Origin of the sequence: Cupriavidus sp. YAF13, from assembly GCF_052113425.1 — a bacterium.
Lineage (GTDB): Bacteria > Pseudomonadota > Gammaproteobacteria > Burkholderiales > Burkholderiaceae > Cupriavidus.
Genome location: NZ_JBFRDD010000004.1, coordinates 113,278 through 170,948, shown reverse-complemented (window position 1 = coordinate 170,948; position 57,671 = coordinate 113,278). Strand labels below are relative to the sequence as shown.

Here is a 57,671-nt window from a genome sequence, read left to right as displayed (position 1 = left end):
CACCGACCGCATGAAGGACCTGATCATCACCGCTGGCGGCAAGAACGTCACGCCGTCCGAGTGGGAGAACCAGCTCAAGTTCAGCCCCTATGTGACCGACGCCGTGGTGATCGGAGACCGCCGGCCCTACCTGAGCTGCCTGGTGATGATCGACCAGGACAACGTGGAGCAGTGGGCGCAGGAGCACGACGTGCATTTCTCCGACTACGGCTCGCTGTGCCGCAGCAAGGAGGTGATCGCGCTGGTGGGCCAGGAAATCGCCCGTGTCAACAAGCAGTTCGCGCGGGTCGAGCAGATCAAGGCATTCCGGCTGATCGAGACCCGTCTTGGCGCCGAAGACGAGGAACTGACGCCCACCATGAAGCTCAAGCGCAAGCTGGTCAACGACAAATACAGCGCTCTGATCGAGTCGATGTACCTGGCCAAGGTGGCCTGAACGCAAGCGGCCCCAACCGGAGGCGCCATGAGCGATGCAGACAAAGCGGTTCCCGTCAGCCTGGTTCGGCACGGCCGCATCGGCCTGCTGTGCATCGACCATCCACCGGTAAACGCGCTCTCGGTGGCGACGGTGGCGGGGCTGGATGCCAAGGTGGCCGCCTTCGAGGCCGATTCCTCCCTCGATGGCTTGCTGATCTGGTGCGCGGGCCGTACCTTCGTGGCGGGCGGCGACATCGCCCAGTTCGATGCGCCGGATTTCACGGCTGCGCCTTACAACCGCATCCTGGCCCGGATCGAAGCCAGCGAACGGCTGGTCGCGGCGGTGCTGCACGGCACCGCGCTGGGCGGCGGGCTGGAACTGGCGCTGGCCTGCCATTACCGTGTATCCGTGCCCGGCACGCAGGTCGGGCTGCCCGAGATCAAGCTGGGGCTGCTGCCCGGCTCGCTGGGTTCGCAGCGGCTGCCGCGCGCCTGCGGCGCGGCCCTGGCGCTGGACCTGATGCTGAGCGGGCGCATGCTCGACGCCGAGGCGGCGCTGGCCGCCGGCATCGTCGATGCGCTGGTGCCGGGCGAGCCGTTGGCCGCTGGCCTTAGCTATCTGGAAGACCTGCTGGCGCGGCGGGCGCCGCCGCGCCGGCTGTCGACGCTGTCCGTGCCTGTCGCCGGGCTGCCGCCGGATTTCTTCGCGCAGGCCTTGCGGCACGCCACGCAGGAGCGCGCGTGCTACCCCGCAGCCGCGGCTATCGTGCGAGCGGTGGAGGCGGCGGCAACCCTGCCGTTCGCCGAGGGCGAAGCGGTGGAGGCCGCCTTGCTTGCCGCCTGCGTGGCGTCGCCGGAATCGCGGGCGCTGCGCCACCTGTTCTTTGCCGAGCGCCAGGCGGCCCGCGTGTCCGGGGTGCCTTCGGCCATGACGCCGCGTGCGCTGCATACGGCCGGGGTGGTGGGCGCCGGCACCATGGGCAGGCGCATCGCCATGAGCCTGGCGGACGCCGGCTTGCCGGTAACGCTGGTTGAGGCCAGCGACGTGGCGCTGGCCAAGGGCCTGGCGTCCGTGCGCGCCCAGTACGAGGCCGGTGCCGCGGCCGGGCGGCTGCGGCCAGATCAGGTGGACAGGCGCATGGGCCTGATTGCCGGCACGCTGGACTACGACGCACTGGCCGGCTGCGAGCTGGTGATCGAAGCGGTGATGGAGGACATGGCGCTCAAGCAGCAGGTGTGCGCCCGTCTTGGCCAGATCTGCAAGCCCGGGGCGATCATTGCCACCAATACTTCCACGCTGGACGTGGAGGTGCTGGCCGAGGCCTGCGGCCGGCCGGAGGATTTCGCCGGGCTGCATTTCCGCAACCCGGCCAATGGCGGGCGGCTGATCGAAGTGGTGCGCGGCAGCGCCACCGCGCCGGATGTGCTGATGACCGCCATGCACCTGGCCCGGCGGCTCGGCAAGGTGGCGGTGGTGACGGGCGTGTGCTTTGGCTTTATCGGCAACCGCATGGCAGAGGCCTACCTGCGCGAGAGCGAATTCCTGCTCATGGAAGGCGTGAGCCCGGCGCGGTTGGATGCCGTGATGCAGGCTTATGGCATGGCGATGGGGCCGTGCCGCATGCTGGACCTGGCCGGGATCGACACGGGCGCCAAGATCGTGCTGGAGTACGGCAAGGCCGGGGGGCTGCCGCCGGATCCCGCCTATCGCGCGGTGGTGCGCACTTTGTTCATGCTGGGACGGCTCGGCTGCAAGAGCGGCGCGGGCTACTACCGCTACCCGGAAGGCGAGCCGGTGGCGGACCCGGAGGCCGAGCGCATCTGCGCCGCGCTGGGCCGCGCGCACGGCATCGCCCGCCGCACCGACATCGCCGACGCCGAGATCGTCGAGCGCCTGATTTTTCCGCTGATCAACGAAGCCGCCAAGCTGCTGGAGGAGGGCATGGCCAGCCGGCCCGGCGACATCGACATGGTGTGGACCGCCGGCTATGGCTTTCCCGATTATCTCGGAGGCCCCGTGTGGCAGGCGGACAGCATTGGCCTGCCCCGCATCAAAGCCGGGCTGGAGCGCTACGCCCGCCTGCGCGGCAATCCTTACGACTACTGGGACATCTCCCCCTTGCTGGCGGCGCTGGCGCGCGGCGGGCAGCGCTTGTCCGACTGGTCCGCGCCGCCGCCCGCGGCCGATGCCGCGGTGCCGGACGGCCAGGCACAGGGCCATGCGCCTATCTCATTACCGCCGGACTCGCGGTCCGCGCAAGGCAGGATCCAGTCGGGACCCAAGCCGCCACAGAGCGTGCATTGAAGCCAAGGCAATCCACGCGTCAAGCCATCCACGCATTAAGCGATCCACCCATTAAGCGATCCACCCATTAAGCAACAAACCGATAAGACAAGGAGACAACCATGATCTTGAAGACCACCATCGCCGCCATTGCGCTCGCACTCAGCGCCGGTGCGAGTGCGCAGACGCGCGGCGTCACCGACAAGGAAATCGTGCTCGGCCTGATCACCGATATGTCCGGGCCGATCGTCAACTACGGCAAGGAGTCGCGCAACGGCATGACCATGGCCGTGGAGGAGATCAACGCCCGCGGCGGCGTRCAGGGGCGCAAGCTGCGGGTGGTGGTGGAAGACAACGGCTACGAGCCCAAGCGTGCCGTGCTGGCCGCGCAGAAGCTGGTCACGCAGGATGGCGTGTTTGCCATCATCGGCCACCTGGGCACCGCGCCCAATATGGCCACGCTGCCGTTCCTGGTGCAAAGCAAGGTCTTCAATTTCATGCCGCAGAGCGCCGCGCGCGACATGTATGAGCCGGCCAGCCCGTACAAGATCGCGCTGGGGCCGTCCAACTTCCTGATGTCCACCACCATCATGGATTACTTCTTCAAACAGAAGCCCTACCAGCGGGTGGGCGCGCTGTACCAGGACGACGACTACGGGCGGGAGTCGGTGGAGGGCGTGCAGGCCTACCTCAAGACCAGGAACATGACCCTGGTGGAGAAGGTGTCATACAAGCGCGGCGCCACCGATTTTTCCTCGCAGATGGCGCGGCTCAAGGCGGCCAACTGCGACCTGGTGTTCAACGCCTCCACGATGCGCGAGTACATTGCTTCGGTCCAGGAGGCGCGCAAGATCGGCTTCAACCCGGTCTTCGCCGGCACCTCGGCCAACTACGCGCACCAGGTGCCATTGCTGGGCGGCAAGGCGATGGAAGGCCTGCACGCGGCGGCCTTCATCATGCTGCCCTATGCGGACGATGCAAACCCGGCGGTACGGCAATGGGCGGCCGCCTACAAGAAGCGCTTTAATGAAGACCCGGGCGTGTACTCGATGTTCAGCTACTACGCCTACACCACCTTCGCCACCATTGCCGACAAGGCCGGGCGCAACCTGAGCGCGGAGTCCTTCAATGCTGCCATGGAGTCGACCAAGCTACCGCAGGACGCGCTGGGCAACCCGGGCTTCAATGTCTCCGCCACCAACCGCCTGAGCAACGACCGCATCCGCATCATGAAGGTGGCTGGCGACAAGTGGATCCCGGCCAGCGACCTGCTGCCGCCGCCCAAGATGAACTGAGCGGGAGCGGCATCCATGAACAACCGGAGACAACCATGAGCACTGCAACGGAACAGGCGCGCGAGCGCATCGGGCGCATCGCCCTGGGCGATGTGATCCACCGTTGCGCCCGGCGCTTCGGCGCCCGGACGGCATTGATCGAAGGCGACCACAGCCTCAGCTACGCGGCGCTGAACGCCGCCACCAACCAGTTTGCCCACTACCTGCTGGCCCAGGGCATGCGCAGCGCCGAGCGTGTCGGCATGCTGTGCAACAACTCGATCGACATGATCGTGGCGCTGCTGGGCATCCAGAAAGCGGGCATGGTGTGGGTGCCGATCAACACGGCGCTGGCGCCGGATGCGATCCGGTACATCCTGGAACACGCGGAGGTGACGCGCCTGGTGGCGGACGCGTCCGTGCTGGCGCGGCCCGGCATCGGCGAGCTGGTCGCGGCGTTGCGCATTCCCGTCGTGTTGCTGGAGCCGGTGGGCGAGGTGGCAGGCGAGATGGCCGGACTGGCCGGGCTGGCCGTTACCCGGCATGCCGACGCGCTGGCCGGCCAGCCGGCCACGTTGCCAGATGTGGACATCGCCAGCGGCCAACTGGCACAGATCATGTACACCAGCGGCACCACCGGCCCGCAGAAGGGCGTCATGCACTCCCACGACTCGGTGCATTCGGTGCTGGCGCCCAACTTGGTCGATACCGGCTGCGGGACGGCGCGGGAGGTCTTTACCTGCCTGCTGCCCATGTTCCACTGCGCGCAGCACGGCAATACCATGAGCGCGCTGCTGGGCGGCCATGCCGTGGTGATCGGGCGCGGCTTCGATCCGGCCCGGGTGCTGGCGGACCTGGCCCGGCACCGCGTCACCGTGGTGGTGGCGCTGCCGATGATGTACCGGGCCATGCTGGAGCACCCGCAGTTCGCCGCGACCGACCTCTCCAGCGTGCGGCTGTGCATCTACGGCATGGCGCCGCTGCCCAAGAACCTGCTGCTGCGCCTGCTTGATGCGTTCTGCCCCAACTTCGTCCTGTGCTCGGGCCAGACCGAGATGTACCCGGCGGCCACCATCTTCGAGGCGCAGGAGCAGCGCAAGCGCTTTGGCGCCTTCTGGGGCGTGGGCACGGTGGTCAACGAGGTAGCGGTGATGAGCGACGACGGCCGGCTGCTCGGCCCCGGCGAGCCCGGCGAGATCGTGTTTCGCGGGCCGAACGTGATGCTGGGCTATTACAAGGACCCCGAGGCTACCGCCCGCGTGCAGCGCTTTGGCTGGCATCACTCCGGCGATCTTGGCGTGCTGGACGAGGATGGCCAGTTGCTTTTCCTCGACCGCATCAAGGACATGATCAAGAGCGGCGGCGAAAACGTGCCCTCGATCAAGGTCGAAGAAGTGCTGCTGCGCCATGCCGCCGTGGCCAATGCGGCGGTGGTCGGGCTGCCGCATGCGCGCTGGGGCGAGGCGGTGACGGCCTTCGTGACCCTGAAGCCCGGCGCGCGGGTGGAGGAGGACGAGCTCGGCGCGCACTGCAAGGCCCACCTGGGCGGCTTCGAAGTGCCCAAGGCAGTGCTGCTGCTGGCGGCATTGCCGGCCACTTCCACCGGGAAGATCCAGAAGTTCGCGTTGCGCCAGCAGTATCGCGAGCATTACGATGAGCAGCACAAAGAGCGCCATGAAGAGCGCCATGACAAGGGCTGAGCACCGGGCCAGCCTGTGGCGGGCATAGCCACCTGACGCAAGACGTAGCCGGCAGCCCCGGCTACGCTGCTTTTTGCGTCGCATTTTTGCATCGCATCATGGCGGCGCACCGAGAGCAAATAACTGGCAGACCTGGCGACGCCCCCATCGGTGCGCGGACAGCGCCAGCAGGAGACAACGACATGCGGATGCAAGCACAAGGCATTGCGTGCCCGCCAGCGACGACCGTGGCGTCTGGCGCGCGGGACGGAGCCGGCCGGGTGATGTGGCTCACCCCCGACAGGCTGTTCTACGCCGGCCTGCTTGGCTCGCCTTCGGTCCGCACCATGGGTGGGCTGCTGATTTATGTGGCTTTGCGCGCACCCATTCGCATCCGGTTTGACGACGGGCCCTGGGCATCCACGGAACTGGCGGTGGTGCCGGCGTACATGCCGCACTCGGTCGCTTGCGACGACCGCATGATCTGCGACCTCGCGCTGGAAGCGGAGAGCATCGACCTGGCGCGCCTGCCGCCGGTGATACGCGAGCGGGCAGGGCCGGTGGACGATCCGGCCTTTGTGCGCCATGTGCGCCAGGCGCATGCCTACCTGAGCGAGCGCGGCCGGGAGCTGGAACTGCAGGCCGACAGCTTCGACCAGATTTTCTTCGGGCACGCGCTGGCGCCGCGCAAGCTGGACCCGCGTATCGAGGCTGCGGTGCAGCGCATCCGCAATGCGCCTTCGGCCACGGCCACGGCCGAGTCATGCGCCGCATCGGCCCATCTGTCCTTCTCGCGCTTCCTGCATCTGTTCAAGGAGGATGTCGGCACGCCGTTCCGCAGCTTTCGGACCTGGAAGCGCGCCCGCAGCCTGCTGCACTACGTCACCCAGAACTCCAACCTGGCGCATGTGGCCCTGGATACCGGCTATCCGGATTCCACGCACTTCAGCCACTCCATCCGCCAGGCTTTCGGGCTCAAACCCAGCGATATCTTTGCCGGCTCGCGCAAGCTCGCCCTGATTGGCGAGCGTGCGGAGGTGGGCAGTGGCATGCCCGGCTAGGCGGGCCGGGCAGGGGTATCCGGCGCGTCCTCCGTGCGCAAGGCCGCCTTGAGGATCTTGCCGGCCGGCGTGAGCGGCAGCGCATCGCGCAGCACCACCTGGCGCGGCACCTTGTAATCGGCCAGGCGGGTCCCGCAATACGCGCGGATTTCCTGCTCGGTGACCTGGCAGCCGGGCTTGGGCACGATGTAATAGCGGCCGATCTCGCCCAGCACGGGGTCGGGCACGCCAATGCCGGCGACCATCATCACCGCCGGGTGCCGAGCGATCACGCCTTCGATCTCGGCCGGATAGACGTTGAAGCCACCCTGGATATACATATCCTTCTTGCGCCCCTTCAGATGGATATAGCCGCGTTCGTCCACATAACCCAGGTCGCCCGAGTGCAGCCAGCCCTGGGTATCGAATCCGTCCGCCCCGGCCGCGCTGCCCACATAGCCCGGGCAAACGCCCGCGCCACGGAAACAAAGCTCGCCGATTTCGCCCGCAGCCACGCTTTCGCCGGAAAACGAGACCACCCGTACCTCGGCGGTATCGAACACACGGCCGATCGATTGCATCAGGTCCTGGCGCTGCGCGTCCCAGGGCGTCATGACGATCGCGCCAGAGGATTCCGAGAGGCCATACAGGTTCATCACCGTCGCCTGCGGCATGCGGGCCTGCAACTGCTCCAGCAGGGCAGCATCCACGGTGGCGCCGCCCACGATCAYGAGCCGCACGGAGGAGAAGTCCACCTTGGCCGAGTCGGGATGCATCAGCAGCAGCGTGGCCATGGTCGGCACGCCCGAGAAGATGGTGGGCGGGTGCTGGCGCATCCTGGCGAGCACCAGGTCCGCCTTGAAGGCTGGCACAAGGTCGCAAGTACCGCCGCCGAGCAGGAAGTTCAGCACCCCGCAGGTGATGCCGCCCACGTGGTTCAAGGGCAGGGCCAGCTGTAGCTGGTCGGCCTCGCTCGTACGCACATGGCGCGCTTGCGCCAGGGCCGCTGCCAGCATGCTGAAATGGGACAGTCCCGCGCCCTTTGGCCGCCCGGTGGTGCCCGAGGTGTAGATCACCATGGCCGGGTCCTCCGGCACAACCTGGGCCTCGGCGGCCTCCAGCACGGCCGGGTCCGGCGCGGTGGCCAGCAGCGTGGAAAGCCGCAGCGAGCCGGTGTCGGCCGATGGCGCCGTGTCGATCAGCACCACGTGCGACAAGCCCGGCATGCGCGGACCCAGCCGTGCCAGCATGCCTGGAAAATCGAAGCCCTCGCACTCCGGCACCGTGAAGACCGCCTTGACCGCGCTGTCGTTGACCATATGCTCGATCTCGTTGTCGCGGTAGCGCACGCTCAGGCCCACCACCGCCACGCCGATGCGCGTCGCGGCAAAGAACAGCTGCAGCCACTCGATCTGGTTCAGGCCGATCACGCCGATGCGCTCGCCACGGGCGATGCCCAGGCCAAGCAGGCCACAGGCAAGCCGCGCGGAACTGGCCTCCATCTCGGCAAAGCCGTGGGCCTGCTGCCCGCAGAGGTAGGCAGTGCGCTGGCCCCACCGCCGGCTGGCCTGGCGGAGGGCGGCACCAATGGTGGCGGGCGGCGGGTTGGCAATCATGCGGACTCTCCTGGCGTTGGATGTCAAGTTGGATGCGGCAAGGACCCGGGGCAGGTCAGAGCGGCAAGCGTAGCCAAGTAGCGTGGGGCAAGGCTTGCGGAAAGTGGCTGGGTCGCGGCGTATGGCGGCAGCTCGGTGGGCATCCATTAAGCATGACATGGGTAATTGAAGAATACCCATTAAATTGGTATTTGCAATTTACCCATATTGTTTGTAAAGTGAGATCACGCATTTCATGGGTAACTCCGGATCACCAAGATGAAACAGCTGCTCACCACTCCCAGCCAGCTCGGGCAAGTGCTGCAATCCGCACGGCGTGCCGCCAAGCTGTCCCAGACCGACCTTGCCGCGCGGCTGGATGTCAGCCAGAGCCGCATCTCCCACATGGAACTCAACCCGGGCAGCATCAGCGCCGACCAGTTGCTGGCCCTGATCAGCGTGCTCGGCCTGGAACTCGTCGTGCAGGATAAACGCGCGGCGGACGCCGAAGCCTCGCCGGTGGAGTGGTAGCCATGGGCCGCAGATCGCATGCGCGGGCGTTGTCGGTATGGGCCAATGGCGAGCGGGTAGGGACGTGGCGCATCCCCACGCGGGGCGACATGGAGTTGCAATACGACCCAGGCTGGCTGGCCTCGCCCGCCGGGCGCCCACTCTCCCTGTCGCTGCCCTTCGGCGTCGATACCTCACCGCTCAAGGGCGACCGGGTGCGCAATTACTTCGACAACCTGCTGCCCGACAGCGATGCCATCCGCAAGCGCCTGGCCACGCGTTTCAAGGCGGCAACCACGGAAGCCTTCGACCTGCTGGAAGCCATCGGCCGCGATTGCGTCGGCGCCGTGCAATTGCTCGGCGAGAACGAACAGCCAGCGGGCCATGACCGCATCGACGGTACGCCGCAATCCGACACCGATATTGAAAAGCTGCTGCGGCAGACGGTCAGCCCCACCGGCATGGGCGCGCAGGACGATGACGATGACTTCCGCATCTCCCTGGCCGGCGCGCAGGAAAAGACCGCGCTGCTGTGGCACGGCAACCAGTGGATGAAGCCCCACGGCGCCACGCCCACCACCCACATCCTCAAGCTGCCGCTCGGGCTGGTGGGCAACAAGCGGGCCGACCTCACTACCTCGGTCGAGAACGAGTGGCTCTGCCTGACCATCCTCGCCGCCTACGGCCTGCCGGTGGCACATAGCGAAATCAAAACCTTCGCCAGCCAGAAGGTCCTGAGCGTGCAGCGCTTCGACCGGCAGATGCATTCCTCGGGAGGCTGGATCCTGCGCCTGCCGCAGGAGGATTTCTGCCAGGCGCTCGGCGTCGCCCCGCACCTGAAGTACGAAGCGGATGGCGGCCCGGGCATGCGCGACATCGCCCAGATCCTGCGGCAATCGACCCATGCCGACGACGACCTGGAGATCTTCCTCACCACGCAGATCCTGTTCTGGATGCTGGCGGCGCCCGACGGGCATGCCAAGAATTTCAGCATCCGCCTGCTGCCGGGTGGGCGCTACCGGATGACGCCGCTCTATGACGTGATGTCGATCTGGCCGGTGGTCGGCAATGGGGCAAACCGGTGGTCATGGCACAAGGCCAAGCTGGCCATGGCGGTGGCCGGCAAGAACCGGCACTACCTGTTCAAGGACGTGCAGCGCCGGCATTTCAACGCCATGGCGCCCAAGTGCTTCCACGGCCCGGATGCCGAAGGCATAGTTCAGCGGCTCATTGCGCAGACGCCGGCGGTCATTGCCACGGTCAGCGCCGCCTTGCCGGAAGGCTTCCCGCAAAAGGTGGCGGACAGCATCCTGCAAGGGCTGGATGCGTCCGCCCGGCAGCTTGATCGCATGCCGCCTGGTTAAGCGGTGGGTTGGGTTTGCCCAGGCCAACCACTAAGCGCAAGACGAAGTGCACGGCGCGGCCTATGGTCGAGGGATGCCGGCTTGCATGCCGCACGCCACCCCCGACCCGAAAGCCCACTGACAGGACCCACGATGCGCCTCCTGACCCTGCCGCCCCTTGCGCACTATTTCACCGCCGAGCACGAACAGTTCCGCAGCACGCTGCGCGACTTCGTCGCCCGCGAGATCACGCCGTATGTGAACGACTGGGACGAATCCGGAACCTTTCCCCGCTCGCTGTACCGCCGCGCCGCGCAAGTCGGCCTGCTCGGGCTCGGTTACCCGGAACACTTCGGCGGCACGCCCGGCGACATCTTCTATCACCTGATCCAGGCGGAAGAGTTTGCCCGCTGCGGCTCCGGCGGCGTCAACGCATCGCTGCACTCCCACTCCATCGGCGTGCCGCCCATCGTCGCGGCCGGCAGCCCGGCGCTGCAGGAACGCGTGCTGCCCGCGGTCATCGCTGGCGACAAGATCGCCGCCCTGGCCATTACCGAGCCCGGCGGCGGCTCCGACGTGGCCAGCCTGAAGACCACGGCCGTGCGCGACGGCGACCACTACATCGTCAACGGTGAGAAGACTTTCATCACCTCCGGCATGCGCGCCGACTTCATCACCACCGCGGTGCGCACCGATCCCGCCAACAAGGGCGCGGGCGGCATCTCCCTGCTGCTGATCGAAGGCAACCCGCCCGGCCTGACCCGCACCGAACTCAAGAAAATGGGCTGGCTCGCCTCCGACACCGCCCACCTGCACTTCGACAACTGCCGGATCCCGGCCGCCAACCTGATTGGCGAAGAGAACCGCGGCTTCCAGATCATCATGCGCAACTTCAACGCCGAGCGGCTGGGGATGAGCGCCAGCGCCTATGGCTATGCCGAAGCCTGCCTGCAGGAAGCACTCGACTGGGCGCGCCAGCGCAGCACCTTCGGCCACCCGCTGGTGAAGCGCCAGGTGATCCGCCACAAGCTGGTCGACATGGCCCTGCGCATCGAAGCCGCCCGCAACCTCGTCTACGACCTGGCTTATCGCGTGCAGCATCAGGCCGGAGACCCGGCGCAACTGGTGGCGCGCACCTGCATGGCCAAGATCCAGGCCACCCAGGCCATGCAGTTCTGCGCCGACCAGGCCGTGCAGATCCTGGGCGGCATGGGTTTCATGCGTGGCACCCTGAGCGAGCGGGTATACCGCGAGGTCAAGGTCATGATGATCGGCGGCGGGTCGGAGGAAATCATGAAAGACCTGGCCGCGCGGCAGTTGGGGTTTTGAGGGGGGGAGATGTCCGAACGGCTTAAACGGCCAGTTCGAGGATCGTGCACATGAGGGCATGCGTCCCGGGAAGCGCCTCAGCCTCCCCGCGACACGGATCGGCCCCGCCGCGCCGCTTTATAATCCGACCGGAGAACCCACCGCTGGCGCTGCCGGCGGGCGTGTCCTGGAACCGGCCGAATGCCTTCGTATCCCCTTGTCCTCTGTCTCACCTTTGCGGTCGTCGGAAGTCTAACGGTTGCCGTCGCAACCTGGACGCGGCGGGACGACCCCATCGTCAAGGCCTTCCTGGCGCTGGCCCTGGGGAGCGCGCTATGGAGCGGCGGCCGCCTGCTCGAGTTGAACTCCGCCGACCTGGCAACACGCATCCTGTGGGCCAAGGTGCAATATGTGGGCATTGTCGCCGTGCCCATCGGCTGGCTCTGCGCCATGATCCAGCTCAGCCGGCCAAGATTCGTCATTCCCTGGTCGCTGCTCTGTCTGCCCATCGTCATCAATATCGTGACGCTGGCCCTGGTCTTTACCAACGAACGGCACCACCTGATCTGGACATCGATCCAGCTGGTGCCGGGGGGCGCGCCGCCGGGCGCCGTCTTCGGCCATGGCCCGGGATACGCCGCGGCGGCCGCCTACACCTACCTGCTGTTGCTGATCAGCGTTTACTTCCTGCTGACGGCCCGGGTACCAAGCAGCAGCCTGACCCGCGGGGGAAGGGCGGTGCTTGTGGGCGGCCTGGCGTTGCCGCTGGTGGCCAATATCGCGTACTTGCGCGGATGGACGGGGCCGCTGGGCGGCGACCTGACCCCCGCCACCTTCGCGGTGACGGCGGTGCTGGTGTGGGTATGCGCGCTGCGCAGGCATCTGGATGACGTTGGCCACTACGCCAGGCTCAGGGTCTTCGATGCCTTGCAAGAGGGCTGCGTGATCGTAAATGCCAACGACATCATCGTCGACTTCAACCCCGCCGCGCGGCGCCTGCTGGTGGAGGTGGAGCGGGGCAGCACGTTTCCGCCGGCCTGGCGGGACGCGATTGCCGCCAGCCGCAGCGGCGCGCCCGGCAGCGGCGGCTCGCACCTGATTTCGGAGGCGCGCGTCGACTACGAGCTCACCGTGGATTCGGTGCGCAACCTGAACCGGCAGCCGGTCGGGATCATTGTGTTCCTGCGCGACGTCACGCGCTTTCGCTCGCGCGAGCACGCGTTGACGCTGGAAAACTCCAGCCTGGCGGTGCGGCTCGGCGAGACCGAGGAAAAGCTCTCACGCATCGAGGCGGACCTCTATCGCGATGCGCTCACCGGCGCGCGCAACCGGCGCTACTTCCAGCGCGAGGCCGCCGTCGCGATTGCCGACGCGTTTGAGCGAGGCATTCCCGTCGGCCTGCTGATCATCGACGTCGATTACTTCAAGCAGTACAACGATCGCCACGGCCATGTGCATGGCGACGAATGCCTGCGCCGCGTTGCCGCCGCCATCGGCGAAGCCATGCGCAACGGCCCCGGCGACTTCTGCGCCCGCGTTGGCGGCGAAGAGTTCGCCATCGTGCTGCCAACGATCACGCCAGCCAATACACGGGAAGTCGGCCTGCGCCTGCTCAATGCCGTGCGCTCGCTGGCGCTGCCGCACGGCGGCTGGCCAGAGCATCCGTGCGTCACCATCAGCGTCGGCGCGGTTTGCGAAATCCCGGCGTCGCCAGCGCTGGAGTTCCTGCTCGAAAAAGCCGACGCAGCCATGTACGAGGCCAAGCGCAACGGCCGCGACCGCTTCATGATGCACAAGCCGGTGGCGTCGCCTGTGTACCCGGGCTGAACGTCTTTCATGGATTGGCCTGACCGGCCATCATCTCGGGAGTAGCCCGCGGCCGCTTGTCGTGACGGTGGTCTCGGGATGCCGGTAGCGGCCATGCCGGCCCCAAGCACGCCCCACGCACGCCCGCCGAGGCCTGATCTCAATTCCACTGCATGGAAATGCAGGGCTGTATTCGATCGTATTTGCGCTTAATCTGGGTTCATCGATAAACGACGGACAGGGCAAAGACATGGCGACTGTCCCGTCAAGAAACCCAGACGGAGACGCAAGTGCCTAATTCATTTCCCCTCTTCAAGCGGGCGCTGGCCACGTTGGCCATTCCGCTCGCCGCCATGGGCGCGCTGGCGCCAGCGGCCAACGCCGCAGCCTTCCCGGAAAAACCCATTCGCCTCGTCGTGCCCTTCGCCCCGGGTGGTGGGACCGACCTGATCGCCAGGACCATGGGCGTGACGATGTCGCAGGATCTCGGCCAGCCCGTGATCATCGACAACAAGCCGGGCGGCGGTACCATCATCGGCTCCGACACGGTGGCCAAGAGCGCACCGGATGGCTACACCTTGGTGATGGCCACGTTTGCGCACGCGGTCAACCCGAGCATCCACGCCAAGCTGCCCTACGCCACCGACAAGGCATTTGCGCCGGTGATGCTGGTAGGCCAGTCGCCCAACGTGCTGGTGGTTCGCCCGGACAGCCCCTACAAGACGGTGCAGGACCTGATCGCTGCCGCCAAGGCCAAGCCAGGAAAGATCTCGTTTGCATCTCAGGGCCCAGGCACTTCCGCGCACCTCGCGGGTGAACTGTTCAAGTCACTGGCCAAAGTCGACCTCAATCACATTCCCTACCGAGGCGCCGGCCCGGCCATCACCGACTTGCTGGGCGGCCAGGTGGATGTGATGTTCGCCACGGCCTCCGCAGTCGGGTCGTTGCTTGAGAACGGCAAGCTGCGGGCGATCGCGGTGACCACGGCCAAGCGCTCGACAAGCCCGGTCCTGGCGAAGGTGCCCACCATCGCGGAAAGCGGCGTGCCCGGCTACGTGGCCGAAAGCTGGTACGGGCTCTTCGTGCCGGCAGGCACGCCCGCCCCGGTGATTGCCCGCCTGAACGCCGCCGCCAGGAAAGCGGTGCAGACCGAGGCGTTCCGCAAGCGCGCCGAAACCGAGGGCCTGGAAGTCAGCGCGGGAACGCCCGAGGAATTCGGCCGCTATGTGCGCGCCGAGGAGGTTCGCTGGAGCCAGGTGGTCAAGCAAGCCAAGATCACCGCAGAGTAGTCGAGCAGCCCTCGATTGCGCATCGGCACGCAAAACACACGAAGCACGAATCAAAGCACAAAACACGAGATAGAGAGACCCACCATGAACGCCACTTCACTGATCACACTCGACATTGACGCCGGGATCGCCACCCTGACGCTGAACCGCCCTGAAAAGCGCAACGCCATGACCGACGACATGCGTACCGAGTTGATCGCCGCCCTGGAGCACGTCACCCAGGACAAGACCATTCGGGCGCTGGTGCTCACCGGCAACGGTAAAGGCTTCTGCGCAGGCGGCGATGTGGCCGGCATGCAGCGGCGCATGGATGCGCCGGCGGGCGAGGTGGCTTTCAACGGCTGGTCGCGCCAGCAACGGGTGCACCATACCGTGGCGCTGCTGCACAACATGCCCAAGCCCACCATTGCCGCGGTCAATGGCGCCGCCGCCGGGCTGGGTGCCGATATGGCCATGAGCTGCGATTTTGTGGTGGCATCGGAAAGCGCCAGTTTCGCCTGGTCATATATCCATCGTGGCTTGATCCCGGACGGCGGCGGCATGTACTTCCTGCCGCGCCGCACCGGGCTGTCCAAGGCCAAGGAGCTGATCTTCAGCGGGCGCAAGGTCGATGCCACAGAGGCTCTCCAGCTGGGCATCGCGGATCGCGTCAGCGAGCCGGAGGCGCTGTTGCCCAGTGCCAGAGCCTGGGCGGCGGAACTGAGCCAGGGCTCCGCAACTGCCCTGGCGCTGGGCAAGTCCATCCTGAACCAGGCCTTCGAGTTGCCGGCCGAGCAGGTATTCGCGCAGGGCAGCCAGGCGCAGGGCATCTGCTACACCAGCGCCGAGCATCGGGAATCCGTGCGGGCATTCCTGGCCAAGATGGCTGGAAAGGAACGGGCCTGACACCATGGACGCAGATAACGCACGCTCTGCCATCGCCCGCCTGGTCAAGCCGCGCAGCGTCGCCATCATCGGCGCTTCCGCCGATGCGGCCAAGACCGCCGGGCGCCCGGTCGCCTACCTGAAAAAGCATGGTTTCGCCGGCGCCATCTACCCGGTCAACCCCAAGGTGGGCGAGATTGACGGCATCCTCTGCTATGCGGATATCGACGCGTTGCCGGAAGTGCCGGATGTGGGCATCGTCCTGCTGGGCGCGCAGCGCGCCCACCTGGCCGTGCGCGAACTGGCCGCACTCGGCACCGGCGCCGCCATCGTGCTGGCCAGCGGCTACTCGGAGACGGGCGCCGAAGGCGCGCGCCGCCAGGCGGAACTGATCGAGGCAGCCGGCGCCATGCGCCTGCTCGGCCCCAACACCATCGGCCTGGTCAACCTCACCGACAATATCCCGCTCTCCGCCAGCGGGGCGCTGGAGATGGATCATTTCCCAGTCGGCAACATCGGCGTGGTCTCGCAGAGCGGCGGCATTCTTGGCGCTTTGCTCTCCCGCGCCGCCGCGCGCGGCATCGGGCTTTCCAAGCTGGTTTCCACCAGCAATGAAGCGGACCTCGACCTGGCCGATTTCATCGACTACCTGGCGGATGACGCGGCCACCCGTGTGATTGCGCTGTATGTGGAAAGCGTGCGCCATCCCGACCGATTCCGCGCCGCCGCGCTGAAAGCGGCCAGGGCCGGCAAGCCGGTGGTAGCGTTCAAGATTGGCCGCTCCGAGGCGGGGGCACGCGCCGCGGTGTCGCACACGGGCGCGCTGGCCGGCGCGGACCGGATGTACGACGCGCTGTTCCGGCAAGCCGGCGTGATCCGCGCGCAGACTTTCGCGGACCTGCTCGACATGCCCGCCGCGCTCGCCACCGGGAGGGCGTTGCGCGGCAACCGGGTTGCCATCCTGACCTCGACCGGCGGGGCCGGCACGCTGGTTTCGGACAGCCTCGGGTTGTCCGGCTTCGAGACACCCGCGCCGGACGAAGCCACCGCGCAACGGCTGCGGGCCCTGCAGCAGGGCGATCACGCGGCACTGGATCGCAACCCCATCGATGTCACCCTGGCAGGCCTGCAGCCGGACCTGCTGCGCGGCGCGATCCGGGCGCTGCTGGATAGCCCGAGCTATGACGCCGTTGCCGTCATCGTCGGGTCGTCCGGCCTGGCCATGCCAGACCTGATGGCAGGCGCGATCCAGGATTGCCTGCCCACCAGCGACAAGCCGGTGGTCGCCTTCGTCAGCCCGCATGCGCCGCAGGTGGCCAGCCTGCTGACCGCGCGCGGCGTGCCCGCATTCAGTGCGCCCGAGAGCTGTACGGCCGCGCTAAGCGCCATGCTGCGTGCCGGACAATGGCGCGAGGCGCCTGATGTCCCGGCCCAGGCGGCAGCCCTCATCGCCGGGGAGCTGCCGCGCGGCGCGCTGGATGAGGCAGCAGCAAAGCAGCTCTTCGCGCGTTTTGGCATCCCGTCGGTGCGCGAGCACATCGTACGCAATGGGCAAGAAGCCAGCGACGCCGCCCAGGACCTCGGTGCCCGCGTGGTCCTCAAGATCCTCAGTGCCGAGATCACGCACAAGAGTGATGTCGGCGGTGTCGCCGTCAACCTGACGCCGCAAGACGTCTCGGCGCGGTTGCCGGCGATGGCCGACGACGTGCGAGCGCACACCGGCGTGGTGCCCCAGCGCTTCCTTGTCCAGGAGATGGTCACCGGCGGCGTGGAGATGATCCTTGGCATGCACCGCGACGCGCTCGGCACCGCGATCCTGCTGGGCATGGGCGGCGTGACCGCGGAGCTGTTCAAGGACACCACCATGCGCATGCTGCCGCCGGCCGGCGGGCTGTCGCACACCGAAGCACTTGGCATGATCCAGGAACTGAAAACCTGGCCGCTGCTGGATGGCTTTCGCGGCCGGCCCAAGGCCGATGTTGCAGCGCTGGCCGATGCCATTGTGGCGTTTTCCAGCATGACGGCCGCGCTGGGCGAGCAGTTGGTGGAGGCGGAGATCAACCCGGTCTTCGTGCTGCCGGCATCGCAAGGCGTGCGGGCGGCAGATGGCGTGGTTGTGATGGCGGGCTGACTGCAGCAAGCCGGGCAGGGGGATCTGGCATAGTCATAGCAAATGATGCCAAACTCCCCTCCGATGCTTTAATTCCGGCTGCCGGAAATCAGCCCCACCCAGGAGCATGACCTTGGATCCCGAACTAGCGTTGTCGCGGGCGCGTGGCAGGGCGAGCAGCACGTCGGCCAATCGCTCGCTGGAGCGCGGCATGGAGATACTCCGGGCGTTTCGTGCGGGCTCGGAAGTGCTGGGCAACGGCGACCTGGCCGAACGTACCGGCCTGCCGCGCTCGACTGTCAGCCGGCTCACGCAAAGCCTGGTGGAGGCCGGCTTCCTCCAGTACGACGCCACGCTGCGCGCTTACCGGCTTGGCCCGCCGGTCCTGAGCCTGGCGCACGCCATGCGCGCCGGCTCTGCCGTGCTGCAGGCAGCAGCCCCGTTGATGCGCGAGCTCGCGCAAAGCCAGCACATCAACGTCGGGCTGGCCATGGCCGACCGCGACGAGATGGTCTATCTGGAATCCATCCGCTATAGCCGCAAGGTCTCGCTGCGCAGCGTTGTGACCGGGCAGCGTGTGCCCATGGCGCTTACCTCCCTGGGCCGCGCCTACCTGGCCGCGGCCCCCGAGCAGGAAACCAAGGCCTTGCTGGAAGGCTTCGGCAAGCGCCTGCGCGCAAACTGGCCCGCACTTGCAAAAGACATCGAGCAAGCCATCGGGCAAGTGCGCAAGCAGGGCTGGTGCATGGCGAGCTGGCAGCCGGAAGTGGTCGCGCTCTCCACGCCACTGGTGTTCAAGAGCTACGCCATCCACGTGCTGAACGTCAGCACCACCACGCAGGCAACGCCGGCCAGCGCCGCGCGCATTCTCAAGCCACACCTGATGAAACTGGCCGCGCAGATCCGCAGCGCGGTGGGCGACGAGGCCGTGTAACAGGCGGCTCACGCCTCCGGCTTCAGCATGTGTTCGTCGAAGCTCAGGTGCATGCGCCCGGCGTCGATACGCAAGCGCAGGCGATGGTATTTCGCGAGATAGCGCACGCCGACGATCGCAGCGGCAAAGCCCGCGCCAGCGCCAATGCCAAGCGCCCAGCGTGGCCCGAACGTATCGGCGACCCAGCCGACGATCGGCGCGCCAAGCGGGGTGCCACCCAAGGCCAAGGCGAAGAGGATGGCTACCACTCGGCCGCGCATGGCGGGTTCGGTCGATAGCTGCACCAGGCTGTTTGTCGACGTGGTCACAGTCTGTGCCGCCACGCCAACCATGATCAGTGCAAGACCAAACAGGGCGTAGCTGGGCATGATCGCGGCTAGCGCGCAGCCTACCCCGAACACCGTTGCGCCAGCGAGCAAAAGCGAGAAGCGCGGCTTGGCCCGCCTTGCCGCCAGCAAGGCGCCCGTCACCGACCCGATCGCCATGATCGACGTCAGGAAACCGAACTGATCCGCCCCGGCATGAAAGACGGTAACCGACATCGTCGAGATGTAAATCGGGAAATTCAGCCCAAACGTGCCGATCAGGAACAGCATGAGCAAGGCAGCCTTCAGGTCGTGGCGCCGCCAGACATAGCGAAAGCCCTCGGCAAAGCTGCCTCGCGTGCGGACCGCCCGGGCCTTCCGATGCAGTTCACCAAGGCGCAGGCGGCTCAACGCCCCCAGCACCGCGACAAAGGACGCCGCATTGATCAGGAATACCCATCCGGTGCCCACCACGCTGATCAGCACGCCGGCCACGGCAGGCCCAATCATCCGCGCTGCATTGAACGAGGTGGAATTCAGCGCCACGGCATTGGACAGGTCCGAATCCCCGACCAGCTCGGCGACAAACGTCTGGCGCGCGGGTGAATCGAATGCCGTGACGCAGCCGAGCAAGAACGCAAACAGGTACACGTGCCACAACTGGACGTGCCCGGACAAGGTCAGCAGCCCCAGCCCGAGCGCCAGCGTGCCCATGGCGGCCTGCGTGGCAAGCAGGAGCTTGCGCCTGTCGAAATGATCCGCCGCAAAGCCGGTCAAGGGTAACAAGAGCATCTGGGGCCCGAACTGCAGCGCCATGACCACGCCCACGGACGTTGCGTTCTTGTGCGTCAGATGCGTGAGCACCAGCCAGTCCTGCGCGGTGCGCTGCATCCAGGTTCCCACATTGGATACGATGGCCCCGCCGGCCCACAGCCGGTAGTTGAAGTTGTCAAGTGAACGGAAGGTGCCTCTCACCGGCTGCCGCCCTTTTCGAGCAGATCGATGATCTCGCGGGTTGTGCCTGTCTCACCCAGCCTCGGGAAAATCCGCGCAATGCTGTTCGCGTGCGCATCCAGGCTCATGTCGGTCATGGCATCGACGGCCAGGGCGACGTTGAACCCAAGCTCATGCGCCTGGCGCGCGGTCGACTCCACGCCGATGCTGGTCGCGACGCCGGCAAGCACCACCTGCGTCACACCCAGCTTTCTCAGTTGCGCCTCAAGGTCGGTATTGGTGAATGCTCCCCACGTCAGCTTTGTCACCGTGAGGTCGGCCGGCTGCCGGTTCAACTCGGGCACCAGATCGGCCCATCCGGCAGGAAGATCGCCAAGCCTGCGGCCCTGTTCGGTACGGCCGGGGGCGCCGCCGGCAACGTTGACCAGCACTACTGGCAGGCCGTGGCCGCGGAACGCGGTGGCAAGGGTCGCGGACTGCTTCACGATTTCGTCGACCGGGTGCGCGACGGGAAGCGAGACGATTCCCTGCTGCAGATCGATGACAACCAGAGCGGTTTTCGGATCAAGAACGGTGACTGGCATGGTGGTTTCTCTCGGTTTTTCTCTCGGTTTTCTCTCGGTCGACAGGGACTGCGGCAAGTCCGGAGCAGGGCGCGGGCCGGGACTTTGAAAGGGTCCCATCGCAAGGCTCACGAGTCGGCCAGCCGTTTGAGCAGGGCGATGCCAGCCGCAAGCCCCTCTTGCTCCGCCGCCGCAAGTTTTGTCCGGATGACACGCAGCAGCCAGTCTTCCCGCGCCGCCCGGGTCGCCAGGATCATCTCCCTGGCGTCAGCCGTGAGCGACAAGATGGTCTGCCGCCCGTCGACCGGATCCGGCGCGCCACTCACAAGCCCGGCCGCTTCCAGGACGGCAACCGTGGCGCCCATGGACTGCGACCGCACACCCTCGGCCCGCGCCAGCGTTGTCACAGTGGCCGGACCATCACGCTCCAGGCGGCCAAGAACCGACATCTGGGCCCAGGTGAGGTCGCCCGGATGCACCTCTTCACGCAGGCGGCGCCTCAGCTGGCCGATCACGATACGAAGATCGGTTGCCAGCGCGGATGCGCGGGCATCCAGCGGATCATCCTGTTTGTGGTTGCCATGCATGTCCCCAATGTAGTCGATGCGAAGGAAAACTACAAAGGTAAACTTCCTATTTTGTACAGGTTCATCATGGTTGACGGTCTGGGAGATCCAAACACCATGGCCTCAGTAGCTCAGCCGCAGGCCCAGGCGCACGGTACGGCCGGCACCGGGCATTACCCACACGCTGCTATAGGAGCTGGCGTAGTAGGTCTTGTCGAACAGGTTGTCGACGTTAAGCGTCACGCGTACCGTCTTGCTGTATTGCCAATAGCCCAGCACGTCGGCCAGCGTGTAGGCGGGCAGCGAGAAGCTGTTCCGCGAGTCGCCGGAGCGCTTGCCGACATAGCGGATGCCGCCGCCTACGCCGTAGCGCTGGCCGACGGGGGCCGCATCCTCGTACACCGCCATCACGCTGCCGCTGGTGCGCGGGATGTTGGCCAGCGGCGTGCCGGCGGCGAGCGTGCTGTCCTGGGTGATTTCGGCGTCGATATAGGCGAAGTTGCCGGTCACGCGCCAATGCGTGCCGAGCTGACTGGATGCGTCGAGTTCCACCCCTCGGCTGCGCGCCTCGCCGGCGGCCACCGAGTAGGAGGGGTCCAGCGGGTCGGCGGTCAGCACATTACGCTTGCGGATCTCGAAGACCGACAGCGTGGCGCCGAGACGGCGGTCGTCGCTGTCGAGCTTCACGCCGGCTTCCACGGCCCGCCCGTGTTCCGCAGAGAACGGGTTGCCGGCGGAATCGGTGCCGGTATTAGGGCGGAACGAGCGGCTGGCGTTGGCGAACAGGGAGACGTTGTTGCTGGCCAGATAGGTAAGGCCGATGCGCGGCGAGACCGCGCTCTGATGCTGGCTGGCACGCGTGCCGAGCAGGCGGTTGTCCAGCGACTGGTTGTAGGCATCGAAACGCGCGCCGGCCAGCAGGCGCCAGCGTTCGCCCAGCCGCAGTTGGTCCTGGGCATAGAGGCCAAGACTGGTCTGGCGCTCGTAGGTGTCGGTGTTGGCTGCCAGTGTGGGCGGGGCCTGGCCATAGGCCGGGTTGTAGATGTCGATGGCATAGAGCGCGCCGGCGCTGGGGTTCTTGCGCAGCTGCACCTGGGTGTTGCCGAAGCGGTAGGCGTCCACGCCGACGATCAACTCGTGGCCGATGGCGCCGGTGTCGAACTTGCCGGTCATGTCGGCCTGCAGCGAGACGTCGTCGGACTGGTAGTCGCGATAGCGACGCTGGCGTCTCAGGGTACGTTGGTCTGCGGACAGCGCGCTGGCCTCGGTGGAGTAGCCCACCAGGCTGCCGCCGCGGTAGGCTGCGGCCAGGCGGCCTTTCAAGTTCGGCGAGAACTGGTGTTCGACGCTCAACTGGTGCGACTGGCTGTCGAGGCGGATGTCGCCATCGTTTGGCTCGCCGAGGAAGCGCGAGCGCGGTACGGCGCCCAACTGCCCGTTGATGGCCACCACGCCGCGGTCCAGCGGGGTGGTGTAGCGCTGGAACTCGGCCGCGTACTGCACGATGGTGTCAGCGCCCAGGGTCCAGGTGAACGACGGCGCCACCAGGTAGCGCTTGCTGTTGATGAAGTCGCGCGTGCTACCTTCGTGGTCGCCCACGGCGATCAGCCGCCCGGCCACGTTGTCGCTGATGGCGCCGGTGACGTCGGCCGACACGCGGTAGCCATCACGGCTGCTGACCTCCATGTCGTAGGTCTGGCTGGGCTTGAACTGTGGCTGCTTGGTGATGACGTTGATGCTGCCGCCGGGTTCGCTGTTACCGTATAGCGAGGAGGTCGGGCCCTTGAGCACCTCCACGCGTTCGATGGTGGCCGCGTCGCGCGGCGCGGTGAAGCCGCGGTTGGCGGCAAAGCCGTTGACAAGATAGCCAGCGCCGGTGTTCTCGTTGCCGGTGAAGCCGCGTATCGCGTAGTTGTCCCACAGGCCGCCGAAGCTGTTCTGGCGCGACACGCCGCTGGCGTAGTCGAAGGTCTGGTCCAGCCGCGTGGCGCCGATATCGTCGATCAGCTCGCGCGGCAACACACGCACGGATTGCGGCACCTCGCGCAGCGGGGCCTCGGTGCGCGTCGCGCCGGTGGCGGTGGAAGGCGCGTAGGTATTGTCGGCAGTGCTGACCACCGAGACTTCGGGGAGCGTCGTCGCGGGCGCCTCCTCGGCATCGGCGAGCGGCGCGGTGATCGCCGTGGCGGCGGCCAGTGCGGCGAGGGGACTACGCCGTCGTTGGCCGGCTGGAGTGACAGAAAATATCGGCATGTTCGGATCAGAGTGAAGCGCGGGCGCTAGGTAGCGCGTTGGGGGTTCGGCGGTGGCGCGGCGCGAGGCGGCCGGTCCCGACGGGTGGGCCAACGTGATTGGAGCCTTATTGCAACTAGGTTGCATTATAAGGATCTTCTTCATCACTTGTGTGGAATTTTCCGGCGCCGCGGCGCCATGCCACAGGGTCGACATGCCGGCAAGCAGGGCTGGGGGCTATGCCGCTTCCACCAGCCGGTGCAGCGTGAGGTTGCGTGCCACGTCCCGACTGCATTCGATATGAGCGCGCAGCAACCCGCGCGCACCAGGGCAGTCGCGCGCGACGATCGCCTGCAGAACGCCTGCATGCTCTTCGTAGGTGGCCACTATCCGTGGCCGCTGTGTGAAGTCCAGACACCAGTTGGTGCAGTGGCTCCGCGCCGCTCGTGGCGCGCTGAAGATGCCTATTGCCGAGCCGCTGAGGCATTTCCAACCACATGGCCACCTATGACGGGCTCCGTGGCGCTGGAGGCCGTCAAGCTTACGCTGGCCAAGCTGGCCAAACTCGGACATTTGAGCTTAGCCAAAAGGGGGTGGGGACGAAAACATGAACTAGCTCCAAGTAGTCCAAGTTTTCGTCCCCACCCCCGAAGCGGACATTCTGATGTGGCCTTTACAACCGTTCCCACCGATAATCATTGTTATGTTAAATCAAAGCCTGAGGCGCTGACTGACTGAACGCCTATCCTCCCCATCAGTGCATCGGCACATTTCAGAGGCCAATGGGTGCGCCGCCGGTGCCCCTGGTTCAATTCGGTGAACTGGCTTCCCGTCGAAACGCTTTGCCCAACTTGAGCGGTCCCAAGCGACACCGAGTGTGGCGCTCCATCCACGTCTGCCAAGCGTCCAGGCTGGTCTGCGAGGCGGCGCCAAGCCATCCACGATCGATCCATCTAAAGACGGCAATCTACAGGGCTGCGCCGGCTTTTTGTAATGATCTCTACATCATTGAAACCCGTGCTCAGCCCCCCTATGCTGCCTTCCATGACCACATCCCAAGATTCCTGGATCCTGCTGATTGTCAGCCTTCCCACATCGGGCGCGACCGCCCGCATGCGGATTTGGCGCACGCTCAAGACGTTAGGTGGAGCCGCCTTGCGCGACGGGGCTTATCTGCTGCCGGCCAGGGCCGAGCAAGTGGCGCAATTCCGCGAACTGGCCGACGAAACCCAGCAGCAGGATGGCCAAGCCTGGCTGTTGACGGTGCATCCCCAAGAGGACGACGACGCTGCCGCCTACCGCGCACTGTTCGACCGATCGGGCGACTATGCCGAGTTCCTCGCCTCCGTCTCGGAAGCCCGCCAGACGCTTTCCGGACTAAGTGAAGCCGAGCTCAATCGCTTGCTGCGGCGGCTCGGACGCATTTACGAATCGATTCGCAAGGTTGATTTCTTCCCCAACGAGGCGTCCCTGCGTGCCGAGGCGCAGTGGCGGGACTTTACGGGCGCCATTGAAACGATCCTGTCGCCTGGAGAGCCGCACCCTGCTGCCGGGGCGATCGCGCGGCGCGACCCCACCCAGTACCACGGGCGGCTCTGGGCGACCCGCCGCCATCTTTGGGTCGACCGGGTGGCGTGCGCCTGGTTGATCCAGCGCTTCATCGACCCCCACGCCCGCTTTCTGTGGCTCGAATCCCCCAGTGACTGCCCAACCGATGCGCTGGGCTTCGATTTCGACGACGCGACATTCACCCATGTTGGCGACAAGGTTTCCTTCGAGGTGCTGCTTGCAAGCTTTGGCCTGGACGCGAATCCAGGATTGCAGCGCCTGGCGGAGATGGTCCACGCGCTGGATGTCGGCGGCCCGACCGTTCCCGAAGCGAGCGGGTTCGAGGCGATCCTGGCCGGCGCCCGCGAGCGGCTAGCCGACGACGATGCGCTGTTGGCCGAAATCGGCCTGGTGCTGGATTCCCTGCATGCCCACTTTTTGAATCACCGGAAACGCTAGCCGTCACCGCCCCCATCTCAAGGAAGATCAATGAGCAACCTGCAGCAAGCCGACATTCCGCAAGCGCCGGCGGCCGAACGGCCGAGCTATTCGCTCTGGCAACTTGTGTTCTATATGTTGCGCCTGGGTACGCTGGGCTTCGGCGGCCCCGTTGCCCTCGCTGGCTACATGCACCGGGACTTGGTGGATGCGCGTAAGTGGATTACCGACGCCGATTACAAGGAAGGCCTGGCGCTGGCGCAGTTGGCTCCCGGTCCGCTTGCCGCGCAGCTCGCCATCTATCTCGGCTATGTGCACTATCGCGTCGTCGGCGCGACCTTGGTCGGCATTGCATTCGTCATTCCGTCGTTCCTGATGGTGGTGGCACTGGGTTGGGCCTACGTCCGGTTCGGCGGGTTGACCTGGATGCAGTCTGTGTTCTACGGGGTTGGCGCCGCGGTCATCGGGATCATTGCGATCAGCGCCTACAAGCTCACCAACAAGAGCGTGGGCAAGGACAAGCTGCTGTGGGTGATCTACCTGGTGTTGGCAACGGTGACCGTGGTGACCGAATCGGAGATCGCCTGGCTGTTCCTTGCGGCCGGCTTCGTAGTCTGGTTCTGGCGCGCGCCACCGAAGTGGCTGCGACAAGGTGGCCTCAATGCCATTGCGGCGACGCAATTGCCTACGGTGGGCGGGATCGTCAGCACTGTGGATTGGCCGCTGCTGACGCAGATCGGCGTGTTCTTCGCCAAGGCCGGCGCCTTCGTATTCGGGTCCGGGCTTGCCATCGTGCCGTTCCTGTACGGTGGCGTCGTGACCGAGCACCATTGGTTGAACGACAAGCAGTTTGTCGACGCGGTGGCAGTGGCCATGATCACGCCGGGCCCCGTGGTGATCACGGTCGGGTTCATCGGCTACCTGGTTGCCGGCCTGCCGGGGGCGTCCGTGGCCGCGCTGGGCACCTTCCTGCCTTGCTACCTGTTCACCGTGATCCCGGCGCCCTACTTCAAGAAGTACGGGAAACGCCCCGGCATCATCGCCTTCGTCGATGGCGTGACGGCGGCGGCTGTCGGGGCCATCACGGGCGCCGTGATCGTCCTGGCCAAACGCTCAATTATCGATCTGCCCACTGTCTTGCTTGCGCTTGTTACGGTCGCGCTGCTTTGGAAATTCAAGAAGCTGCCTGAGCCAGTCATCGTCGTCGGCGCCGCACTAATCGGCCTGGTCGCCTACCCGCTCCTCCACGCATGAGCCGCACGAACAAAGAATCCATCATGACCTATGCAATGAAGCCGCTGGGCGTCGATCCCGGCAAGCTCACTGGCCTCTCGGAAAAACTGATCGTCAGCCACTACGAGAACAACTATGGCGGCGCTGTGAAGCGATTGAATGCCATCGCCGCGGAACTTGCCTCGCTGGATCCGGCGACCGCACCCGTCTTTGTGCTCAATGGCCTGAAGCGCGAAGAACTGATCGCTACCAATTCAATGATCTTGCACGAGGTGTACTTTGACGGGCTCGGTGATGGCGGCAGCTTGGGCGGCGAGCTGGAGTTGGCGCTCATCCGTGACTTCGGCAGCGTGGCGCGCTGGCAGGCCGAGTTCATCGCAATGGGCAAGGCACTAGGCGGCGGCTCGGGATGGGTGTTGCTGACTTACTCGCCGCGAGACAAGCGGCTTGTGAACCAGTGGGCGCCCGATCACGCACATACCCTCGCCGGGGCTACCCCGATCCTGGCGCTTGACATGTATGAGCATTCTTACCACATGGACTTCGGCGCAAAAGCTGCGGCATATGTGGATGCCTTCATGCAGAACATTCATTGGGCCCAGGCAGCCGAGCGCTTCGCCGTGGCCCGAAAATAATTCCGGATACCAGATCACGCCAGCCAGGACAATGCCGCCCGGCTAGAAGACACAGGCTTCCGAGCAGCGTATCTCACCGGCGGCATCGAGGAATGGGCCGCCGGCAATCACCCGACGATCGGCAAACCGTAAGGAGCCAGCCATGAAATGGATTACCCGCGAACGTCCGAAGATTGACCGGATTGCCTGCCCTTGGCTGATCGCCCGCTTTATCGACAAGGAACCAGAATTTTTGTACGTGCCAACCGGCGACGTCGTGAAAGTCGCTGGCGAGACGGGTGCCGTTCCCTACGACATCCCTGGCGTCGAGCTTTCGCATGTCGGCGAACTATGCAGCTTTGACGCGTTCCTGGATAAATACCATCTGAATGATCCAGCCTTGCAGCAACTAGCCGGCATCGTGCGGGGCGCGGACACGTCAAAGCTGGATCTCACCCCGCAATCCGGAGGGCTCTACGCTATCTCGCTGGGTCTGTCCCAGGTGTTCACCGACGATCACGAGATGCTCCGGCATGGCATGGTGGTGTATGACGCCCTGTATGCCTGGTGCCTGCATTGCCAGGCGGAGACGCATCGGTGGCCACCGAAGATGCCTGCGTGAACTTCTTTGCGATGTCGCCCGGGAGGTACCCCGTGAAAGCGATCCTGCTCTTTGTATGGATGCTGCTGACAGCCATGCCGGCAACTGGAGAAACGATCATGTTCAACCAGAACAAACAAGGTGCCTTGCCTGCGGGATGGGTGGCCGGTGTTACCGGCCGCGGCACACCGAGGTGGACCGTCGAGGCTGACCCGACCGCGGTGAATAGCGCCAACGTGCTCAAGCAATCGGGCTCCGGAGACTTCCCCTGGTGTGTGAAGTCAGCCGTCTCCATCTCCGATGGCTTCGTAGAAGCAAGGTTCAAGCCCATTGCCGGTCGCGAAGACCAGGCCGGCGGCGTCGTCTGGCGCTGGAAGAGCGGCGATAACTACTATGTCGCGCGAGCGAATGCACTGGAGAACAATGTCTCCCTGTACTACACAACGGGCGGCCGCAGGCACACAATCCAATATCAGGAGGCCCCTGTCCTTGCCCGGGTCTGGCATACGCTGCGCGTCGAGTTCATCGGCAACCATATCCAGGTTGCGCTGGACGGCAAACGCTACATCGATGTGACGGACGACCACATTGGCGGCGCCGGCGCAGTCGGCCTATGGACCAAGGCGGATAGCGTGACCTTGTTCGACACCTTCTCGTTCGGAAATGCCGGCGCGAACTAGGAACGAAGAAGACAAAGCCCATGCATTCTTAAGGACCCGGCTGTGCCCACCGACCCAGTCTGGCTTGCGCGCCTGGTACTGCCTGCAGGCGTCCATCCCAGCGCGTTGCCGTTTCTCATCGGCCGCGCGCTACGCGGCTTCTGCGATGGGTTTATCGCCGTCCTACTGCCAGCGTACCTGCTTGCACTCGGTTTCGCGCAACTGGCAGTGGGATTGATCAGCAGTGCCACCCTGATCGGCTCGGCACTGGCGACGATACTGGTGGGCGTCATCGGCCATCGCTACCCGCAGCGCCGCCTGCTGTTGTTGGCGGCGGCATTGATGGCCGCGACCGGCATAGGTTTCGCCGGACTGTCTTCCCTTTGGCCGCTGTTGCTCGTCGCATTCATTGGCACGCTCAACCCAAGCTCCGGAGACGTCAGCGTGTTCCTGCCACTCGAGCAGGCCGCTCTTGCGGATTCGTCGGCCTCCGACGGCCGCACGGCGCTATTCGCCCGTTACAGCCTGACCGGGGCCCTCTCCGCCGCCATAGGCGCGCTGGCAGCAGCGCTGCCGGACTGGCTCGCCGCGCAAATCGGGATTCCTTTTCTCAGCGCCATGCGCGCGATGTTCATGATCTATGCCTTGACCGGTGTCGCACTCTACGCCCTCTATGCCCGCATGCCCGTGCCACACCCCCACGTGCCGTCAGTGAGAATACCGCTTGGCCCCTCTCGCCGCATCGTTACCCACCTTGCGCTGCTCTTTAGCGTCGACGCCTTTGCCGGCGGCCTGGTGGTGAACTCTCTGCTGGCGCTGTGGTTGATGCAGCGCTTCGGTCTTTCCCCAGGCGCCGCTGGCCAGTTCTTTTTCTGGGCGGGGCTGCTCACCGCAGGCTCCCAGCTCGTTGCCGTGCCGCTAGCTCGCAAGTTCGGCTTGCTGAACACGATGGTGTTCAGCCACGTTCCCTCCAGCCTCTGCCTGATCGCGGCCGCTTTTTCTCCCTCCCTGGCAGCGACCCTGGCCCTGTTGCTCGTGCGCAGCGCGTTGTCGCAGATGGACGTACCGACCCGGACCGCTTATGTGATGGCCGTGGTGACGCCGCCCGAACGTCCGGCGGCCGCAAGTCTGACTGCGGTACCGAGGAGCCTGGCATCCGCACTTGGCCCGGCCCTCGCGGGCGGCCTCTTGGCAACGGGCTGGGTCGGCGTCCCGCTGGTTGCCTGCGGCCTGCTCAAGATCGCCTATGACCTCGCGCTCCTCCGTGCATTTCGGCACATCAAGCCAGTCGATTGAACGGAAACTTGGGGGGCAGTTTCCACCTCAAATACATAGAGTGAGATGGAGGTTGTCATGCGCATATTGATGCACCTTGTTTTGGCCGCCTTGCTCGTCGGTTGCACGACCCAAGCCGAACGCACCGCCCAGGCGGAACGTGAGGTCGACCAAATGATCAGCGTGTATGGCCCGGCGTGCGAGAAGCTCGGATATAAGGGCAACTCCGACCCATGGAGGGACTGCGTTTTGAGCCTGGATGCGAAGGAAAGCACAGAGCGCTACAGCCGTTACCCGACTTCGACGACTTGCTTCGGGCATCGCGGTTTCTTCCAGTGCACGACGTTCTAGAATTTGCTTCTTGTCCTCAGGATCGCGCCATAGTCACCGCTGGCTGTGCTTGACGAACAAATTGCCAGGATTGGAAACAAGGTGGAACAGGCGAACTTATCTTGCATGTTTATTCTTAATGACAACCACCATTAAACTCGCAAATAGGTGTACCCCATAGGCTCCTGATACAACCGCTTACACGTTGGTCGCCACGCCGATGGCCGAGGCGTCAACCTCGTTGCGCGCGCACCGTTACAGACGGTAGCCCATCTTTAATTCTGAAAATAGGCTTAATTCTGCAAATAGGCGGCCGACTGATGGCCGCAGCGCGTATTTCCAGAAGCATCAGGAGCATCATCATGCACAGGGTCTTGGCATTTGGCCTGCTGGCTGGCATCGCCGTTCTTACCTCCGGCTCTGCCGAGGCACGCGTTGACGTAGGAATTGGTATTGGCCTGCCCTGGCCGGCCGTGGTTGCGCCTCCTCCTCCTGCTTACTATGAGCCGGCACCCGTCTATGAGCCGGCACCCGTTTATGTCGCACCTCGGCCGGTCGTTGTTGCACCCGGCTACTACGACGATTGGCAGGCCCGTGCCTGGCGCGAACAGCAATGGCGTGAAAGGCGCTGGAGAGAACGCGAATGGCGCGAGCGGCACCGCGAGTGGCATCGCTGGCACGACGACGATGACTGACGCAGCGACAAGCGAACTCGATCGTTGATGGCATTGACGAATCGTCTCGCGGGCTCGGATGTATTTCGCGACGATTCTAAACAGTGCCGGTGCGCCTTCCCAAGGGTACGCAATTGCCGGAGCGAGGCACGCACCGTTGCTTTTTTTATCTTCTTGGCACATCGCATCCGGACGGCCCGCATAGACGAAAATTGTCTTCGCCTAGCCTATATTCAATGTGTTGCCGTGGTCGCCTGTGGGGATAGCCGGCGTCATTGCGGGCGCCCTGAATCCAGGGGGCCGCGCGGCACCAAAACCCACTGCCATGCGGGCTAGGAATGCGTGGCCAATTCATCGCTGAGGAGCAAAAAAAATGAAGAACATCTCGGTAACTCTCGGGGTCATCCTTGCCCTCGCCGGAGTCGCAGCCGTGGCCCAAACACCCAACGACGCGCAGATCGCGGCGATCGTCGTCACCGCAAACCAAGTCGACATTGACGCGGGAAAAATTGCGCAGAGGAGCGGTCACTCCCAGGACGTAAAGGCTTTCGGAAAACAGATGGTCACTGACCATACCGGTGTGAACAAACAGGCCGTGGCGCTGGTCAAGAAGCTGAAAGTCACTCCGGAGAAGAATCCAACGAGTGAAAGCCTGCAGTCTGGCGGCAACGAGAACGTAAAGGCGCTGAGGGGACTCAAGGGCGCAAGTTTCGACAAGGCGTATATCGACCACGAAGTGGCGTATCACGAACAAGTGATTGATGCACTCGACAAGACGCTCATTCCCAATGCGCAGAACGACGAGCTAAAGGCGCTGCTGGTTGCTGTGCGCCCGGCGTTTGTCGGGCACCTGGAGCATGCGAAGCAGATCCAATCCTCGCTAGGCAAGTGATTCTCTGCACCAGCAAGACGTCCATGCACCAACTACCGACACGACCCGATGGGCGGCGGCGAAGGCACCTGCTCGCGGTTGCACTGATCTTTGCGTGGGGCATGCCCTGCGTCGGTCCCAGTGCAATCGCGGCCGAAAAAACGGAAAGACACACGGTGGTGATCGAGGGCGCGAAGTTTGAGCCCGAGGCCATTAGCGTCAAGCGAGGGGATACGATTGTGTGGGTCAACAAAGATCCATATCCCCACACCGTCACGGCGCCCGGGGTGTTCGACTCCCACAGCATCGTTGCTGGCGGGTCGTGGCGGTATATTGCACACAAAACTGGCGAAATCCCCTATGCCTGCACGCTGCACCCGAACATGAAAGGGGCGCTCAAGGTCGAATAGCCGCCAAATCGAGCTTTATCCCGGAATCCGGAGACAACACACCATGAGTCCCAAGAACCGTTTCCCGTTACCCCTGCGGTTTCTCGTGCTTGGTGGCGCGGTCGCTCTTGCCGGCTGCGGCGGTGGCGGTGGCGGATCGTTCAGCAGCGGTTCAGGCACTTTGAGCGTGTCTATGACCGACGCGCCTTCCTGCGGCTTTGACCATGTATTTGTCACTGTTGACAAGGTGCGGGTCCATACCAATCCCAACGCCGATGTGAGCGGCTCTGGCTGGGCCGACGTGACTGTCAGCCCGGCGCGACGGATCGATCTGCTGTCGCTCACCAACGGTGTGCTCACGGTGCTCGGCCAGACCCCGTTGCCAGCCGGCACATACCAGCAGATCCGCCTGGTGTTGGTCCCCAACGGGGCCGGCGCCCTGGCCAATTCCGTGGTTCCGACCGGTCGTAGTGAGCAAGCCCTCGATACGCCCAGCGCAATCCAGACCGGAATCAAGATCATCCGGCCCTTCACGGTGGCGCCCAATACCTTGACTGACCTGATACTTGACTTCGATGCCTGCAAGTCGATTGTCGCGCGCGGCAATGGCACTTTTGGCCTGAAGCCAGTGGTGACCGCCCTGCCGACCGTGGTGAGTGGCGCGGTCACGGGGATGCTGAGCAGCGCGCCCGGCGCTCAGGTCTATGCCGAGCGCAATGGTGTAGTGGTTAAGGCGACCATGGCTGACGCCAACGGCAACTTCACCCTCTCGCCGATTGAGCAGAGCAGCACCGCCGGCAATGTTGACGTGGTGATCGTGCCAACCTCGACGAATGGCCGGGGCACCGGCATCGTACGCAGCGTGCCTGTGGTGGCGGGCGGCAGCACCGCCGTCGCGACCGCGGCGGCGCCCATCAGCCTTCCGATCTCCGTGTTCCGCACCGTTTCCGGCGTGGTCACTCCTGCCAGTGCGCAAGCCACGATCCGCGCCCTGCAACTGACAGGAGGCGGCACTTTCGAGATCGCTGCGACGGCAGCGGCCTCTGACACCGGAGCCTACAGCCTGTTCCCGAACCAGCCTGCCCTGCCGGCAGCCGCACCGGTAGTGGGAACCTACCAGACCACGCTGCCGATTCCGCTGACGGCGGACGCCAGCGCCGCAGGAAAATATAGCATCCAGGCGACCAGTACAGCTGGCACGGTCAGCACGCAGCAGGTCAATGTGACCCTATCGGATGTGACCCAGAACTTTGCATTCTGACGCGCAGGGTGCCGGCAGGGGGACCGATTGCCCTCCCTGCCGGCATCTCGGTCCGCCAGTGATGCGGCGGCAAGCTGCGGCAGACTGAATGCGTTGATGTCTTGGGCCCGCAATATAGCGGGTTCGACCTGAGACCTGAGACCTGGTTTGGATGCGGAGGCACGGGAACAGACGCTGGCCGAGATGTGCATTACAGAGCACCAGCGCAATCCTATGTGGAATCATGACCAATGGCGTTCGCACGGCATTTCCATGGGCTCATTTCTGACATATTTTCGCGCCGAAGCACTGCATCCTTGGCCCCCAGCGGCGCCGCGCGCCGTCAGCCCGGAATTGACCAAGAAGGATTGTGTTCAAGCTCCAACGCCAAGTTTTCCTTGTCCCTTGGACAATCTTGGACAATCGCGAATACTCGCTGCTATATTGCGTGAACCAATCCTGCCCCAGATCCCATGGCACGCTCGCTTGTGCTCGTCGTGTTAGCCGCTTCGCTCTATGGTTGCGCCGGTGCACCGTCCTTCGGTCTGTTTGGCGCCTATTTTCCCCTTTGGCTCTTGAGCGCCCTGATCGGCATCGTGGGCGCCGTCATTTCCTGGCGGTTGTTTATCCTGGCCGGCTGGGCGGATATCGTCGGCTTCCCGCTGCTGGTGAACACGGCGATCGGCCTGATGATCGCTGAAATCGTCTGGTTATCGGGTACGGGACACATCCTATGAAAATGGCCGGCGTGCGCAAAAGCCCGCTGCGCGGGAAATTGATCGCCCTGGCGATCGTTGTTCTGGCCATCCTGCTCTCCATCTATGCCTGGCATCGCACCGAGCGGTTTCCGTCGTCCGACGATGCCGGGCTCGATGCCGACATGGTGCATGTGGCCTCGCCCGTGGGCGGCAGGATCGCGAGGATCCTGGTCAGCGAGAACCAGCACGTGGCTAAGGGCGCTGTGCTGTTCGAGATCGATCCTGTGCCATACCGGCTAGCCGTGGCCCAGGCGACTGCCGATCTGGAACTGGCGCAGGCTGCGCTGGGCACGCGCCGACGCACGATTGCCACTGAACACGCCAACGCGGCAATTGCCTCGGAGCAGACCGCCCGCACCGAGCAGAACTACGCGCTGACCGCGCGCACCGTGGAGCGCCTGCGTCCGCTGGCCGCGGATGGCTACGTGCCGAAGCAGCAGCTCGACCAGGCCGAGGTGGCGCAGCGCGACGCGGCCGTATCGCTGAAACAGGCCAGTGTGCAGCGTGCCGCGACGGCAAAGGCGGTGGGCACCGAGGACGATGCCACGGCAGCTGTGCGAGCGCGCGAGTCGGCTTTGGCCATCGCCCAGCGGGCACTGGACGACACCGTGGTTCGCGCCCCGCATGACGGCCGCGTGAGCGGCCTGACCGTACTGTCCGGCGAAGTCGTGATTCCCAATCAGTCCCTCTTCCTGCTAGTGCATACCGGCGAATGGTTCGCCGTCGCCAATTTCCGTGAAACCCAGCTGGCCGATATCCGTCTTGGCGATTGCGCCACGGTCTATTCGATGATCGACCGCAGCCATGCCATGCGCGGCAAGGTCCAGGGCATTGGCATTGGCATCACCGATACCGAGCGCCTGAACCTGCCGCGCTCCCTGCCCTATGTCCAGCCGTCGGTGAACTGGGTGCGTGTGGCCAAGCGATTCCCGGTGCGGATCAAGCTGGAAGAACCGCCGGAAACGCTGGCCCGGGTGGGCGCGAGTGCAACCGTCGAGATCCGGCATGGCGCTGCCTGCCGCTGACAAGTTGCGCCTCGGGCTGGCCGGTCTCGGCGCCCTGCTGGCACCGTTTCCGGGCCGYGCAACGGCCACCACGCGCATTGCCGTGGCTTGCATGTTGACGGTGCTCGTCACCAGCATCTATGGCACGCCGGAGGCGGCCATCTCCGCCTATGTCGTCTTTTTCATCAACCGGGCGGATCGCGTTACCAGTATCGTGATGAGCGTGGCGGCGCTGGTGCTGGTCAGCATCATCATCGGACTCGTGATGCTGCTGGCCGATTTCACTGTCGATGATCCACTGAGCCGGGTGGCTTGCATGGCCGTGCTGTCGGCCGCCCTGCTCTTCCTGACCTCGGCCAGCAAGTTGCGCCCGGTGGGCGCCATCATTGCCATGATCATCGGGTTCGGGCTCGACGAACTCGGCCTGGTGCCCGGCGGTGAGATCGCCACGCGCGCCCTGCTCTATGCCTGGCTGATGGTGGCGATTCCGATCGGCGTGAACGTGGCGGTCAACCTGGTGCTGGGGGCGTCGCCGCGCCGGCTGGCCTGCGACCAGCTGGCCCATTGCCTGCGCGTGGCGGCAGCCTGCCTGCGCGATCCAGCACCGGACGGCGCCGCGCTGCAGGCTGCGCTGCACACCGGCGTTCAGCCGGTGGCGGGCTGGCTGAAGCTGGCAAGGATCGAAGGCTCTGCCAATGCCAGCGACGTAGCCGCGCTGCGCCATGCCGCGGCGTCAACCATGGCGATCCTGCTGGCGGTCGATGTCGCCCGCCGGCAGCCGGGCGCTCCCCTGCCCGCCCCGGTTGCCGATCCGATCGCCGACACGCTTGACGCGATGGCGCGCATGCTCGATGCGGGTGGCTATCCGGTGGAAATCGGGCTGAGCCTCCCGGGCGCCAGCCAGCTTGCGCCGGCGCAGGCGGCGGTTGCCAGGGAACTGCACACGGCCATCAACGGCTTTGCCGAGCCCCCAGCATCGGACACGGCGACGGACACAGCGACAGCCCCGACGCCCGCGACCAGCCGCGGCGGCTTCCTTGACGCAGATGCCTTTAGCAATCGCGGCCACATCCACTACGCGCTCAAGACCACCGGCGCGGCCATGTTCTGCTACCTGCTCTATCAGCAGCTCAACTGGCCTGGCATTCATACCTGCTTCATTACGTGTTATCTCGTGTCGCTCGGGACCGCCGCGGAGACGGTGGAGAAGCTATCGCTGCGGCTGGCCGGCTGCCTGGCTGGCGCTGTCATCGGCACGGCCGCCCTCGTGTATGTCGTGCCTTCGCTATCGTCTGTGGGCGGACTCATGTTGCTTGTCTTTGCGGGCACGTGGATATCGGCCTGGGTTGCGCAAGGCTCCGCGCGCATCGCCTACGCAGGCTTCCAGGTCGCGTTCGCGTTCTACCTGTGTGTCATCCAGGGCGCCGGCCCGGGCTTTGACCTGACCATCGCGCGTGACCGGGTCATCGGCATCATGCTCGGCAACCTGATGGTCTACCTGGTGTTCACGCGCGTCTGGCCGGTCAGCATTACCGCGCGCATTGAAGCGGCGCTGGACCGGCTGGCCGAGCAGTGGCAGCAACTGGCGCATGCCAGGCGGCCCGACGACCGGCGCGGGCATGCCACAGCCGCGCTGGCCTTGCAGGGCGATATTGCGCAGGACCTGATCCTCGCGCACTACGAGCCTGCGCCCGTAGGCCCGGCGCCCGAGTGGGTCGACGACCGCCAGCGGCGCCTGCACTCGCTCGACGCGATTGCCGGTCCGGCGTTCCTGTTCGCCGAGCGGTTCCCGGGCGACCCCGACCTCGCGCGGCGGCTTCGCACGCTGCGGGCCCACGATACGGCGCCGCAGCCAGTGCAGCCCACTGACACTACCACCGCCGCTCACGCCCCTGAGGCCACTGACGCCGCCGGTCACAACGGCCCGGCCCGCGACGCCTTGCTGGCTCTCATCGACAAACGCCTGACCGCCTCCGTAGCCGACGCCGCGCAGGCGGCCCACCCTTCCCCAATCCATGCGCAAACGTGATTCGCTGGTGATTCCGCTATCGCTGATGGCCGCGACGCTGGCCGGTTGTGCCACGTCGTCGCTGAATCTCGCGCCTGCGCAAGCCGATCGGCCGTGGCAGCCCGCCACCACGGCATCCGGAGAGATCGTGCCCGGCGCGGCGGCCAGGGCCGCCTCCGCGTCAAGGCCTTCCGACTACACGCTGCCCGCCAATTCGGCGCTGGCATCGATCGCACCGCCGCCAGCGCTCGATCCGGCGCACGCGTACTCGCTGCCGGAACTGATCGACGTGGCCGAGTCCGCCAACCCGCTGACACGCATCGCGTGGAACGACGCACGCAATGCGGCGCTGGCCGCGGGCATCGCCAAGGCCAGCTACCTGCCGCACATCTCGGCCGCGGCCATGGGCGGCTACCAGAACGGGCATCTTTCCACCAGCACACCCCTGGGATCGGCCGGCACGAACATATCCACCCACGGCGCGGTGTCGGTACTGTCGCTGCAATGGCTGCTGTTCGATTTCGGTGAACGTGCGGGGATTGTCGATGCCGCGGAGCAGACTTCGATTGCCGTCAACATTGCGTTCACGGCCGTTCACCAGCGCATCGTTCACGATGTCAGCGTGGCGTTCTACCGCTATCAGGCTGCCCGGTCGCGCGGCGGCACGGTGCAGCAGGCCATGACCAACGCCGAAGCCGTGCTCGCGGCCGCCAAGGCCCGCTACCAGCGCGGCATCGGCACGGTCGTGGAGGTGGCGCAGGCCACCCAGAACCGTGCGCAGACCAACCTTGCGATGGTGCAAGCGCAGGGAGCCGAGACCGACGCGTATCTGGCCCTGCTCACGGCCATTGGTATTTCGCCGTTGTCGAAACCACGCATCGCCGAAATGCCCGTGCGCCCCTTGTCGCCGGCCTTGCGCGGCTCGATCGAGCAGATCGTCGAAAGCGCGATCGCGCAGCGGCCCGACGTGCTGAGCGCCTACGCGGCCGAGCGTGCCAGCCAGGCCAAGGTCAAGGCGGCCGAGGCGGCGTTCCTGCCCAAGGTGTTCCTGTCCGCTTACACGTCATATGCGTCGGGTGGATCGTCCATCTCGGCGATTCCGCCAATCGGCCAGCAGCCGCCGACGCTGAACCTCAACGGCTATCGCTACGGCGCCAGCGTATTCCTTGGCGTTACCGTGCCCATTTACGACGGCGGGGTGCGCTCGGCGGTTGTCGCGCAGTCGCGCAATGACGTCGACAGCGCATCGGCCCGGCTGACGCGCGCCAAGGAAGAATCGGTGCGGCAAGTGGTGGTCAGCCAGAGCGCGCTCGAATCAAGCCTGGCGGCGTATGACGCGGCCAAGGCGCTGGCCGACGCCGCCCAGGTCACCTACAACGCGGCCTTTGCTGCATATAGCAAGGGCGTGGGATCGGTAACCGAAGCCAACCTGGCGCAGACCCAGTTGCTACTGGCATGGAACGCGTCGACCGATGCGTATAGCGGGGCGCTGGCCGCCGCCGCCACGCTGGCGCTCGCGACCGGGGCGATCGGCTCGACGCGTTGAGCCGCCCGAATTGACGGGTGCCCCGGGCGGGGCCGAACAGGAGGCGCGAATCAGGCGGATGCCGATGCGAGCGGCACTTCGTCGTAAGTCTGCAGGCGAATGTCGGCCCGATGCAGATCCGTTTCATACTGGCGTGCCGCCAAAAGGAAACATGCGGCTGCGACCAGGCCGAATGCCGGCATCACCGCAAGGGCCGTCTGCAGGCCAAGGGCGTCTGAAATCGCCCCCCCGACGAAAGGCCCAACCGCAAGGCCAAACATATTCTGAAAGAGCGACAGCAGTGCGGCGCCGGTGGAACGCACGCCCGGGTGAACGACGTCGAGCACAATACCCGCCGCCGGCCCTACCGTGCACGTCATCAGGAAGCCGCCGAACGCGATTAGCAGGAACTGCTGGCTGGCTGGCATCGTAACGGTAAAGGCCGCAACAAAAACCAGCAGGGTCGCCACGCACAGGAAGGCCACGGCGAGAGGCTTGTTGCGTGGCCGGCGTACAGCCGCCCTGTCCACCACGAGACCCCACACGAAGGCCCCCAGCGCGCCGCACAACACGATCAGCGCCGCCTCTTTGGCGGCAACATCCGGGGCTGCACCGTGGAACCGGTTGAAATAGCTGGGGAGCCAGGCCCAGACGGTAGACACCACGATGAGCTGAAACGCTGCGCCGATGCAGGTCCACCAGACCGTACGCGAGTCAGACAACGCGCTTGCGACGTGCCTGATGAAGTTCCATGGTGACTCCTTTGCCTTGTTCAGCCGGGACGTCAATCCCACGGTCTTGTAGTCGGGCACGAACAGGTACAGCAGCGCGATTGCCAGCCCCGGGAAGCCCACCACGCCGAACGCGGCCTGCCAGCCCCAGCGCTGGGCGATCACGCCGCCCAGCATGACGCCGAGGACAGCACCAATGGAGCCGGCGGCAAAGAACGCCCCCAGCAACATGGAGCGCATGCGCTTGGGGAACAAGCTGGCAATCAGCGCCGCGCCGACGGAACCATAGCCGCTTTCGCCAACGCCTACCATGGCGCGTGCGGCAAACAACTGACTGTAGTTGCGAGTGAACATGCATGAGATGGTCGCTACGCTCCATACCGTTGCCATCACGGCGACACTCTTGACTCGGCTCATCCGATCGGCCAGAAGGGCGACGGGCAGGCCGCCCAGTGCGACAACGATCGAGATGATCGACACCAGTGCGCCAAGCTGCTTGTCCGACAAGCTCCACGCTTCCTTCAAGTGGGGAAACAACGAGACAATGACCTGCCGGTCGATGTAGTCGAACAGCATCAGCGCAAAGGTCATGCCAAAGGCAAACCAGGCTCGGGGCCGGCTGACCAGATAGTCGTCGCGATCATCTGGTCCGGAATGCGGGGTGTGCGGGTTCATGCGTGTCTCCAGAATGGGTTGGCTCTTGCATTGAGAGCCACCTCTGATGCTTGCACAGTCTGCTACGTGCAACTGACAGTGCCGGCTGCCTTCCGGCATGGTGCGTTCACAGTCAGGCGGACACGCCAGCAATGCGCCCTTGATGCGTGCCGCGTGTGCTTCGGCATCGTGACAATGCCCTGTCAGGGCACCAGGACGGTGGAACCTACTGTCTTGCGCGACGCGAGCGCCCGATGCGCGTCGGCGGCATCGGCCAGGGCAAAGGTCTGCTGGGGTTCGCTAGCGATGCGGCCGGCCAGCACGTGCTCGAACAATTCCTTGGCCATCTCCAGCATGTGCGCGCGCGGCTGGATATAGTGCATCATGGCCGGCCGCGTGAACCAGATCGATCCCTTCACGGCCAGCATCTGGGAATCGACGATCACCGCTCCCGACGAGGTGCCGTTGCTGATCTGCGAACCGCGCGGCTGCAGGCAGTCCAGCGAGGCTTCCAGCGTGTCCTTGCCCACCGAGTCGTAGACCACCGGAACACCCTTGCCGTCGGTGATCTCCTTGACGCGCTGCACGATGTTCTCGCGCGAGGTCACGATGGTGTGCGCACAGCCGTTGGCCCTGGCGATCGCGGCCTTCTCGTCGGTACTCACGGTTCCGATCATGGTGACGCCCATCGCCCGGGCCCACTGGCAGGCGATCAGCCCCACGCCACCCGCAGCCGCGTGGTAGAGGATGGTCTCGCCACCCTGCAGCGGGTAGACCTGACGGAACAGGTATTGCGCCGTCATGCCCTTCATCATGAGCGTGGCGGCGGTGCGCTCGGAGACGCCATCGGGCAGCGGGATCAGCACCGCGGCCGGCATCACGCGCACCTGGGAGTAAGCGCCCTGCGGCCCGATCAGGTAGCCGACGCGGTCACCCACGCGGATGTCCGTCACGCCGGAACCCACGGCCTCGACGACCCCGACCGCGTCGGAGCCCAAGCCGTTGGGCAGCGCCAGCGGGTAGCGGCCGGTGCGGAAATAGAGATCGATGAAATTCAGCGCGATATAGCTGTGGCGCACGCGGGCCTCGCCGGGGCCGGGCTCGCCGACCTCGACTTCCTCGAACTTCAGCACTTCCGGGCCGCCGGTTTCGTAGAAGCGAATGGCTTTTGACATGCTTATCTTCCTTTGTCTGTTCTGTGGGGTCCCGCGCCGCCGACTCAGTTGGTCACTGACAGCCCGGCGACGGGGTTCGTGGGCGGGCCAGCGGCGCCGACGCGCACAGGGCGAAGGCGACCCTGAGAAGCGCCGCACGCTGGCCGGACTTGTTGGCTTGCTTCGTCATGGGTCTCCTTGCCGTTGTGAGCCAGGGCGTGGCGCGCTCAGGCGACCTTGCGCAGATGGCCCTGCTGGCGGCCAATGCGGTTGGGCGCGAAGCCGTTGGCCGCCAGGGACTCCTCCACCGTGTCGTAGAACACGCCGATCTTGGAAATCTCGCGCGCCTGCTGCGCGGTGGCGATCGGGCGGCCGAACTCGCGTGAAATGCGCACCAGTTGCTCGATCTGCTGGACCGTGCTGAACTTCTTGGAGCGCTGCTGGTTCCAGAGGTTGTCCTCGATGCCGCAGCGCACATGCAAGCCCATGGCGATACCCATCATGTTGATCGGCAGCACGTTGAGCACGGAGCTTTCCACCGTCAGCACTGCGCCATCGGGCACGGCGCGCACCATGTTGGCCATGTTGTAGATGTTGGGCGCGTCCATGCCGCCGCTGATGGCCACCCAGTTCATGACCAGCGGGCCTTTGTAGATGCCCCTGCGCATCAAGCGCTCGACCGACTCGAAGCTGTTGATGTTGTAGCACTGGAATGCGCTTTGGATGCCAGCAGCCGACAGGCGGCGGATGTGCTCCTCGACCCAGCCGGGCTGCGAGGGCACCGTCATTTCCTTGTATGCCTGAAAGGTGGCCGGATCTTCCATCGACGTGCCGCGCAGGTCTTCGTAGTCGAAGTGCTCCAGCACATTCATCTGCGAGGTGTTCACGGTCACTGTGACCTGGTCGGGCTTGGGGTCGAGATCGGCCAGCATGTGGCGCGTGTCATCGGACAGCCACTTGGCGGCAGCGCCATCGGTCTCTGGCGCGAAAGAGATCGAACCACCTACCTGGATGATCATCTCGGGCACGGCCTTGCGCACGCCGGCGACCAGTTCGTTGAATTTGGACAAACGCTTGGAGCCGCGCCCATCGAGTTCGCGTACATGCAGGTGCAGCACCGTGGCACCCGCGTTGTAGCAGTCCACCGCCTTCTGGATCTGCGCCTCCATCGTCACCGGGATGTCCTCGGGAAAGTCGGAGGGGACATAGGACGGCGCGTAGGGCGCGGCCGTGATGACGAGCGGCTGCTGGTTTTCGGGGAACAGGTGTCCGTCGAGAAAGTTCATGGCGTGTCTCCTGGGGGGAAAGAAGAATGGGGATAGGGTTAGCGGGAATGAGGTTCAGAACACCAAGTCAGAACACCTTGTCGCCGATAATGCCGGCGCGCTCCATCTTGCGATGGCAGGGTGCGTAGTCCATCACGGCGTAGTGCTGCGTCGAGCGGTTGTCCCAGATGGCGATGCTGTTCGGCTTCCAGCGCCAGCGCACCTGGTACTCGGGGATCAAGGCCTGGCTGATCAGGTACTGCAGCAGCGCCGAGCCGCCTTGTGTGAAATCCTGGCCGTAGCGCACGTTGGCCGGCGTGTGGAAGTTCGTGAAATGGGTGGCGAAGCCGTTGACGAACAGCACCTTCTCGCCGGTCTCGGGATGGGTGCGCACCACGGGATGTTCGGCATCCGGGTACTGGGCCTTGAGTGCCAGGCGTTTCCCGGTCGGCATGGCCGCGCCGAACGTGGCTTCGATGCTGTGCCGCGCACGCAGGCCAGCGATCTGGATCTTGACCTGGTCGGGCAGCTTCTCGTAGGCCAGCGCCATGTTGGCCCACATGGTGTCGCCGCCCACCGGCGGGCATTCCACGCAGCGCAGCACGCAGCCCATTGGCGGCGTCTCGCGCCAGGTGGCGTCGCAGTGCCAGCCGTTCTCGTAACGGTCGTTGGGGACCTCCGGCGACTTGTAGATGCGCACCAGGCCGGGGTGGTCCGGGTCGCTGCCGACCACGGGGTGGTCCTCGAGCTCGCCGAAGCGGCGCGCGAAGCCCACATGCTCAGCGCGCGTAATGTCCTGGTCGCGCAGGAACAGGACCTTGTGCTTGAGCAGCGCGGCCCTGATCTCGGCGAACAGCCCGTCATCGTGCACGGCGTCTGCCAGGTTCACGTTCACGAGCTCGGCACCTATGGCGCACGTCAACGGTTCAATCTGCATGGTTTGTCTCCTTCGTTTTTTTTCATATCACCACCACGTACGGGCCCGTGGTCTTGCGGGACTCGCGGTCGCGGTGAGCATGGCCGCCACACGCGACCTGCAGCGCTGGTCGGGCCGCTCTTGCGTTGAGAGCTGCCGCCAATGCTTGCCCAGTCAGTGGTGCAACGTGGGCGCGGAGCTGCTCGAGAGCCGCCCCGCGTCAAGCCGTTCGATCAACTGCGAGGCCATCGGCCAGGGCCCATAGCCAGATGCCGGGTTCAGATGACCGACCTTGCCCAGGTCCACCGTGTCACTGCCCCAGGCCCGCGCGAGTTCGATAACCCTTGGCAGCTCGCCCAGCGGATCGTTCTGGCTGGTAGCGACCAGGCTGGGAAACGGAAGCCGCTGGCGTGGTACCGGGAGCCAGCCGCTGGAGTGGATCGCGGACAGTGTCGGGTAGCCTTCCGGCATGGGGCGTTCAAAGTCAGGCGGGCACGCCAGCAATGCGCCCTTGATGCGTGCTGCGTGTGCGGTTGTCAGGGCCCAGTGGGCAAGCATGATGCAGCCCCCGCTGTGGGCGACCAGCAGTACAGGGCCGCCAATGCCTGCCACCGCCTGCTCGATTGCCGCGACACGGCGATAACAGTCCAGGTTTTCGCGCCCCATTGGCGGCACCGTGCGGGCACTGGGCAGCCGCCCGGCCAGCAATGTCTGCCAATGGTCGGCAACCTGGTCACGCAGGCCGGGGACGATAAGCACAATGGAGGTTGTCATGATGGAATTCGATTTCAGGTTGTGCTGGAACTGGGGTCTGCCAACAGCTAGCGTCTGCGCATGAGGTCCGGCGTGAAGACCGACACCACGCTGTGCGCCATTGATCTCGCGCCGCCGGACATCGGGGGATCAAATCCACATCCGATCCACATCAGAAGACTATCTCTGCAAGACCAAATGTGATGTATTATTTGGGACATTCGATGTCTAAATTGGGACACACCCATGCGCGGCTACACGCCCTTGATCCGAAGCGCCAGTCTTACCGGCTACACGGAGCTGGCACGCCACCATGGACTCAACCCTGACGCGATGCTGCGCAAGGTGGGGTTGAATCCCCGGAGCCTTCTCGATCCCGACATGCCGGTCACTTCCATGGCGGTGCGCCAGTTGCTTGAGGACAGCGCATCGATGGCAGGCGTGGAAGACTTCGGCTTGCAGCTGGCCATGGACCGGCGGCTGGCCAACCTGGGCCCAATCAGCTTTGTGATGCGCGAAGCGCCAAATGCCCGGCAGGCGCTGGACAACCTGTGCCGCTATATGCGCCTGATCAATGCGGCGCTGCTGACTAATATCGAGGACTTTGGCGATGCTGTATTGATTCGCGAAGAGATCCTGGCCACCGGCAAGTACCCGGTGCGGCAGTCCATTGAAATGGCCGTGGGCGTGCTATACCGCACCATCCAGGAACTATTGGGGCCAACCTGGCGGCCCCGAAGCGTCTGTTTCGAGCATCGTCAACCGCGCGGTGCTACGTGTCACAAAGCGCTGTTCGGCTCGGTGGTTGAGTTCAATGCAAGTTTCAATGGCATCGTCTGCGCCGCAAAGGACCTCGCCGCGCCCATGCCGGCCAATGACTACCGTATGACGCCATATGTGCGTCGCTTTCTCGACCAGGCCTTGTCTGGATCCAATGAGAGTGCGACGCATACCGTTCGGCAGGTCGTGGTTGCCATGTTGCCGGGGGGCAGGTGTACGTCGGACCAGGTGGCAAAGCACCTTGGCGTGGATCGCAGAACGTTGCATCGCCGGCTCGTTGCAGAAGGCACGAGCTTCTTGTCACTGCTCCAGGCGGTGCGAGCTGAACTCGCCTCCCGCCAGATCCTCGACAGCGATCGCTCTCTCGCCGAACTCGCCGATCTGCTCGGCTTCTCAAGCCCCAGCGCTTTCGCTTTCTGGTTCCGAAAACACTTTGGCATGACGGTGTCGAGCTGGAAGCAAACCTCACAGGCACTCGCAGATTCACCGCCGCAACGCGGCTGATCTTCGCCCTCGCCCACTGTCACCTCCGCATCGAGGTGGCATTGCATTGCCCAAAATCCTGCCCGGTCTCGCCGGTATGATCGCCTCATACCAAAGGGCAATAGACACCCCCTGCCCCTGCGCCTAGCCTTGCGCTGGCCCTGGCAGCAGGTATTCCTGGCCGCAAACGCGGCGCAGAACGGAGCTTGGCCGGCAGCAGCCCCCCCATGTCCATCATGTCCACCATGTCCATACGCCCCGGCAACAGCTGACTAATACGAATAGACAATGGCGACAAGCACCATGCGGATTTAACCTTCGTTCGGGGACTTACGCAGAGATCGGCCACACTCCCGCGCATCACGGCCGCGCCGCCGGCGTGACCGATAGCGCAGCCCCCGACCGGGGATCGGCCGTCTGTCGCCTGTGCCGCGCCATGCCTGCACGATCCTGCCAATCCAACTTCAGGAGAGAATCATGACCAATCCCAAGCTAGAAGTGCTGACCCCGCAGAACAGCCAGCTGATCTTCATCGATCATCAGCCGCAAATGGCCTTCGGCGTGCAGTCGATGGACCGCCAGGCGATGAAGAACAACGCGGTCGGGCTGGCCAAGGCGGCCAGGATCTTCAATATCCCTACCACCATCACCACGGTGGAGAGCGAGTCGTTCTCGGGCTACACCTACCCGGAACTGCTCGACGTATTCCCCGGCCAGCAGACGCTGGAACGCACCTCGATGAACTCGTGGGACGACCAGAAGGTGCGCGACGCGCTGAAAGCCAACGGCCGCAAGAAAGTCGTCGTCGCCGGCCTCTGGACCGAGGTTTGCAACACCACCTTCGCGCTGTGCGCGATGCTCGAAGGCGACTACGAGATCTACATGGTTGGTGATGCCTCCGGCGGCACCAGCAAGGAAGCGCATGACTACGCCATGCAGCGCATGGTGCAGGCCGGCGTGGTGCCGGTGACCTGGCAGCAGGTGCTGCTCGAATGGCAGCGCGACTGGGCCCATCGCGACACCTATGACGCCGTGATGAAGCTGGTCAAGGAACACTCGGGCGCCTACGGCATGGGCGTGGACTATGCCTACACCATGGTGCACAAAGCCGCGCAGCGCACCGCCACGCCGCACGAGTCCCTCGCGCCGGTTCCGGCCCGCTGATTCGCGCAAGCACCACACTTATCTCGGGCAGACAAGCATGAGCGCGCAATCCAATCAGCAAGGCACAGCCCGGAACCCGTCGCGGCGCGAGCTGCTGGTATCCGGCGCCAGCACGGCCGGTGCCGCCGCACTCGCGGCGCTGGGCAGCACCGCCGCCGTGGCCGCCGGCAAGCCGCAGGGCCACGCCGCCTCCCACCATACCGGAGCACGCAGCATGAGCACCATCACCACCAAGGACGGCACCCGGATCTACTACAAGGACTGGGGCACCGGCCGCCCGGTCGTGTTCTCGCACGGCTGGCCGTTGAACGCCGACGCCTGGGACGCGCAGATGCTGTTCCTGGTACAGCACGGCTTCCGCGTGATCGCTCATGACCGCCGTGGCCATGGCCGCTCCGACCAGGCCGCCAAGGGCAACGACATGGACACCTATGCCGACGACCTGGCTGCGGTGATCGAAGCGCTGGACCTGAAGGGTGCGGCGCTGGTTGGCCACTCTACCGGCGGTGGCGAGGTGGCCCACTACATCGGCCGCCACGGCACCGGGCGCGTGGCCAAGGCCGTGCTGATCGGCGCGGTGCCGCCCATCATGGCAAAGACCACATCCAACCCTGGCGGCCTGCCGATGGACGTGTTCGATGGCATCCGCAAGAGCACGGCTGAAAACCGCTCGCAGTTCTTCAAGGATCTGGCGGTGCCGTTCTTCGGCTTCAACCGTCCCGGCGCCAAGGTCTCGCAAGGCACCATCGATGCGTTCTGGGCACAGGGCATGACCGGCAGCATCCTGGGCCAGTACCTGTGCATCAAGGAATTCTCGGAAGTCGACTACACCGAGGACCTGAAGAAGATCGACGTGCCGACGCTGATCCTGCACGGTGATGACGACCAGATCGTGCCGATCGACAATGCGGGCAAGCTCAGCGCCAAGATCATCAAGAACGCCACGCTGAAGGTCTACCCCGGTGGCGCGCACGGCATGTGCGTAGTGGAAGCCGACAAGGTCAACGCCGACCTGCTGGCCTTCCTCTCGGCCTGATGAACATGCCGTCCCGCGACCAGGAGACAGGCCGGGACGGCCTGTCTGCATCCGACGCCTCCCAGTCCTCCTCGCCTTCCGTCTCACTGACCCGCCGCCAGTTCATTGCCGGCGCCGCCGCGCTCGGCGCGGCGGCCGCCAGCCGGAGTTTCGCCATGACCCAAACCAGCACGCCAGAGCTCATCCTCGTCAACGGCAAGTTCGCCACGCTTGACCGCGCCAATCCGCAGGCCGATGCCGTTGCCATTCAGGACGGCAAGTTCATAGCCGTCGGCACCCGGCACGAGATCATGCAACTGGCCGGTGCCGCTACCAAGGTGGTCGACCTGCAAGGCCGCCGCGCGATTCCCGGGCTGATCGACAGCCACATGCACATCATCCGCGGTGGGCTGAACTACAACATGGAGCTGCGCTGGGACGGCGTGCGCTCGCTGGCCGATGCCATGCGCATGCTCAAGGACCAGGTGGCACGCACGCCCGCGCCGCAGTGGGTACGCGTGGTCGGCGGCTTCACCGAGCATCAGTTCGCCGAAAAGCGCCTGCCGACCATCGAGGAGCTGAATGCGGCGGCGCCGGATACGCCCGTGTTCATCCTGCACCTGTACGACCGTGCCATCCTCAACGGCGCCGCCCTGCGCGCCGTGGGCTATACCAAGGACACGCCGAACCCGCCGGGCGGCGAGATCGTGCACGACAAGGCCGGCAACCCCACGGGCCTGCTGCTCGCCAAGCCAAACGCCACGATCCTCTATGCCACGCTGGCCAAGGGCCCCAAGCTGCCGCCCGAGTACCAGAAGAATTCCACGCGGCATTTCATGCGCGAGGTCAACCGTCTTGGCGTCACCGGCGTCATCGACGCTGGCGGCGGCTACCAGAATTACCCTGAGGACTATCACATCATCGAGGAGTTGCACAAGGACGGGCAGCTGACGGTGCGCCTGGCCTACAACCTGTTCACGCAGAAGCCCAAGGACGAGCTCAGCGATTTCAGCGGCTGGTCCAAGCAGATCAAGCCTGGCCAGGGCGACGACCTGTACCGTCACAACGGCGCCGGCGAGATGCTGGTCTACAGCGCCGCCGACTTCGAGGACTTCCGTGTCGAGCGGCCCGACATGCCGCCGTCGATGGAGGGCGACCTGGAGCCGGTGATCCGCCTGCTGGCGGAGAACCGCTGGCCCTGGCGCCTGCACGCCACCTACAACGAGACCATCTCACGTGCGCTGGATGTCTACGAGAAGGTAGCGAAGGACGTGCCCTTCGACGGCCTGCACTGGTTCTTCGACCACGCCGAGACCATCACGGACCGCAACATCGACCGCATCGCGGCGCTGGGCGGCGGCATCGCCGTGCAACACCGCATGGCCTACCAGGGCGAGTATTTCGTCGAGCGCTACGGCGCGCGCGCAGCCGAGGCCACGCCACCGATCAAGCGCATGCTCGAGCGCGGTGTCAAGGTCGGCGCCGGCACCGATGCCACGCGCGTGGCCTCGTACAACCCGTGGGTGTCGCTGTACTGGCTGACCACCGGCAAGACGGTGGGCGGGCTGTCGATGTATCCGCAAGCCAACCTGCTCGACCGCGAAGCCGCGTTGCGCCTGTGGACCGAAGCCAACACCTGGTTCTCCTCCGAGGAGGGCAAGAAGGGCCAGATCAAGGCCGGCCAGCTGGCCGACCTGGCGGTGCTCTCCGCCGACTACTTCAGCGTGCCCGGAGACGATATCCAGGACATCACCTCGGTAATGACCGTGCTGGGCGGCAAGGTGGTGTACGGCGACGGCAATTTCGACAAGCTCGCGCCGGCGCTGCCTCCCGCCATGCCGGACTGGTCGCCGGTGCGCCACGCCGGCGGCTACCAGCCGCGGCCACAGGCCAAAGCGCTCGCGCTCAACACCGCGTGCGCTTGCGCCAGTGCCTGCGGCGTGCACGGCCACGGCCATGCCAACGCGTGGACCGCCGGCGTGCCGGCGTCGGACGAAAGCACATTCTGGGGCGCGCTCGGCTGTTCCTGCTGGGCCTTCTGAGACGCGCGTCCGATCCACATATCCTGCCAGGGAGACTCCAAGATGCGCCCTTCCGCCTCCACCCACCCTAGCACGGCAGGCGCCGTCGCGCTCCCGCCCTGGCTGCGTTGGCTTGCGCTGCTGGCGCTTTGCGCCGCCTACCTGCAAGGCGGCCTGGTCAAGGCCACGGACTTCGCCAGCGCCATCGGCGAGATGCAGCACTTCGGCCTCGCGCCGGCGGCGCCGCTGGCCGCCGCGGTGATCGCGCTGGAGCTGGGCGCGTCGCTGATGATCCTGTGCGGCGTCTACCGCTGGCTCGGCGCGCTGGCGCTGGCGGTCTTCACGCTGCTGGCGACCCTGCTGGCCAACCGCTTCTGGGCGGCGCCGCCAGCCGAGCAGTTCATGCTGGCCAATGCCTTCTTCGAGCATATCGGCCTGGTCGGCGGCTTCGTGCTGGTGGCATGGGAAGACCTCTCCCGCCGCGCCGCCAGGCAAACGGCATGAAGCTGGCCATGGCCTGGCCATGCCGCGAACTCGGCAACCCACACTGATCACTAAACACTGAACACTGGAAATGCGATGAAACTCTATATCGTTTCGCTTGGCGCCGGCATCCTTGTCGGCATCATCTACGCCTTGATGCAGGTCCGCTCGCCCGCCCCGCCCGTGGTTGCGCTGATCGGGCTGCTTGGCATGCTGATCGGCGAGCAGGTCGTGCCGCCAATCAAGCGCATGCTGGCCGGCGAGCCCGTCACCGCGGCCTGGTTCCACGCGGAGTGCGTACCCAAGATCACTGGCACGCCGCCGCCGGCAACCTTGACCGCGGCCCGCAACGACATGCCGCCAGCGCCGCGCGGCACCACCGAATCGCACTGAGCCCGCTTGGCGGCGGGCCCTCCTGCAAGGGCCCGGCCAATCCGCCTCGGGAAAAACCAAGCCGGGACGGATGCGAGACTGGCTCATGGCCGCATGCGTGGCAGCTAGGCCGCGCCGTTCCTGTCCATATCGCCCACCGCTTCACCAACGATGCGGCGTAGCCACCCAAGCGCTGCATTACCCTGCACGCGGCGACTGCAGACCATGTCTACGCTGAACGCGTTTTCGCCCAGTTCCGGCGGCAGCGCATGCAGCGCGATCTGCCGGCCTGCCAGTTGCAACGCCGCTCGCCGCGCGAGCGTTGCGACGAGGTCGGTGTTCTGCACGGCATAGGGCAACGCAATAATGTGGGCGAAGGTTGCGGCCACGCGTCGCTTGACTCCCAACCTGGCCAGCCTCTCATCAATCACGCCGCGGGTGGAACCGTCGTCGCTCGGCACGAACAGTGCGTGCGGCAACGCGATGAAGGCCTGCAGGTCCAGCACGTGCTTGCGCAGGCGCGGATGGCGGCGGTCAGCGATGCAAACGAATTGCTCCTCATACAGAGGGGTGACAAGCATGCGTTTTGGCGGCGTCAGGTGGCCGCCGATGGCCATGTCCAGCACGCCTTCATCCAGTTGCTTGTAGATGGCAGCGCGATCGAGCTTTGCGACGCGCAGATCGGTGTGCGGTGCCAGGCGACGCAGCCGCGCCAATATATGCGGCACGACCACGATGTCGGCATAGTCGCTGGCGGCGATGGTGAAGCGCTTGCCGCTAGCCGTCGCGGGATCGAAGCCGGCGCCCTGGTCCAGCACCTCGCGGATCTGCGCCAGTGCCTGGCCGATGGACGGCATCAGGGCCATGGCCCGTTCGGTTGGCACCATGCCGGCCGCGGTCCGCATGAACAGTTCGTCTTGAAACAGCGTGCGCAGGCGGCTCAGCGCGTTGCTGACCGACGGCTGGGCTCGGTGCAGACGCTGCGCGGCTAGCGTGACGTTACGCGTCTCGAAGACGGCCTCGAAGGCCACCAGCAGGTTCAGGTCGACGGAAGCTAAATTCATGAATCCAATACTACGGATATTGATTATCTATTTCAAGAATTCATACCCGCAGGTCTATGCTTACGGATCTACCAGCTAACCAGGTTTGGAGCGCGCAATGGCCAAGATTTTGCTCACCGGCATCGAACCCTTCGATGGCGAAACGATCAATCCGTCATGGGAAGCGGCGCGAGCGCTCGACGGCGAGTCCATTGATGGGGCAAGCATCGTCGCTCGTCAACTGCCGTGCGTGATCGGTAAGGTGAACGGGGTCTTGCGGCGCGCCATCGAGGAGGTTGATCCGACCGTGGTGATTTGCCTCGGACAGGCCGGCGGCCGCAGCGATATCTCGATAGAACGAGTCGCGATCAATGTGGTCGATGCACGGATCCCCGACAATGAAGGGCACCAGCCTGTCGACGAACCGGTCGTCAGTGACGGGCCGGCAGCCTATTTCTCCACCCTGCCGATCAAGGCCATTGTCGGAGCGCTCCGTCAACATGGCGTGCCCGCCTCTGTGTCGCAAACGGCCGGCACGTACAACTGCAATGCAATTTTCTACGGGCTATCGCACTACATCGCCGAAAGCCGGCCCGGCCTGCGCGGCGGCTTCGTCCACGTGCCCTATTTGCCCGAAATGGCGGCCCGCCATCCGGGCGCTCCCAGCCTTGCGCTCGCTACGCTCATTGCCGGCGTCCGGGTGATCGTGGCGACCACGCTGGCCGTGGAGCAGGACATCCGCGAAGGGGCGGGCGCGCTGCACTGAATCGGCCAGGAACTCAACATTGCCGAGCCTGCGCTGTAGCGATTCTCTGCCATGTGTGCGTCGCCTCAGGCGGGCGTCTTGCGGAACTTCTCATGCAGCTGGCGCAGCAGCGGCGTGGGCGTCATGCCATTCTTCTTTTCAACGCCAATCAGCCAGCCGGTGCGATGCCAGTCCTGCACGATGCGGTCGATGGCGGCCTGGGTATCGGTCTCGCCCTTGCGCACCCAGATCACCGATGGCGACGGGATCAGGTCGCGTGGGGAGACGATCTCGTAGTCCTTCCAGTCGGCGTTGTTCTCCACCAGGTCGCGCAGCGTCGGGCTCACATGCACCGCCGCCACGCAATTGCCGCCCCTGAGCGCCAGCAGCGACTCCGGCTGGCCGCGAAAGGCCTTGATCTGCGCGCCATACTGCTCGGCCAGCGGCTTGGTGAAGTTGCTGCCCTGCGAAACGCAGACCGGCTTGCCCTTTGTGTCTTCCCACCTGGCGATGCCGCTACCCTTCCTGGCGATAGCCGCACCTCCGACCTCTTCAAAGGGCGTGGGCACGAAGGACAGGATCTCGCTGCGCTCCTGCGTCCATTGCATATTGGCGATCAGGATGTCGACCTTGCCTTGCTGGAGGAACTGCACGCGGTTCGAGGGCTGCACCTGGATGGTATCCAGTGTTACGCCAAGGCCCCTGGCCACGCCTTCGGACAACTCCACGTTATAGCCGATGTGCTTTTGCGTAGCTGGGTCGATGGTGCCGAAGGGCGAGCCCGAGAGGATCACGCCTACCACGAGCTTGCCGCGCTGCCTGATCTTGTCGAGCGTGGCATCGGCATGGGCGGCGCCCGCCGCCAGGCAAAGCAAGGCGGCAGCGATTCGGGAAACGGACGGGAAACGGAAGACGGAATTCATGCGGGCCACGCGCCGAGGCAAGTGAAAGGGAAACGGGGATCTTGCTCGATTGCGCGCACGATCACAAGAAAGGGTTTCGGATATGGATATCTGCTTGCGGACCGGGCGCGCGGCAGGCCGCTGCGAGTGGCCGCAATCTGCTCACCAAAGGCCCCTCCCATTTGCAATCGGCATGCACCCGGCGCCAGGTAGCGGTACGTACAGAAATACAAGCCCCCCCGATCGTAGGGTCAAGTTTCCCCCCGGGGGGTCGATAGAAGGGATCACGGCTTTGGTCTGTGACCGGCCAGGTGCGCGTACGCGCATGCGGATCGCTTACGACCATAGGAAAAGACAAACATGGAGCTAGTAGTGAGCATTGATAGCATCATGTCTAGAAAGCTCGTCACCGTCGTGTTCGACGACACGTTGGCAACGATCAAGAATATCTTCGACGAGGCGAAGTTCCACCACGTGCTCGTCGTGGAAGACGGGAAGCTGCACGGTGTTGTATCGGACCGCGATCTGCTGCGCGCGATGAGCCCATTTATAGGCAGCACGGTAGAGTCAGCCAGGGACGTCAACACCCTCAAGAAGCGCGTGCACCAGATCATGACGCGCAAGCCGGTAACGCTGCGCCCCGAGGCCGGGATTGCGGATGCCATTGCGCTATTTCTCGCCCACCAGGTCTCGTGCATTCCCATCGTCGACGAGCAGTTTCGGCCGGTTGGCATCGTGAGTTGGCGAGACATCCTGCGATCGCTGGCGGCAAGTTCCACGCCGCCGGATAGCGCCGCCTAGGAAAGGCATGGCATCCGCGATATCCGGGCGGGGGATATTGTCCACCCCCTAGCAGTACGGCCGCTACGCGTAGTGCACCGTTCCGATGCCGACGCGGCGGGATCTGCCACCCTCGTCAGGCATCGCGTCTGTTTCGAGTGCCTCGATCGCCTCCTCCAGCGCTTGCCTCACGTCCTCGCGCCGTTTCGGCAGAGCCGACAGCAGATCGCGCAGTTCGGACACATCGCAGATCTCGGCCAGGGCCTGGACGGCCTGCTGCCGCACGTGGGGATCGCTGTCGCCAAAGCTGCCGGTCAGCAGTGGCAGCACCTTGCCGGGCGTGAAGAAGCTGAGTGCCCAGACAACCCGGCGCCGAACATCTGGCGAAGGCTCGCGCTTGAGCCGCGACGCCAATGGCGGAACCGCTTCATCGTCGCCGATAGCCGCCAGCGCCACCGCCGCCTCGCCACGCACCTCATCGTCGTCATCACTCAGCAGCCCAAGCAGCAGCGGCATCGCGCGCGGATCGGGTTGTTCCCGCAAGGCTTCGACGAGACCCGCGCGCGCATCTGCCTGCGCGGTGGCGAACACGTCGATCAGATGCGCAATGACTGCGGGGTTGCCATGGCGCGTCAGCGATTTCGCCAGCGATCCCTTTACTTGTGCATCCGCATCGGGGGCGCGCAGAAAGGCCAGTGCTTCCGGCGGTGTGACGGCACCATCGGGCAGCCAGATTGTTTCGGCTGCCGCTTGCTGAACACGCCGGCTCGGATCCTGGAGGCAACCCAGGATCAGGGCGGCATGGCCCTTCGCGTCGATGCGGCCGATGGCCTCGATGGCCTTGCACCGCACCTCGTCGTCGCGGTCGCGCAACGCATTCGCAAGAAACGGGACGGCCTGCGCATCGCGCAAGCTGGCGAGCGCGTCGCAGACGCTGCGCCTGACGCTCGGCTCGGCATCGCTCAGCGCGCGGAAAAGGCTTTGCAGCGTGGGCGTGGTGTCGGGATGCGCCTCCCACGGGAGGCTGCCGAGCGAGCCGGCGGCGCGCTCCCTGAATTCGGCATCGGGATCCTGCAGCGCGGCATGCAATACCGGCAGCGCGTCAAAGTCGTTGTTGTCGCCCAAAGCCCAGAGCACCGCCCAGCGCACCCGGCGTGTCTGCGCAGGATTGTTGAACGCGTCAATCAGATGCTGCGTGGCGGCTGCGTGCCGCATCTCGCCCAGCGCGTTGACCGCGTAGTAACGGACCTCTTCGTCCGGATCGCTGACGATGCGGTCGGCGAGGATGCCGATGGCTTGATGTACCTGCATCGAGCCCAGCGCGATGACGGCCTGCAGGCGCACGCGAGCCACCTCGTCGTTTGCCGCAACCATGAGCGCCGGGATGGCCTCCGGCGGCGAGAATCGCAAGGCTTCGGCCGCCGTCTCCCGGACGATTGCCGAGGTATCCGACAATGCGGCCAAGAATACGTTGCGCAGCGCCGGCACCGCGTCGAAGCCGGCGCACTCCCTGAGCGCGGATAGCGCCGTGGCCCGCACACCTTCGTCGCTGTCGTTGACGGCCACGCGCAGATCCGGGACCAGGTCGGCACGCTGCACTTCACCGAGCATGGAGGCGGCAAAGGCGCGAACCTCGGCGTCCTGATCGTGGCGCAGGCGGTCTTTCAGCGCCTCGACTGCCGGCTCCGTGCGAAAGACGCCGAGCGCCAGGACGGCTTGCTTGCGGACCTCGGCACTGGCGTCATCGAGCGCCGTGACGAGAGCATGCACGTGCTTTGGCGACTGGCTCGCCAGGGCCGCCGCCGCGGCCGCCCGGATCGACGCGTCGGGGTCGCCCGCCAGCGCTTGGAGCACTGCCTGCGCCGCTTGCGCATGCGGTTCCATGTCGTAGTGCCCGAGCGCATGGATCGCGCTGGCGCGAATGTACGGGTCTTCATCCCTCGCCGCGGCCAGCAACGGCGGAACGAACGCATCGTCCGTCCCCGGATCGGTGAGGCTGACGTTCGCGCCGCGCCGTTCGTCAGGGGGCTGCGCCCTCAAGGACGCGATCAGGTCTTCGATTTCGCTCGGCGCACGCACCGCTTCGGCGGCCGAATCTTGAGCAGCGGCATCCCGATTGCCAGCAAGGGCAGCTTTCACGCGCAGCATCAGTGCCTTCAGCCGCATGTGCCAGCCCCCGGACCTTCCCTCGTGTCGTTGTCCGCGACCGGCAATGCGCGCAGCCGCCGCCCCTCGAACAGCGCATGGGACACGCAGTCCATGCGCCGGATTTCCTTGATATCTATCATGATGACGATCACGATGCGTAAGCTTCCCTCTCCATTGCACGGTCGCGAGGCATACGCCTTGTTCGCCTGCTGTTCGCCTGCGTTTGCCTGCTTGACGGATTGGTGACCAGCTCGCCCGTCGACCGGCACACACCGCTCGCTTCGGCCTCAACGCAACCATTTCGCGTCGAACCGGCGCGACACGTTATCACAGGCGCTTCATGCATCTCAAGTGCAGGCGCAACCCGGCAACGTGGGCAAAGAAGTCGCAGCGGCGAGACGCACATTGGCCGGGATGTTGCATCTTCTCGGCTTTGCGGATTCGTGTTGGGGGTATCGGTTCAGGCCGCCTTCGCCCCAACCGACCAGTAGTAAGTCGGTGCCGTGCCGTTGATGCAGTGATCCCCAACCCCCCTTGCCTTGTAGATGGTCGGATTATGCGAAGCCAGCGTGCGGGCATTGCGCCAGTGGCGGTCCAGCTGACGGCCTTCGTCCAGCGCGGAAGCGCCGCCTATATCGAACAGCCGTGTGGCCGCCGCCAGCACCTGGTCCGCGATGCCAACCTGCGCCTTGGCGGTACGCAACTCCACATCGTCCAGCAAGCCGACCGGCACGGCTTTGCCCCGCTGGCGCAGGCGATCGATCTCACCCAGGCCTTGCGCCACGGCGGCGACGGCGGCAGCCGCCACGAACGCCGTGCCGGCCAGCTGGCCCACCACCTGCTGCACCAGCGGATCCTCGGCTGGCGTACGTCCGCTGCCGTGGCTGTACACCCGCTTGCGCGCGCGCACAAAGGCCGCCGCGTCGCGCTCGATGGCCCGGGCGATGCCGGCCAGCGTCGCCAGGTGCACCAGCTGGAAGTAAGCCGTGATGGACGTGGGCACATTGCGCGGGAAGCTCAGCACCTGTTGGCCGGATACCGCGACGCCGCGAAAGCGTGTGGTGCCGGAGCCGGTGAGGCGCTGGCCAAAGCCCCGCCAGTCGTCGATGCGGTCGATGCCCGCCGCATTGGCCGGCACCAGCACATAAACGGGTTCGGCACTGCCCTCGCGGCTGGCGCTGACGGCAATCCAGTCGGCATAGAGCGTGCCTGTGCTGTAGAACTTCTCACCGTCGAGGCGCCAGCCTTCGCCATCTGGCGACAAGGTGGTCTTGTGCTTGCCTGGCGCGCCGTCGCCAAGCTCGGTCGTGGCGTTGCCGAAGATCGCGCCCTGCGCGACGAGCCGCAGCCAGCGCTCCCGCAGCTCGGGCGCTATCTCCGCATAAAGCCGCTCGACAAAGCCAAAATGGGCGCGCAGGATCTGCGGCAAGTTGGAATCCGCTTCGCCTAGTTCGATCAGCAATGCAAACAGTTGCTCGACCGAAGCGCCCAGCCCGCCGAGCGCCACCGGCACGCGCAAGGCGCCGAAGCCGGCATCGCGCAGCAGGGCGACCGCATCGAAAGCAAGCTCGCGCCCCTGTTCGCGCTCGGCCGCGCGTTCGGCGATCTGCGCAAAGACCGGGCGGAAGCGGGCGGAGAGATCCGCCTGGGAAGGATTGCGTTCTGGCATGCGTTTGTTGTCTGGGTTTAGATAGCGATGGCAATCACAGGAGGCTCGCCAGCGGCGGCGTCGGGGTCGTCCGGCTCGCCGGGCTTGTGCCGGTTAGCCCGCAGCTCACCGATCTGGACCAGAAGACATTGATTGCCGCGGTTCTCCCCTTCAAGCCGCGCGCTGCAGCGGCAATTTGCGGCTGGCTTCGAACAACGGCGCGCAACGATCCGCGGCCAGGCGAATGCGTTCGGCCAGCGCGGCGCTGCTGACCTGGTAATTGTGGAAATCTCCCGGGCTGCCGTACACGCCGATGGGCAGCGTGAGCGCCTGCAGGAAGCCGAACAGCGGCCGCAACTGATGCTCCAGCACCA

General features: G+C 65.2%; 53 protein-coding genes (2 of these 53 only partly in view). 36 read left to right on the top strand and 17 right to left on the bottom strand.

Annotation, left to right across the window (positions count from 1 at the left end):
* The 5 genes from AB4061_RS05790 to AB4061_RS05770 all read left to right on the top strand — a co-directional run.
* Positions 1-436: the end of an AMP-dependent synthetase/ligase gene (locus tag AB4061_RS05790; protein ID WP_441631764.1), read on the top strand. It extends 1,394 nt beyond the left edge of the window; the window shows 436 of its 1,830 coding nt (coding positions 1,395-1,830); the start codon falls outside the window, past its left edge; the stop codon is at positions 434-436.
* Positions 437-463: 27 nt separating this feature from the next.
* A complete protein-coding gene (locus AB4061_RS05785; protein WP_441631762.1) occupies positions 464-2,722 on the top strand; it encodes a 3-hydroxyacyl-CoA dehydrogenase NAD-binding domain-containing protein in 2,259 nt (752 codons plus the stop codon).
* A gap of 101 nt (positions 2,723-2,823) precedes the next feature.
* The gene (locus AB4061_RS05780) at positions 2,824-3,996 is read left to right on the top strand and encodes an ABC transporter substrate-binding protein (RefSeq protein ID WP_441631760.1); all 1,173 of its coding nucleotides are present in this window, start codon (positions 2,824-2,826) and stop codon (positions 3,994-3,996) included.
* Positions 3,997-4,031: 35 nt separating this feature from the next.
* Complete coding sequence (locus AB4061_RS05775) at positions 4,032-5,675, top strand: class I adenylate-forming enzyme family protein (protein ID WP_441631758.1); 1,644 nt, start codon at positions 4,032-4,034, stop codon at positions 5,673-5,675.
* Between the two features lie 182 nt (positions 5,676-5,857).
* On the top strand, positions 5,858-6,715 hold the full coding sequence (locus AB4061_RS05770; protein ID WP_441631756.1) for a helix-turn-helix domain-containing protein: 858 nt from the start codon (positions 5,858-5,860) through the stop codon (positions 6,713-6,715).
* On the opposite strand, the gene AB4061_RS05765 is transcribed toward AB4061_RS05770, so the two are convergent.
* Positions 6,712-8,310: an AMP-binding protein gene (locus AB4061_RS05765; protein ID WP_441631754.1), complete on the bottom strand. Its 1,599-nt coding sequence runs from the start codon at positions 8,308-8,310 to the stop codon at positions 6,712-6,714. The two genes, AB4061_RS05770 and AB4061_RS05765, sit on opposite strands and share 4 nt — an antisense overlap.
* 258 nt (positions 8,311-8,568) lie before the next feature.
* On the opposite strand from AB4061_RS05765, the gene AB4061_RS05760 reads away from it, so the two are divergent.
* From AB4061_RS05760 to AB4061_RS05725, 8 genes are all read left to right on the top strand, one after another.
* Positions 8,569-8,820 (top strand): helix-turn-helix domain-containing protein, encoded by a 252-nt coding sequence (locus AB4061_RS05760; protein ID WP_441631752.1) that lies wholly within the window; start codon positions 8,569-8,571, stop codon positions 8,818-8,820.
* A gap of 2 nt (positions 8,821-8,822) precedes the next feature.
* Entirely contained in the window at positions 8,823-10,163 is a 1,341-nt protein-coding gene (locus AB4061_RS05755; protein WP_441631750.1) for a type II toxin-antitoxin system HipA family toxin, read from the top strand.
* 132 nt (positions 10,164-10,295) lie between these two features.
* Positions 10,296-11,471: an acyl-CoA dehydrogenase family protein gene (locus AB4061_RS05750; protein WP_441631748.1), complete on the top strand. Its 1,176-nt coding sequence runs from the start codon at positions 10,296-10,298 to the stop codon at positions 11,469-11,471.
* A gap of 180 nt (positions 11,472-11,651) precedes the next feature.
* Positions 11,652-13,277, top strand: a complete 1,626-nt coding sequence (locus tag AB4061_RS05745; RefSeq protein WP_441631746.1) for a histidine kinase N-terminal 7TM domain-containing protein — start codon at positions 11,652-11,654, stop codon at positions 13,275-13,277.
* 332 nt (positions 13,278-13,609) lie between these two features.
* On the top strand, positions 13,610-14,545 hold the full coding sequence (locus AB4061_RS05740) for a tripartite tricarboxylate transporter substrate binding protein (protein WP_441631838.1): 936 nt from the start codon (positions 13,610-13,612) through the stop codon (positions 14,543-14,545).
* An 84-nt stretch (positions 14,546-14,629) separates the two neighbouring features.
* Positions 14,630-15,430 (top strand): enoyl-CoA hydratase/isomerase family protein, encoded by an 801-nt coding sequence (locus AB4061_RS05735; RefSeq protein ID WP_441631744.1) that lies wholly within the window; start codon positions 14,630-14,632, stop codon positions 15,428-15,430.
* A 4-nt stretch (positions 15,431-15,434) separates the two neighbouring features.
* Positions 15,435-17,540, top strand: a complete 2,106-nt coding sequence (locus tag AB4061_RS05730; RefSeq protein ID WP_441631742.1) for an acetate--CoA ligase family protein — start codon at positions 15,435-15,437, stop codon at positions 17,538-17,540.
* A gap of 112 nt (positions 17,541-17,652) precedes the next feature.
* Positions 17,653-18,453: an IclR family transcriptional regulator gene (locus AB4061_RS05725; RefSeq protein ID WP_441631741.1), complete on the top strand. Its 801-nt coding sequence runs from the start codon at positions 17,653-17,655 to the stop codon at positions 18,451-18,453.
* Between the two features lie 8 nt (positions 18,454-18,461).
* On the opposite strand, the gene AB4061_RS05720 is transcribed toward AB4061_RS05725, so the two are convergent.
* The 5 genes from AB4061_RS05720 to AB4061_RS05700 all read right to left on the bottom strand — a co-directional run bounded on the left by AB4061_RS05720 (position 18,462) and on the right by AB4061_RS05700 (position 23,460).
* Positions 18,462-19,733, bottom strand: a complete 1,272-nt coding sequence (locus AB4061_RS05720) for an MFS transporter (RefSeq protein ID WP_441631739.1) — start codon at positions 19,731-19,733, stop codon at positions 18,462-18,464.
* Complete coding sequence (locus tag AB4061_RS05715; protein ID WP_441631737.1) at positions 19,730-20,296, bottom strand: isochorismatase family protein; 567 nt, start codon at positions 20,294-20,296, stop codon at positions 19,730-19,732. Before AB4061_RS05715 ends, AB4061_RS05720 begins: the two co-directional genes overlap by 4 nt.
* Before the next feature lie 107 nt (positions 20,297-20,403).
* Positions 20,404-20,862, bottom strand: coding sequence for a MarR family winged helix-turn-helix transcriptional regulator (locus AB4061_RS05710; protein WP_441631735.1), 459 nt, complete (start codon positions 20,860-20,862; stop codon positions 20,404-20,406).
* 102 nt (positions 20,863-20,964) lie between these two features.
* Entirely contained in the window at positions 20,965-23,094 is a 2,130-nt protein-coding gene (locus AB4061_RS05705; RefSeq protein ID WP_441631733.1) for a TonB-dependent siderophore receptor, read from the bottom strand.
* A gap of 216 nt (positions 23,095-23,310) precedes the next feature.
* Positions 23,311-23,460 carry a hypothetical protein gene (locus AB4061_RS05700; protein ID WP_441631731.1) on the bottom strand — a complete coding sequence of 50 codons (150 nt, stop codon included), beginning with the start codon at positions 23,458-23,460 and terminating at the stop codon, positions 23,311-23,313.
* Between the two features lie 657 nt (positions 23,461-24,117).
* Between AB4061_RS05700 and AB4061_RS05695 the strand changes: the two genes are divergently transcribed.
* The 15 genes from AB4061_RS05695 (at position 24,118) to AB4061_RS05625 (ending at position 38,261) form a co-directional block, all read left to right on the top strand.
* A complete protein-coding gene (locus AB4061_RS05695; protein ID WP_441631729.1) occupies positions 24,118-25,080 on the top strand; it encodes a chromate resistance protein ChrB domain-containing protein in 963 nt (320 codons plus the stop codon).
* A 30-nt stretch (positions 25,081-25,110) separates the two neighbouring features.
* On the top strand, positions 25,111-26,313 hold the full coding sequence (locus tag AB4061_RS05690) for a chromate transporter (protein WP_441631727.1): 1,203 nt from the start codon (positions 25,111-25,113) through the stop codon (positions 26,311-26,313).
* A 23-nt stretch (positions 26,314-26,336) separates the two neighbouring features.
* Positions 26,337-26,927, top strand: coding sequence for a superoxide dismutase (locus AB4061_RS05685; RefSeq protein WP_441631836.1), 591 nt, complete (start codon positions 26,337-26,339; stop codon positions 26,925-26,927).
* Between the two features lie 142 nt (positions 26,928-27,069).
* A complete protein-coding gene (locus tag AB4061_RS05680; RefSeq protein ID WP_441631725.1) occupies positions 27,070-27,528 on the top strand; it encodes a chromate resistance protein ChrB domain-containing protein in 459 nt (152 codons plus the stop codon).
* A gap of 32 nt (positions 27,529-27,560) precedes the next feature.
* Entirely contained in the window at positions 27,561-28,187 is a 627-nt protein-coding gene (locus AB4061_RS05675) for a hypothetical protein (RefSeq protein WP_441631723.1), read from the top strand.
* A gap of 42 nt (positions 28,188-28,229) precedes the next feature.
* Positions 28,230-29,462 carry an MFS transporter gene (locus AB4061_RS05670; protein WP_441631721.1) on the top strand — a complete coding sequence of 411 codons (1,233 nt, stop codon included), beginning with the start codon at positions 28,230-28,232 and terminating at the stop codon, positions 29,460-29,462.
* 57 nt (positions 29,463-29,519) lie between these two features.
* Positions 29,520-29,792, top strand: a complete 273-nt coding sequence (locus AB4061_RS05665; protein WP_441631719.1) for a hypothetical protein — start codon at positions 29,520-29,522, stop codon at positions 29,790-29,792.
* A 341-nt stretch (positions 29,793-30,133) separates the two neighbouring features.
* Positions 30,134-30,466, top strand: a complete 333-nt coding sequence (locus AB4061_RS05660; protein ID WP_441631835.1) for a hypothetical protein — start codon at positions 30,134-30,136, stop codon at positions 30,464-30,466.
* Between the two features lie 352 nt (positions 30,467-30,818).
* Entirely contained in the window at positions 30,819-31,337 is a 519-nt protein-coding gene (locus tag AB4061_RS05655; RefSeq protein WP_441631717.1) for a DUF4142 domain-containing protein, read from the top strand.
* Positions 31,338-31,360: 23 nt separating this feature from the next.
* Positions 31,361-31,726, top strand: coding sequence for a cupredoxin domain-containing protein (locus tag AB4061_RS05650; RefSeq protein WP_441631715.1), 366 nt, complete (start codon positions 31,361-31,363; stop codon positions 31,724-31,726).
* A gap of 43 nt (positions 31,727-31,769) precedes the next feature.
* Positions 31,770-32,966 (top strand): DUF4382 domain-containing protein, encoded by a 1,197-nt coding sequence (locus AB4061_RS05645; RefSeq protein WP_441631713.1) that lies wholly within the window; start codon positions 31,770-31,772, stop codon positions 32,964-32,966.
* A gap of 452 nt (positions 32,967-33,418) precedes the next feature.
* Positions 33,419-33,682, top strand: a complete 264-nt coding sequence (locus AB4061_RS05640; protein ID WP_441631711.1) for a hypothetical protein — start codon at positions 33,419-33,421, stop codon at positions 33,680-33,682.
* Complete coding sequence (mdtN, locus tag AB4061_RS05635; RefSeq protein ID WP_441631709.1) at positions 33,679-34,728, top strand: multidrug transporter subunit MdtN; 1,050 nt, start codon at positions 33,679-33,681, stop codon at positions 34,726-34,728. Before AB4061_RS05640 ends, mdtN begins: the two co-directional genes overlap by 4 nt.
* Positions 34,709-36,736 carry an FUSC family protein gene (locus tag AB4061_RS05630; RefSeq protein ID WP_441631707.1) on the top strand — a complete coding sequence of 676 codons (2,028 nt, stop codon included), beginning with the start codon at positions 34,709-34,711 and terminating at the stop codon, positions 36,734-36,736. Before mdtN ends, AB4061_RS05630 begins: the two co-directional genes overlap by 20 nt.
* The gene (locus AB4061_RS05625) at positions 36,723-38,261 is read left to right on the top strand and encodes a TolC family protein (RefSeq protein WP_441631705.1); all 1,539 of its coding nucleotides are present in this window, start codon (positions 36,723-36,725) and stop codon (positions 38,259-38,261) included. Before AB4061_RS05630 ends, AB4061_RS05625 begins: the two co-directional genes overlap by 14 nt.
* Before the next feature lie 50 nt (positions 38,262-38,311).
* On the opposite strand, the gene AB4061_RS05620 is transcribed toward AB4061_RS05625, so the two are convergent.
* The 5 genes from AB4061_RS05620 to AB4061_RS05600 form a co-directional block, all read right to left on the bottom strand.
* A complete protein-coding gene (locus AB4061_RS05620) occupies positions 38,312-39,646 on the bottom strand; it encodes a spinster family MFS transporter (protein ID WP_441631703.1) in 1,335 nt (444 codons plus the stop codon).
* 182 nt (positions 39,647-39,828) lie between these two features.
* Entirely contained in the window at positions 39,829-40,800 is a 972-nt protein-coding gene (locus AB4061_RS05615; RefSeq protein WP_441631701.1) for a quinone oxidoreductase family protein, read from the bottom strand.
* 206 nt (positions 40,801-41,006) lie between these two features.
* Positions 41,007-42,065 carry a 3-keto-5-aminohexanoate cleavage protein gene (locus AB4061_RS05610; RefSeq protein WP_441631699.1) on the bottom strand — a complete coding sequence of 353 codons (1,059 nt, stop codon included), beginning with the start codon at positions 42,063-42,065 and terminating at the stop codon, positions 41,007-41,009.
* A gap of 67 nt (positions 42,066-42,132) precedes the next feature.
* The gene (locus tag AB4061_RS05605; protein WP_441631697.1) at positions 42,133-42,981 is read right to left on the bottom strand and encodes a TauD/TfdA dioxygenase family protein; all 849 of its coding nucleotides are present in this window, start codon (positions 42,979-42,981) and stop codon (positions 42,133-42,135) included.
* Between the two features lie 153 nt (positions 42,982-43,134).
* Positions 43,135-43,734 carry an RBBP9/YdeN family alpha/beta hydrolase gene (locus AB4061_RS05600; protein WP_441631695.1) on the bottom strand — a complete coding sequence of 200 codons (600 nt, stop codon included), beginning with the start codon at positions 43,732-43,734 and terminating at the stop codon, positions 43,135-43,137.
* Positions 43,735-43,959: 225 nt separating this feature from the next.
* Here AB4061_RS05600 and AB4061_RS05595 point away from each other — a divergent pair, with 225 nt between their 5' ends.
* From AB4061_RS05595 to AB4061_RS05570, 6 genes are all read left to right on the top strand, one after another.
* On the top strand, positions 43,960-44,997 hold the full coding sequence (locus AB4061_RS05595; protein WP_441631693.1) for an AraC family transcriptional regulator: 1,038 nt from the start codon (positions 43,960-43,962) through the stop codon (positions 44,995-44,997).
* 456 nt (positions 44,998-45,453) lie between these two features.
* Positions 45,454-46,140: a hydrolase gene (locus AB4061_RS05590; protein WP_441631691.1), complete on the top strand. Its 687-nt coding sequence runs from the start codon at positions 45,454-45,456 to the stop codon at positions 46,138-46,140.
* A gap of 37 nt (positions 46,141-46,177) precedes the next feature.
* On the top strand, positions 46,178-47,176 hold the full coding sequence (locus AB4061_RS05585; RefSeq protein WP_441631689.1) for an alpha/beta fold hydrolase: 999 nt from the start codon (positions 46,178-46,180) through the stop codon (positions 47,174-47,176).
* A gap of 155 nt (positions 47,177-47,331) precedes the next feature.
* Positions 47,332-49,197, top strand: a complete 1,866-nt coding sequence (locus AB4061_RS05580) for an amidohydrolase (protein ID WP_441631833.1) — start codon at positions 47,332-47,334, stop codon at positions 49,195-49,197.
* Between the two features lie 42 nt (positions 49,198-49,239).
* Positions 49,240-49,680 (top strand): DoxX family protein, encoded by a 441-nt coding sequence (locus AB4061_RS05575; RefSeq protein WP_441631687.1) that lies wholly within the window; start codon positions 49,240-49,242, stop codon positions 49,678-49,680.
* A 75-nt stretch (positions 49,681-49,755) separates the two neighbouring features.
* Positions 49,756-50,052 (top strand): XapX domain-containing protein, encoded by a 297-nt coding sequence (locus AB4061_RS05570; protein ID WP_441631685.1) that lies wholly within the window; start codon positions 49,756-49,758, stop codon positions 50,050-50,052.
* Positions 50,053-50,156: 104 nt separating this feature from the next.
* Here AB4061_RS05570 and AB4061_RS05565 read toward each other — a convergent pair whose 3' ends face one another.
* Positions 50,157-51,095: a LysR family transcriptional regulator gene (locus AB4061_RS05565; RefSeq protein WP_441631683.1), complete on the bottom strand. Its 939-nt coding sequence runs from the start codon at positions 51,093-51,095 to the stop codon at positions 50,157-50,159.
* Between the two features lie 97 nt (positions 51,096-51,192).
* On the opposite strand from AB4061_RS05565, the gene pcp reads away from it, so the two are divergent.
* Entirely contained in the window at positions 51,193-51,840 is a 648-nt protein-coding gene (pcp, locus tag AB4061_RS05560) for a pyroglutamyl-peptidase I (RefSeq protein ID WP_441631681.1), read from the top strand.
* A 65-nt stretch (positions 51,841-51,905) separates the two neighbouring features.
* Here pcp and AB4061_RS05555 read toward each other — a convergent pair whose 3' ends face one another.
* Complete coding sequence (locus tag AB4061_RS05555) at positions 51,906-52,742, bottom strand: transporter substrate-binding domain-containing protein (RefSeq protein WP_441631679.1); 837 nt, start codon at positions 52,740-52,742, stop codon at positions 51,906-51,908.
* A 339-nt stretch (positions 52,743-53,081) separates the two neighbouring features.
* Here AB4061_RS05555 and AB4061_RS05550 point away from each other — a divergent pair, with 339 nt between their 5' ends.
* Complete coding sequence (locus AB4061_RS05550; protein ID WP_441631677.1) at positions 53,082-53,522, top strand: CBS domain-containing protein; 441 nt, start codon at positions 53,082-53,084, stop codon at positions 53,520-53,522.
* A gap of 63 nt (positions 53,523-53,585) precedes the next feature.
* Here AB4061_RS05550 and AB4061_RS05545 read toward each other — a convergent pair whose 3' ends face one another.
* From AB4061_RS05545 to msuE, 4 genes are all read right to left on the bottom strand, one after another.
* Positions 53,586-55,667: a HEAT repeat domain-containing protein gene (locus AB4061_RS05545; protein ID WP_441631675.1), complete on the bottom strand. Its 2,082-nt coding sequence runs from the start codon at positions 55,665-55,667 to the stop codon at positions 53,586-53,588.
* Entirely contained in the window at positions 55,658-55,801 is a 144-nt protein-coding gene (locus AB4061_RS05540; RefSeq protein ID WP_441631673.1) for a hypothetical protein, read from the bottom strand. Before AB4061_RS05540 ends, AB4061_RS05545 begins: the two co-directional genes overlap by 10 nt.
* A gap of 308 nt (positions 55,802-56,109) precedes the next feature.
* Positions 56,110-57,318, bottom strand: coding sequence for an acyl-CoA dehydrogenase family protein (locus AB4061_RS05535; RefSeq protein ID WP_441631671.1), 1,209 nt, complete (start codon positions 57,316-57,318; stop codon positions 56,110-56,112).
* A gap of 150 nt (positions 57,319-57,468) precedes the next feature.
* A protein-coding gene (gene msuE / locus AB4061_RS05530) for an FMN reductase (RefSeq protein WP_441631669.1) crosses the window boundary here: on the bottom strand, positions 57,469-57,671 show its 3' end. 364 nt of this gene lie beyond the right edge of the window; 203 of the gene's 567 nt are visible here — the last part of the coding sequence; its start codon lies beyond the right edge, outside the window; its stop codon occupies positions 57,469-57,471.

Bases quoted from the DNA above. Each gene is read 5' to 3' on its own strand.
- mdtN (WP_441631709.1), top strand. From the start codon at position 33,679: ATGAAAATGGCCGGCGTGCGCAAAAGCCCGCTGCGCGGGAAATTGATC.
- AB4061_RS05570 (WP_441631685.1), top strand. From the start codon at position 49,756: ATGAAACTCTATATCGTTTCGCTTGGCGCCGGCATCCTTGTCGGCATC.
- AB4061_RS05550 (WP_441631677.1), top strand. From the start codon at position 53,082: ATGGAGCTAGTAGTGAGCATTGATAGCATCATGTCTAGAAAGCTCGTC.
- AB4061_RS05580 (WP_441631833.1), top strand. From the start codon at position 47,332: ATGACCCAAACCAGCACGCCAGAGCTCATCCTCGTCAACGGCAAGTTC.
- AB4061_RS05775 (WP_441631758.1), top strand. From the start codon at position 4,032: ATGAGCACTGCAACGGAACAGGCGCGCGAGCGCATCGGGCGCATCGCC.
- AB4061_RS05610 (WP_441631699.1), bottom strand. From the start codon at position 42,065: ATGAACTTTCTCGACGGACACCTGTTCCCCGAAAACCAGCAGCCGCTC.
- AB4061_RS05685 (WP_441631836.1), top strand. From the start codon at position 26,337: ATGACCTATGCAATGAAGCCGCTGGGCGTCGATCCCGGCAAGCTCACT.
- AB4061_RS05640 (WP_441631711.1), top strand. From the start codon at position 33,419: ATGGCACGCTCGCTTGTGCTCGTCGTGTTAGCCGCTTCGCTCTATGGT.
- AB4061_RS05750 (WP_441631748.1), top strand. From the start codon at position 10,296: ATGCGCCTCCTGACCCTGCCGCCCCTTGCGCACTATTTCACCGCCGAG.
- AB4061_RS05590 (WP_441631691.1), top strand. From the start codon at position 45,454: ATGACCAATCCCAAGCTAGAAGTGCTGACCCCGCAGAACAGCCAGCTG.
- AB4061_RS05755 (WP_441631750.1), top strand. From the start codon at position 8,823: ATGGGCCGCAGATCGCATGCGCGGGCGTTGTCGGTATGGGCCAATGGC.
- pcp (WP_441631681.1), top strand. From the start codon at position 51,193: ATGGCCAAGATTTTGCTCACCGGCATCGAACCCTTCGATGGCGAAACG.
- AB4061_RS05545 (WP_441631675.1), bottom strand. From the start codon at position 55,667: ATGCGGCTGAAGGCACTGATGCTGCGCGTGAAAGCTGCCCTTGCTGGC.
- AB4061_RS05555 (WP_441631679.1), bottom strand. From the start codon at position 52,742: ATGAATTCCGTCTTCCGTTTCCCGTCCGTTTCCCGAATCGCTGCCGCC.
- AB4061_RS05585 (WP_441631689.1), top strand. From the start codon at position 46,178: ATGAGCGCGCAATCCAATCAGCAAGGCACAGCCCGGAACCCGTCGCGG.
- AB4061_RS05770 (WP_441631756.1), top strand. From the start codon at position 5,858: ATGCGGATGCAAGCACAAGGCATTGCGTGCCCGCCAGCGACGACCGTG.
- AB4061_RS05760 (WP_441631752.1), top strand. From the start codon at position 8,569: ATGAAACAGCTGCTCACCACTCCCAGCCAGCTCGGGCAAGTGCTGCAA.
- AB4061_RS05620 (WP_441631703.1), bottom strand. From the start codon at position 39,646: ATGAACCCGCACACCCCGCATTCCGGACCAGATGATCGCGACGACTAT.
- AB4061_RS05730 (WP_441631742.1), top strand. From the start codon at position 15,435: ATGGACGCAGATAACGCACGCTCTGCCATCGCCCGCCTGGTCAAGCCG.
- AB4061_RS05705 (WP_441631733.1), bottom strand. From the start codon at position 23,094: ATGCCGATATTTTCTGTCACTCCAGCCGGCCAACGACGGCGTAGTCCC.
- AB4061_RS05650 (WP_441631715.1), top strand. From the start codon at position 31,361: ATGCACCAACTACCGACACGACCCGATGGGCGGCGGCGAAGGCACCTG.
- AB4061_RS05745 (WP_441631746.1), top strand. From the start codon at position 11,652: ATGCCTTCGTATCCCCTTGTCCTCTGTCTCACCTTTGCGGTCGTCGGA.
- AB4061_RS05595 (WP_441631693.1), top strand. From the start codon at position 43,960: ATGCGCGGCTACACGCCCTTGATCCGAAGCGCCAGTCTTACCGGCTAC.
- AB4061_RS05655 (WP_441631717.1), top strand. From the start codon at position 30,819: ATGAAGAACATCTCGGTAACTCTCGGGGTCATCCTTGCCCTCGCCGGA.
- AB4061_RS05695 (WP_441631729.1), top strand. From the start codon at position 24,118: ATGACCACATCCCAAGATTCCTGGATCCTGCTGATTGTCAGCCTTCCC.
- AB4061_RS05535 (WP_441631671.1), bottom strand. From the start codon at position 57,318: ATGCCAGAACGCAATCCTTCCCAGGCGGATCTCTCCGCCCGCTTCCGC.
- AB4061_RS05735 (WP_441631744.1), top strand. From the start codon at position 14,630: ATGAACGCCACTTCACTGATCACACTCGACATTGACGCCGGGATCGCC.
- AB4061_RS05565 (WP_441631683.1), bottom strand. From the start codon at position 51,095: ATGAATTTAGCTTCCGTCGACCTGAACCTGCTGGTGGCCTTCGAGGCC.
- AB4061_RS05715 (WP_441631737.1), bottom strand. From the start codon at position 20,296: ATGCCAGTCACCGTTCTTGATCCGAAAACCGCTCTGGTTGTCATCGAT.
- AB4061_RS05615 (WP_441631701.1), bottom strand. From the start codon at position 40,800: ATGTCAAAAGCCATTCGCTTCTACGAAACCGGCGGCCCGGAAGTGCTG.
- AB4061_RS05710 (WP_441631735.1), bottom strand. From the start codon at position 20,862: ATGCATGGCAACCACAAACAGGATGATCCGCTGGATGCCCGCGCATCC.
- AB4061_RS05690 (WP_441631727.1), top strand. From the start codon at position 25,111: ATGAGCAACCTGCAGCAAGCCGACATTCCGCAAGCGCCGGCGGCCGAA.
- AB4061_RS05665 (WP_441631719.1), top strand. From the start codon at position 29,520: ATGCGCATATTGATGCACCTTGTTTTGGCCGCCTTGCTCGTCGGTTGC.
- AB4061_RS05785 (WP_441631762.1), top strand. From the start codon at position 464: ATGAGCGATGCAGACAAAGCGGTTCCCGTCAGCCTGGTTCGGCACGGC.
- AB4061_RS05600 (WP_441631695.1), bottom strand. From the start codon at position 43,734: ATGACAACCTCCATTGTGCTTATCGTCCCCGGCCTGCGTGACCAGGTT.
- AB4061_RS05660 (WP_441631835.1), top strand. From the start codon at position 30,134: ATGCACAGGGTCTTGGCATTTGGCCTGCTGGCTGGCATCGCCGTTCTT.
- AB4061_RS05605 (WP_441631697.1), bottom strand. From the start codon at position 42,981: ATGCAGATTGAACCGTTGACGTGCGCCATAGGTGCCGAGCTCGTGAAC.
- AB4061_RS05625 (WP_441631705.1), top strand. From the start codon at position 36,723: ATGCGCAAACGTGATTCGCTGGTGATTCCGCTATCGCTGATGGCCGCG.
- AB4061_RS05740 (WP_441631838.1), top strand. From the start codon at position 13,610: ATGGGCGCGCTGGCGCCAGCGGCCAACGCCGCAGCCTTCCCGGAAAAA.
- AB4061_RS05575 (WP_441631687.1), top strand. From the start codon at position 49,240: ATGCGCCCTTCCGCCTCCACCCACCCTAGCACGGCAGGCGCCGTCGCG.
- AB4061_RS05680 (WP_441631725.1), top strand. From the start codon at position 27,070: ATGAAATGGATTACCCGCGAACGTCCGAAGATTGACCGGATTGCCTGC.
- AB4061_RS05645 (WP_441631713.1), top strand. From the start codon at position 31,770: ATGAGTCCCAAGAACCGTTTCCCGTTACCCCTGCGGTTTCTCGTGCTT.